Below are 57034 nucleotides of genomic sequence, written 5' to 3'. Positions count from 1 at the left end.
TATGCGGCCCGCCCGCCGGGGACATAGGCCCCGATACGGTGCAGAGCTGTCGTCTTCACTCCGAGAGTGATACCGGGCTCGGTCTCCTGCAGCCACATCCCGGTACGCTTTTGGAGTTCGTGGAACTGTGTTATCCGTGCTTCTGCCTCGATGAGGCGTTCCGTGATTTCGGTGTCAACCTCATCATAGGCCGCCTCAATCTCCTCTTCTGTCACGCGGAAATCATCTATTTCGATTCCGTCAAACCGGGCAGTCAAATCCCGGAGTGCAGCGTCCTTTCCCTCCCGCACCTGCCGGATTATTGCCTCGACCGGCTCACGTACATCATCAAGGTCAGACCGGCGGGACTGCACCCAGGTCTCAACCTGCAGCGGTTTCAACATATAGGAATGCGTTCGTCCCGGAATGCCATAATAGTACGTTTGGCAGGTATTTTTTGTCAAAGGAAATAGCAGAAGAGTGTCTGGTTTTTGGTAATTAATTATTATTAACAATTGTGCGAATGTAAAGAGTTATATTCAGATAACCCCGATGCTCTGATGAGGATATCAGAACCGGATGCTAAAGACCCTTTCGGAAGGGGGCTTCGGGAAGCAGGTATATTGGCATGGAACCATACCCCATGTTTTTTGTACCCGCCTCAGATCACCAGTAGTATTCGGCCTAAAGGGGTTTTTCGCCCAACGCTCATTCAGAGCATTCCCTTACTCAGGTCAGCTCGCTGGTGTTTTTTAGCTCCCTTCCGTCTGCACAAACCTGTGTTCAACCCCTGCTCCCCCTCTTCCAATGTGGAATCATCAACTCTCCCTTACAGGAGCAAATCCAATCTCATGGCGGGGGTTTCATACAGCCAGTGGTCGTATCACAAGGTCTGCTCCTCTTTTGTCTACCGCATCGATGGATAGGCAAAGGGGGTCATACACCGCTCCAGTATAACACCCATCCTTCCCACAAACCTGATGGATGGCCCTGGTGGTTTTGTGCGTTCAGGAAGAGACTCTTCCTCTCAACCTGAATCGGGCTACTCATTCCGGTATTATGTGTCCCATGATGGGGGCCTTCCGTTGTACGGGTGCATCTGACATGCAGTGCCCATACAATGGAACGCTCAGCCCTCTGTTATTCTTCCGTTTCTTCTGAAACACTGCTCTTTTCAGTGTCTGTTTCGAGTCCTTTCTTTCTCAGGTACCAGATACGTCCCCATGCGAGTATCATGCCTACAATGAATGCAATGGTGATGTTACCTGCAAAGGAGACCACTGCCATGATGCCGGTCACCGCAAGAGAGTCGGTTTTGGTTGCATGAATACCCAGTTCTATCGCTACAAACAGGAGGAGGGCACCGAATATGCCGGTGGGGATGATTGAGAGCACGCTTGCTGATGCAAAGAAGAAGGCGAAGGCCAGGAGGATGACACCTGCAATGATATTTGCCCCGCCGGTGCGTGCTCCGAAGCGATACTGTCCTGCCATGCCCCCTGCACCGTGACACATGGGGAATCCTCCGAATGGAACCGTGACCAGATTCATCACACCTATAGTGGCAGAGAGGCGGTCAGGTTTGATCTCGTGGCGGAAGAGATCAATCGTCAGAAGAGATGTTGCAAGAATGGCATTGGTAATGGTAAGTGGAATCTGCGGGAGGACGAGGTCAGTGAATGCCGGGGAGAATACCTCCGGGGGAGGCAGGTAGAATGTTGGAAGGGCAGGGAGGACAAATTCGGGCATCCCCGTGATGAGAATGCCTGCTCCCACCCCACCGAATACTACGATGAGTGCTGAGACATCCGGCAACCGGGTATACTTTGCACCGACCCAGAAAAGTGCGATGATAAGCGTGGCCACAGCGAAGGGAATGATATCCCCGGTTGCAAACCCGAAGGCTGAACGAAGCAGCAGAAGTGCAAGGGCTGCCTGAACACCCCGGATGACATTTTTTGGGATGTATTTCTTCAGTGCCTCCATCCAGCGCATCACGCCTGCCAGAAGAAAGAATATTCCGATGATAATGCCTGACGCAGCGATGATGTCATGGGTGAGTGAACCGGCAATCACCACCGCTCCGACAGCCTTCATTGGTTCAATGGGCACCGGCAGACGGTAGTAATACCCGGAAATAATAAACCAGAGACCGAAAAAAAAGAGAATATTGCTGATATTCATATCTGAAACAAGGGCCACTCCGAAGATAATCGGAAGAATTGTTCCGAAGTCGCCAACTGATCCCGCAGCCTCACGCAGAGTAAAGGCAGGTTTTGGGAGTTTGTCTTTATTGTATGGATGATGTGTCAGAAGGTCCATGTCATCTCCTTTTCTGGTTTATTCCGGAAAAATCAGAATAATATCGTTTTTTTCTTACGATAGCTATTGTGGTATTGTTGAGATTCTCTCTGCAAACGTGTGTGTGCCTGAATTCAGGGGAGCAAAATTACACTGAAGAATGTTTTGCCGCGAGTGCTGTGATTGTTCCTTCCCCAAGGAGTGCGGTTGCCTCATCAGGCATTGATTTACGGATTATGTCAAGAAAGAGCAATGTGCCTGCTCCTGTCGTTGAAATCCCAACCCGTTCTTCTCTTCTGACCAGATTTTTCTCCTCCATCATGCTGAATATGGGAAGGACATAGTAATGAGGGACATCAAGATACTGGGCAAGGCGCCGGGTAGTGGGAAACCGTATTCTCGCCTCTTCTGCTGAAAATTCAACAGATATACGTTGATCTTCCCGTATAAGGATTTCAGCTGCAGCATGGAAGAGTGCAGGAATGTCAAGTGCTACCATAGAAGTATGCGGTATTTGGCAGTATAGACAAAAAAAGGTTGGTGGTTATTTTGTGCCCTTCCCGGATTCATCTTTGGTTGGCTCGAGCATCACAATCTCTCCGCCGACATCGGCAGCGATCATCTCCAGCTCTTTTTTCCGGAAATGGCTGGCCTCGACTTTCAGTTTTTCCTCACCTTTTCCGGTGACAGCAACAACCCTGAACATCGGCTGGTGGGCCCCCTCCCCGACTTTCTGTCGCGGACGTACGTAGATTTTCATATTTTTTCCCCCTTCTTTGCCACGTATGCGGACAGCTCAAAATAGATTGAATATTATTTATGATTTTTGTGGCCGGCACCAGTGCCGTTGCCTGTTCCGGTACCGCGGGCGGACTCCAGATACACAAGTTCTGCCCCGGTATCCTCTGCGATCTGTTCAAGCTCAGATTTACGGAGATGTTTTGCCTGAAATTTGATATTTTGTGTTCCTTCCCCGGTGGTGGCGACGATTTTGAACATCGGCTGGTGAGCACCTTCGCCGACTTTTGTGCGTGGTCTGACATAGATTTTCATATTTTCACATCCTACAGCTGGATAACAGGTGTTATACCAGTTGATATAATTTATAAATGCCGTCATGGCATATAAATGCTTGTGATATGGTGGGGATTTCTCATGGTTTTCAGCCAGCACGATGCCCCTGTAGAAAAAAGGAAAACAGGAAACCTTTATTGGTATACGGTGAACCTTTGGTCAGTGATTATATGGTAAAACGCCATGAAATAAAGAACAGATTACAGGGAGAGACGTTGGTACGTAAGTCCCTGGAGTATGGTGAACATCAGGAGCGGACCGTCCGTATTGCACCCAACCTGAACGTAATCAAAATTGGCGGACACGGAACAGTGGATTTTGGTTCCACCGTGCTTCTGCCCCTTCTCGATGAAATACGTCAGCTTAAAGAACAGTATGAGATGCTTGTCGTGGTGGGCGGCGGTGTTCGTGTGCGTCACGTAATGGATATAGGGATTGACCTTGGGATGCCAACCGGTATTCTTGCCGAACTCACCGGTGATGTGAGTACACAGAATACCAAGATGGTTGCGGCCCTGCTCGCACAAGACGGAGGTATCCGTGTGGAAGTGACTGAAATCATGGATATTCCGATGCTGATGAAGATGGGCCTTCTGCCGATAATGGCAGGCACGCCGCCATACAGCTACTTTGAAGAACCTTCACCTGGTTCTGTTATTCCTCAGCACCGGACTGATACCGGTGCATTCCTCGCTGCAGAAGTCATCGGGGCAAAAACCTGCACACTCCTCAAGAATGTCGACGGACTCTTCACCGAGAATCCGTTCGTTAATCCGGAGGCAGACCTCATCAAAAAGATCTCAGCAGAGGAACTCCTCGACCTGAATATGGATGATATGGTTCTGGAACGTAAGGTTGTAGAACTCCTGGTGAACGCGAAAAATATCCGGGAAGTACGTATAATAAACGGTCATACGCGTGGCACCCTTGAGAGTGCTCTGAAAGGCGAAAACCCCGGTACGATAATCACGGCGGAATAGAACCACTAATCTCTTTTTTAGCCACTGAGTGACAGAAGTGCCTGCCTGAGATGCTCCTGCAGGTGTGCCCGGAATTCCTTTGGCGGTATGGCATCTGCCACATGGTCTTTTAGCCGGATGATGGTGTCTGCCCGGGCAACGAGCATGTCGGATGAACCTGCCGCAAAGATAAGTGTGGTCTCACCCAGCGCTTCACGTTGGTGGTGCAGGACTTCTGAGAGCGGGGTAACATCCTCTGTCTGGAATGAGGAGGGAATAAGCAGATTGTTTGCTGATGTATCCTCGTCAAAGAGAATGGCAGGGGCCCTGTGGGCACAGGCACGGATACATTCATATGCCATCACCAATGACCCGCTCCCCACCCCGCTGGCTGATTTAGGGGTGCCGTTCACACCCGGGGGGAGACTCTTAAAGAAGAGACTGACGTCTGCTCCTTTGAGTTGATATGCCCCGGCAGCCACCCGTTCAATCCCCCGGCGGGTGACAATGCCCTCCCGTCCGTCCCCCGGTGCATGGTCGTCCACGCCTGAGAGGATACCGTGAATTATTGTTGTCTTACCTTCGGCGTTTGACCCGATGATGGCGACTGCCTCACGCCTGTGGATGGCAAACCCGGTGATGCTTCCGCCGCTCCCCTCGCAGTCAAACTCTGCAGGGGTGAGGGTTTCAGGGCAAACAAACGGGATATGAATACCCTCCTTTGGGCCGGCGATGCGGTAGTGGTTTCGCACTTCCGTTTCTTTTCGTGCCATCAGGCTGCCGTCTGCAATAAACGAGATGACCCCTTCTTCCGGAAGTCTCAGGCGCAGGGACTTTTGGTCAATGGACATGAGGACTGCTGTTTCCACCTGGTGTTGGGGAACCGACTCCTCGGCCTCGCCTATGGCATTACAGAGTTCCCGGAGTGCCTCTCGCACCTGATGCTGTGCTGTGACAGATGGTGGCCCCGGGTAGGGAAGTGCCCCCCGTATCTGGATGTGCAGGCCGACTTTGTCCAGCAGATTGTTTATGTTCGGTTTCCAGAGTGCTTCGCCCATGCCGTCTGGTGTGCATATGAGGGTGCAGGGTTCTGTGTGTGCGGCGCAGTGTCTTGGGTGGCGTGTCCCTCTGCCGCCAACCGGTGCGAGTGCCGGAACGTGGGGGACCTGTGCCTTTATGTGTTCCAGAGCTGCCCAAACGGCTCCGTCCTTCCCCCGTTCGTCCGGGCAGGCAACACCCGCTGCAGTGTCGGTAATCAGGAGAGGAAGGCAGAATCGTAGTTCTTCATGACTGTGGGAACGGACACAGTAGGTATTTGCACCATATGTGATGTGTTTTGTATCGGGGTATGCCCTGCACCCTGAGAGTCCGGGTACGATCTTTTTCAGGGCAGTGTTCCATGTCTCTGTCATTCTGTGCCTCGGTTTCCGGTATTTTGTATCTCTTGACTGACAGAGAAAAAAGATATGGATGGTGCGATGTCTCTCTATCCGGAGGGCTGCAGTAGCAGAGAGGTGACTTTTACCATCTGCAAAGGACAACATAATATCAATGAAGGTAACCGTCCTTGCGAGCGGCAGCAAAGGAAACTGCATCTATATTGAGGGGGACGATGGTGCCCTTCTGGTAGATGCCGGCATCAGCAGCCGTCGCATCCGGTCATCTGTTGTGGACTGCGGGGGAGACATTTCCTGTGTGGAAGGGCTCTGTATCACGCACGAGCACTCCGATCACATCCGTGGTGTTGATGTTTTTTCCCGGCAGTGTCCGATGACCGTCTTTGGTACCGGAGGTACTCTTGCCGGTGTGAAAGAGACCCTGAAATCCCCGGGATCAGCCTCTCTTTCCCGCATCATTCCGGGAGAGGCGTTTGATACCGGCACATTTTCCGTGACTCCGTTCTCCACCTCCCATGACGCAGCCGACCCGACTGGATTCTGTATATCAGATGGTGAAGTGACCATCGGTGTCTGCACCGATACCGGGATGGTGACCACTGCAATGATGGAATATCTGTCCCGCTGTGATGCTCTTGTCCTCGAGAGTAACCACTGCCCGGTGATGCTTGAAAACGGACCATATCCGGTATTCCTGAAACGGCGCATTGCAGACAAAAACCGGGGTCACCTATCGAACCAGGCGGCATCCAATGTCCTGAGTGAACTTTGTGGTGATCTCTCCGCAGCCGTCCTTGCGCATCTGTCAGAGGAGAACAATACGCCTGAAAAGGCCATTTCGACCGCCCGTGAGACACTTTCTCTCTTTGAACATAACGTTGACCTTGAAGTCGGTCTGCAGCATGCTGTGACCCGGACAATTGAGGTGTGAAATACAGATGGATTTTTTGGAATTTTCCCATATATGTGAGGCACTCGAAGGAACTGCCGGCAGACTTGATATGACCGTTGTCGTCCGGGACGCCCTGTCGCCTCTGGATGAAGCAGACCTCCCCCTTTTTATTCGCTACCTGATGGGGCGGCCCTTCCCAGACTGGAGCCAGGAGAAAATAGGTGTCGGTCCGAACAGTGTCTACGATGCGGTTGCCTATGTGGCAGGCAGGGATCGTCGGGCTGTTGTCAGTGCAGTCAACCGGAGTGGTGATCCCGGTAAATCCGTTGAGACAATGCTCGGAAAAAAAGAGCAGATGTCTTTTTTTTCAGAGTCCCTGACACTCGCTGACATTGGCCGTGATTTCACGCTCCTTGCTGCAACCGGGGGGAATAAGTCACAGAAGGAGAAAGACCGGATATTGCGCAGGCTCTTTGCGAATGCCTCCCCTCTTGAAGGGCGATATCTTGCCCGTCTCCTCTTGGGAGAACTCCGTATCGGTATCGGTGAAGGGACGATGCGGGATGCAATTGCAGGGGCGTTTGCCGTCAGCCCTGCTGCTGTGGAGCATGCATATCAGGTGTCAAACGACCTTGGCGAAGTGGCGCTCATTGCACGAAAGGGTGAAGCTGCCCTGAATGTAGTTCATATCGAACCGTTCCGGCCGCTGAAGATGATGCTTGCCAAACAGGGGACGGTGACTGAGATGCTCAGCGAAACAGGGGTTGTTGCGGCCGAATATAAATATGATGGCACCCGGTTCCAGTTCCATAAAGTGGATGGCATCTGCCGGATGTACTCACGAAGACTGGAGGAAGTGACGCATGCCATTCCCGATGTCGTTGCAATGCTCAATGCGGCCACATCACATGACGTCATCCTTGATGGAGAGGTCATCGCCGTCCGTGACGGCCGTCCTCTGCCATTCCAGTATGTGCTCCGTCGTTTCCGGCGCAAACATGATATTGCCTCTCACATTGAGGAAATAACGCTTAAGCCGAATCTGTTTGATATTCTCTGGATAGATGGTGAAACGCTCATTGATCTTCCTTTTGCTGAACGCAGGCAGCGTCTTGAGGCAGCTGTATCCAATGGCCTGATAAATGATGCCTCAGACGGGTATGTGGCTCCACAGCTCATGAGCGGTGATGAAGAAGAGATTGATGCCCTCTACCGCAATGCCCTTGACGACGGGCACGAAGGTATCATGATCAAAGATCCCCGCTCTCCCTATACACCGGGTGTCCGTGGCAAACTATGGGTGAAAATAAAGCCCGCCGTGGACACCATTGATCTGGTGGTCACCGGTGCAGAATGGGGTGAAGGGAAACGGGCACACATATTCGGTTCCTTCCTTCTCTCCTGTCTGGGTGAAGACGGGTCGTTTATTCCGCTTTCCAAGGTGGCGACGGGATTTTCAGATGAGGCATTGCAGGAGATGTATGCGGTCCTCTCTGACCTTGTTTTGTCAGAGGAGGGAAAGATGGTTCACGTGGAACCGAAGATTGTGGTGGAAGTGGGGTATGCGGAAGTTCAGAAGAGTCCCAGTTATGCCGGTGGGTTTGCCCTTCGGTTCCCTCGCTTTATTCGTCTGCGGGATGATAAAAGTCCGGATGAGATTGAATCCCTCCGGATGATTGAAGAACGTTTTGCTGCACAATAATCTATCTGATGGTGAAGATGCGGTATTCCTGCCGCTCACGGTCACCTTCGACATAGGCATAATAGTCATCTTCCCTGCCCCGGAGTTTGCCGAAGTCAACCTCTCCCATGGAGTCAGTGTATTTGATCATCATCAGGGTCCCGTCTTTTGTCTCCAGGCGGATTTTTCCGTCTGAGAGTGGTTCCTTGTTTTCCCAGTCTGTGATATTGAACACAAGTCTGGTGTACTCCACTTTTCCTTTGCTCGCATCGATATCGATTTCAGAAGAGGCCTGGATATGATAGGACTCATTTGATTTTTCTATTTTTTCAGAATCCCTCACGAAGACCGTCATATAGAAGCCGACCAGATAGAGCAGGAGTCCCGCTGCACCGACGAGAATGATGCCATAGACCATTTCAGGGAAATAATACTGAAACACCTGGACAACATAGGCGAACGTGTCTGTCTGTGCATATGGTTCAATGAGCACAATGAAATCAAGAATCAGGAGAAATGTCCCGACAATCAGGTAGATGATGGCAAGAGCCATGACAAGATTCTTGGTTACCTGATTCACTTTTGTCCGTCGTGCATGCCCTTTTCCTATGAAATAAAAGATGGCGATGAAGATTGCCACCAGAATGATCGCTACAATCATAATCTGGAGGTACTGGTTGGCACTCAGACCATAGTAGATCTGTTGTGCCTCTGCTGCCTGAACGGGCACAGCAAGTGCTGCTAAAAGACCGGAGCAAAGCAATGCAGCAAAACAGTTATTCATATAAATAAAGCTTCAGGTTTGAGATATATAATGATCGTGATTTATTCAGAAGAAATCGAAGAGGTTTTTCTGTGTGGCAATATCCCGGAGAAGAGTGCTGTGGTGTGTCCAGGTATCTGTGCCAAGGATGGCGGTGGCATACCCTTGCGCCCCTGCGAGGTCTTCAAAGGATACGGGGGGCTGGTTCATTGCCTGGCGAGCGGCCTCCCGGATGACCCAGGTACCGAGAGGGGCCCAGTATGAATCAGCGATGCTCCTGATAACAATGGCCCGGGCTGACCTCTCCGTGGTGCGCAGATAATCAAGGACGGCGAGGCGTGCGGAGTAGTAAGCACCTGCGATTGGTGAATATCCTGATTTTCCTTTGCGACTCTCCCCATCTCTCATGATGGCACCCGTTGCTCCCCCCCACATGCTGCCTGCCTGCCAGTGCTCGATCATCTCATACCGGAAGTCGCCGGGGGTGAGGATACAGACGATGGTATTCCCGTGCAGGGTGGCAGTAAATACGAGAAATTCGTCAAGTGCCGTGTTACGGGACACGGCAGCCTTGCCTGCCTTCCCCAGCATGTCATCGACTGCGGTGATGCTCCACCGGGTCGGAACCACCTTCCGTTGTCGCCCGAGAAGACCGGCACTCAGAAGCTGGGATACCTGGTGCACACCAACCCCGTCCCGGTAGAGGTCCCACACCGCATCGGCTGCCTTCAGGTCGGTGTCGCCTACCGCCTTTTCGACCGGCCGTGGGGTTTTTGCATTATCCAGCACGTCTATTTTTCTCATGTTTCCTGAGAGGCCGACCGGGGCAATCGTCCCGTCAAACCGGAGGTCAAACGCCACCGGCCGGGTGAATGTGACCTCTACATCAAGGGGTACAGCAGAGAGTGCAATTTCCTGCATGGCATCCGGGCCACGGGAGGCAGCAGCAGTATTTCCCCGTATGGTCCGTGAGCGAACGCTGACAATATCATCAATGGAGTATGCCTTCTCCACCCAGACTTCCGGGTTGTCATTCTCACCGATGAGAAGGGGCCCCCCGGCCATCTTCGGGTAGCCATATGTCCCGACGAAGACTGATGGTGCCCCCCCCATATAGGAGTCTGTTGTTTTCACCCGGACGGAGGCATGAAACCGTTCCATTACGGGGCACCGGGGCAGGCCACACATTCCTTTGCCCTTGCACTGTGAACAGAGCTGGCCGGGTTTCACCGGGCGTCCCTCACGATGCGGATGTCCCGGCGGTTGTGGAGTGTAGTGGACACCCAGTGGTCCCAGTGGCATTGTGCTGTGGGAACGGTCTCTGCAATCTCAAGCCCTTTTTCGTCATCCCTGCCTTCTGTTACTTCCACAATAACAGACCCGGAGCAGCAGGAGTGGTCCACAACGGTATCCGCGTCGCCATCGGTCACGCCAAAGATGGGGATGCCGAGGTGGGCACAGATATGGCCGCAGACGGCTGTTGTGTCGTCACCTATCGAGACCACACCGCAGGTGGTGGCGTCCATCTGAGAATATATGTCGCAGGCGGCGTGGTCGATGACCGTGATACGCCCGGAGGGATTGCGCCGCTCTGCCACCTGAGCACTCTGTGAACGCACAGGGCCTGACTTGCACCATGCATTTCGAAGATTTACTGGTCCGTTTCTGAGGAGTTTCTCGATGCCATGGGGTTTGAGGGTGATGCCGGATACCGCCCGTAGCCCTCCGTTCTCCGGTGCAAGCACTGCAGTGTTTCCGGTAGCAGAGCCAACCACGATGCCATTGACAAAGACCGGTTCTCCCGGGATGCACCCCCGGATTTCCCGCATGCAGTTGTCCTGTGCCCGGACGTCTGCGGTCCGGTACGCCACCGCAAACCCGAGGCGATGTGCAGCTTCCTCTGTGTGGCAGGTGTCTGCCCCGTTCCATCCATAGACGGTTCTGCTGCTGCACTCGATGTGATACACCGGCCGGTCGCACCGGGATGCCACAATTCGTCCGAATTCTTCCCCTGAGGCAGGTGTTTTGCCCCGGTTTAAGAGCCATGCATCCGTTCCGGGGGGCAGGTGCCGGATCACATGAGATGGTGGCCGGGAATTGAACCGGCAGGGAAATCCGGATTCTTCTGCTGCTGTCCGGGCCATCACACCTGCCACGATAAACTCCTCCGGGAGAAGTGCAGCACTGACCGTAACAATGTCGCCTGTATCAAAGACCTCCGGCCCGTGGGCGATGATGGTGCATCCTTCAGGCATTGTATGGTCTCTCCTCATATCAGGGGTATCTGTCTTTTTTGATGGTGTAGCAGTCATGGAGGGATTAGAGAAATGGTTCCCGTGTCTTCATCCCGATATCAAATCGTGAATGGCAGTCCGGGCAGATGAATATGATATCATAGCCGATGCCATCGGTTGATTTTTTCAGCGCGGTATGGAAGGCATCGGTGTATCCGCAAATAGGGCAGATGCAGAATTCATCTTCTGCTTCAACCCTGATAATCTTCTCGCGGTCCATACTCCAGCATTGGTTGACGCAGGAAAAAATGGTTATGGTGATACCCGGAATCTGTTCAGATGACGGAATATTTTCCAATGGCAACGGTGAGGGTTCCGTCTGCCTCCTGCCACCCGTCACCCTTGTTGTTTCCTGTGAGGGTGAGGGTGTCAGTAAGGTGGTTTCCGGAGAGGACCGGATATCTCCATGTGTTGGCGCCGTCCAGATGCACGGAAATCTCCATTCCTTCTTCTCCGGGCATGTCATAGATAGCGTAGACGGGTGCGGTATAGTGCGTTATGCCATTTTTATGTGTTATGTCCTCTTTTGGGCGTAAAAGGCAGGTTTCACCGGCAGGGTCTGCAGTGTCGATGAGGCATGGGGCAGAGAACACGGTTCCAAAAGTGACCGGCCCGTCTACAAAGGAGAGGGCTGGTGCAGTGACTTTCAGGAATACAGCCTCTCCTGTGCCCACCTCCTCCACACTCCAGTCACTATGGATGCCTTCTGCGTTGCCGCTCACGATGGCATCTCCCACGGGTGAATCTCCTGCTGCAGACGGCAGGGGAATCATGAGGGTCACATTCTCTGCGGTTCCTGTTCCGGTGAGCGTTACGTCATACCGGTACGTACTCGTGATCTGAATCCCTGCTGTGTTAAATCCGTCCGGATAGTTCATCCCGGCAACGAGGATCAGGGCATTGATTCCGATACAAAATACGAGTGTGATTCCAATGAGTATCTTCCATCCGTCATCCATGGTGTTTTCCGTCTGGATATTTCACCGCGGATGATGTAAGGTTTCCTGAATCTCTTTCCAGAGGAGCATTCTTCCGTTTTCTGCCGTGTAGCGTGTGGAAAGGTCAGGGACAGAGAGTTGCCGTGCCTCTTCAATGGCCGCTTCCAGTCGTTCTGTGTCTGCTTCATCCCCGCGGATCATCACTCCTGCTCCCATTTCAGTGATGGCTCGGGCATTATTGCCCTGTTCGGGATGGTGCGGGTCAATTACCATCACCACTGGTTTTCCAAAGAAGAGTGCTTCGTGGAGAGTGGTGAGGCCGCCGTGGAGGATGGCGACTTCGGCACAGCAGAGGTGGGCGAGAAGGTCTGGTACATAGCCGTGAGTGTGGAAGTTGTCTGTTGTCTCCGGAAGTCCCGGTACCTGGGCAAAAACCTCGAATGCGAGGTCACTGCGCCGTCCGGCAATCTCTGCCAGATGACGGTAAAGTGGTATTTTGAATGGTTCCCCGCCGAATGACACAAAGATGGTCTTCTTTGCACATGGATAGTGTTCACGGGATATATCGATTAATGGGCCGATGAACCGGTACTGGTTTTCACGGCCGGGGGGAATTTCGATATTGAACCGGCTTACTGTTGCCGGGGGAGCGAAGTCGGGGATGATGACTTTATCCGGCAGAGTGAGATACCAGGAGACAAGGCGGCCAAGGGCTGCCCAGCCGTTCTCCCCTCCGCCCGCAAGAGTGGAGAAGCTGTTCTGGTTGGTGATAAAAAGCACCGGCACCTCCTCACGCCGGGCAGCCTCGACAGGTGCATACATGGTGTCTGCGATGACGATGTCAGGCTTTATGTCTGCAATCAGGGCCCGTGCCTGCCGGTATGAACGGGCAAGGTCACGAGGCACGGCCTTTGAATTCCAGAGGGTTTTTCTGATGCAGAAAAGGCCCATGTTTCCTGCAAGGGTGACTTCGCGGGGAATGGTGCGGAGGCGTGGCCACTCTGATTTGGTGAGGAAGGCGTGGGACTGTCCGTAGGCGGCAAGGTGGCAGACGGCACCCTGTGCCTCACAGTATTGTGCCGCCTTCAGGCAGCGTGAGGTATGCCCCAGTCCTTCTCCGCAGACAAAGAAGAGGATGATGGGGTGGCCTGAATTCTCGGTCCGTGTTTGCGAATGATGGGGGTGGGATGTATTTGCCATACGCAACGCTTCGCTCCTGTATGAACATTGGATAATAAAACACTAAAAGAAGAATGGTATGAGTCTGGTGAGATTCGAACGCAAACCTTCCCAAATATCTGCCACGAATGTCCCACGACATATTGAATCATTAATCATGTGAGAGCTAAAACTGAGTTTGAAAGAATGAAATATTAAAAAAGTATCAAAAATGCAATGGGCCCGCTGAGATTCGAACTCAGGACCTCCGCCATGTCAAGGCGACGTCATAACCAGCTAGACCACGAGCCCCTGTGCCTACATACCTTAGTTTGTGGATATAAAAATTATTTGTTTTGTTTCCGGCATCGGCTGGTTTCCGGAAGCCAGATGCCGGAATTCTGCATCAAATTTCAGATGTGTGCGTAGCGTGCGGTGGAGACGCCGTCAATTTTGACAATCTTGTCCATTGCTTCCTGTGGGACTGCCGCATCCACGTTCAGGACCATGATAGCTTCCTGTCCGGGTTGGTTACGGCCGACCTGCATACCTGCAATATTGACATCATATGTTCCGATGATGGTTGCAAACTGTCCGATGACACCTGGTACATCACGGTGGCGTGAGATGACCACGTCGCCGCCCGGCGTCATGTCGGTCATGTAATCGCCAATGGCAACGATGCGAATTTTGTCTGCCGAGGAGACATTGCCGGATACAGATTCCTGCATTGAATCCGTCTTCATCGTGATGGTCATGATGTTGGTGAATCCTTTTGACTCGGTGGTGATACTCTCACTCACGCGGATGCCGCGTTCTGTTGCTGCAAATTCGGCGTTCACGATGTTGACCGGTTCCTGCAGAATCGGGTCAAGCATGCCCTTGAGTGCGAGGCGGGTGATGTACTTGGTATTCCGGCCGAAGTCTGCTGCCTTACCACCATATTCTATCTCAACGGATTCAATTCTGCCGTCGATGAGCTGAATTAAGAGTTTGCCCATCTTCTGCGCCAGACGTGCATACGGCTCGATTCTGTCCTGCTGGTCAAGAGGCACCATCGGCGCGTTCACCACAAAGCGTGCACTGCCGCCCTCAAGGACATCAATACACTGCTTTGCAACCGAGACTGCGACATTTTGCTGTGCTTCGACGGTGGAGGCGCCAAGGTGTGGCGTGGTGATCACCTGCGGGAGTGCAACAATGCGCTGGCCCTCAGGTGGTTCATTCTCGTAGACATCAAGTGCTGCTCCTGCAATCTTTCCTTCTTCGATGGCATCGGCGAGTGCCTCTTCATCAATGATGCCGCCGCGTGCACAGTTTATGATACGAACACCGGTCTTCATCTGCGCGATCGAGTCTTTATTGATGAGATGACGCGTCTCTTTGACGAGCGGCGTGTGAACCGTGATGAAGTCTGCCTGGGGAAATAGTTCGTCCAGAGTACAGACCTCAACGCCGAGTTCCGTGGCGCGTTCCCGGTTGATGTACGGGTCGTATGCGACACAGCGCATCTCGAGAGCATTTGCCCGCTTGGCGAGTTCCTGTCCAATTCTTCCGAATCCGACAATGCCGAGCACCTTGTTATTGAGTTCGACACCCATGAACTGTGAGCGTTTCCACTCGCCCGCTTTGACCGATGCGGTCGCCTGCGGTATATTGCGCGACAGTGACATCATCATGGCAAGTGTGTGTTCACACGCGGCAAGGGTGTTCCCCGAGGGTGCGTTTGCAACGATGATGCCCTTCTCTGTTGCAGCATCAAGATCAATATTGTCGACACCCGCACCGGCCCGCCCGATGAACTTCAGCTTCTCTGCTGCTGCAAGCACGTTGGCGGTGACCTGCGTCCCGCTGCGCACAAGCAGTCCTTCATACTCTCCGATTATCTCTATAAGTTCTTCTTCGGAGAGACCTGTCTTCACATCGACGTTGCAATATTCACGAAGTATATCAACGCCTTCGTCTGCCAGTTTGTCACTGACCAGTACTCTAAAATCCGTCACTATTGTTCCCCATTAATTGTTGTTCCCTGCTGATATTCATGGTTTGCCCGCATCTTTCTGATGAACGGGGTGGTGAGGTATATGATCTGCGTTACCATGGGAAAACACGCAGTACATGTGCACACTTCCAGACAATGTAAAGGACACTAGTCGTTAACTTGAATATCTTTCCGGGGGGACACATATTAATCATCGTGGTGATATCCACAGTGGTAGCAAAAAGATCCAGGTGACCTATGAGCATGACAAAAGTCCCCAATATTCTGTGGCTAGCTGAAATTCGGAAAGAGGATATCCCTTCCGTTGGTGGAAAAGGAGCATCACTCGGAGAAATGATATCCGTTGGTCTGCCGGTTCCGAATGCATTTGTAGTGACCGCGCAGGCATTCCGGCGGTATATCGAAGATGCAAAGATTGATACTGAGATATTCTCGCGCCTCTCCGGCCTTGACGTTGAAAATTCGGATCTCCTGGAGAAAACGGCGAAAGATGTCAAAAACATTGTCATGAAGACACCGGTACCGGATGGGATCAGAGAGGACATCATCCGCTCATACATAAAGATGGGAGATGATGTCGTGGTTGCTGTCCGTTCCAGTGCAACGGCGGAAGACCTTCCTGATGCCAGTTTTGCCGGCCAACAGGACACGTACCTGAACATTATGGGTGTAGATGCTCTCATTGAGGCTGTCCAGATGTGCTGGGCGTCCCTCTATGGGGCTCGTGCCATTTACTATCGTGCCAAACAGGGATTTGACGATTCTATCGTTGATATCGCCGTGGTTGTGCAGATATTAATCCGTTCTGAGAAGGCTGGCGTGCTCTTCTCATCCCATCCGGTAACCGGTGAACCGACCACTATCATTGAAGGATCGTGGGGTCTGGGTGAAGCGGTTGTTTCCGGAACTGTCTCACCTGACAACTATATCTTTGACCAGCGGTCCCTGCGGGTTGTGGACCGGTATATTGCGACAAAAAAGATTGAAATTCTCCCTGACGGGGCACACGGCACAAAGGAAGTGTCTGTCTCTCCTGAGCGGCAGACTGCGCCGGTGCTCTCAGATGCTGAGATTGCAGCCCTTGCAAAATATGGGAGAGTTTCTGAACTTCACTATGGTGTCCCGCAGGATGTCGAGTGGAGCATTGTCGGCGATACCATCTATATTCTTCAGTCACGGCCTATTACCACGATTGCCGGAAATGCCGGTGTAGCAAAGGAAATCGAAAGCAACAGCGGAAAGATGATCCTTGAAGGTCAGGGTGCATCACCGGGGGTTGCCACCGGGCGTGTTGTCATTGTCAATACGGTAAAAGACCTTGGCAGAATCAATGACGGTGACATCATGGTCGCAAAGATGACCAATCCCGACATGGTGCCCGGTATGCGCAAAGTGAGTGCCATCATTACTGATGAAGGTGGCATGACCTGCCACGCAGCTATTGTGTCCCGTGAGCTTGGGACTCCCGCTGTCGTTGGTACAAGGGAAGCCACCCATGTCCTCAAAGAAGGGGACATCGTGACTGTGGACGGTGAGAAAGGTCTTGTCTTTGAAGGCGCTGTCGTTTCCGCACAGGATGTTCAATCCGCTGTTGCCGCACCTGCATTCGCGGTGGCACCCATCATTACCGCGACCTCCATCAAAGTGAATGTCTCTCTTTCAGAAGCTGCCGCGCGGGCGGCTGCAACCGGGGCTGATGGTGTGGGTCTGCTGAGAATTGAACACATGATTCTTGGCCTTGGCAAGACGCCGGGATGGTATATCCGGAATAACAAGGAAGAGGAATTCATCACCGAACTCTACGATGGCATCAAAGTAGTCCTGGACGCATTCCCTGGTAAACCGGTCTGGGTCCGGACCCTGGACGCCCCGACAGATGAGTTCCGGAACATGCCGGGCGGAGAGGATGAACCTGAAGAGCACAACCCGATGCTCGGATGGCGTGGTATCCGCCGCGATCTGCAGCAGACTGAGCAGTTCCGCATGCAGGTCGAGGTATTCAAACGCCTCTGGAGTATGGGGTATAGTAATATGGGGCTGATGTTCCCGCTCGTTGGCCACCCGGATGAGTTTATCCGTGCAAAGCAGATGCTTGCGGACTGGGGTGTGGATGTGGAGAATACCACCCTTGGTATCATGATTGAGATCCCGTCCAGTGCACTTATGATTGACGAATTTATTGAGGCAGGTATCAACTTTGCATCATTCGGCACCAATGACCTGATTCAGTATACGCTCGCCATCGACCGCAACAATCAGAATGTGGCGGACATGTACTTCCCGAAACACCCGGCTGTTCTGAAACTCATTAAGTACGCAATCGAAAGGTGCCGTGAAGGCGGCGTCGAGTGCTCCATATGTGGGCAGGCAGGGTCTGACCCCGAGATGGTTGAATGGCTCATTAAAACCGGCATCACGAGCGTCTCAGCAAATATTGACGCAGTGCCGAAGATCCGCGTTACGGCTGCCCGGACCGAGCAGCGGATGATCCTTGATATGGCGAGACGATAGATGCGTAGCCAGGGTATAGCAGAAGATGAACTCTTCTCTTTTCTTTTATCGGTTAAGGAAAATGACCGACGATACCGACATGTGCTCAGTTCAATGTGCACGCTGCCCCATCCGGTTGCAGTGCGGGCAATGAACCTGTTTATTGAGTCAAATCTTGGTGACCCTGGTCTCTTTGAAGGAACGGCCTCTCTTGAGGCGCTCCTTGTTGAGCGGCTGGGGGCCCTGATGCACCTCCCTGAGGCGTGTGGATACGCAACCTCGGGTGGTACGGAATCAAACCTACAGGCACTCCGGATGGCACGCAGGGAAGCAGGAGTGCGTTCTCCCAATGTTGTAGTGCCGGAATCTGCGCACTTCTCATTTGAGAAAGCGTGTGAAATTCTCTCCCTTGAGATGCGGGTTGCACCATCCGATGACATGTATCGGATGGATGCAGAGGCAGCAGCTGACCTCACGGACAAAAATACCATTTCCCTCGTAGGCGTGGCCGGCACCACAGAATATGGTGTTGTTGACCCGATTGCAGCACTGGCGGAGATCGCTTCAGACCATGGCACGGCGTTTCATGTCGATGCGGCATTCGGTGGATTGGTTCTGCCGTTTTTGCCAGAGTCTCCCCTCTTTGACTTTCAACTGGAGGGTGTGACGAGCATTTCGATTGATCCCCATAAGATGGGGATGTCCACGATTCCGGTTGGCTGTCTTCTGACACGGGATCCATCTATGCTTTGCTCCCTGAACGTAGATACTCCGTATCTGACGGTAAAACAGGAGTTTACACTTGCAGGTACGCGTTCCGGTGGGGCAGTGGCGGGCGCTCTTGCAGTCATTGAACACCTGGGGCGTGATGGTTTTACCGCCGTTGTGGCAGAGTGTATGGCAAATCACCGTCGCCTGATAAGTGGCATGGCAGCCCTGGGATATCCGGTCATCGCAGAACCTAAGGTAAATGTCGCAGCGTTTGACTGCCCACTTTCTCCCGAAGGGTGGCAGGTATCACACACCCGTCACGGGCATATGAGAATTGTCTGTATGCCACACATCACCACCACAATAATCGAAGAATTTCTGAAGGATATTGGCGATATGCATGTTTAAAAAACTGGTTTCTTCCCTTGAATCTTGTCCTATGGTACAGCGCGGTGACTATCACTACTTCATTCATCCAGTAAGTGACGGGGTGCCAATTGTTGAACCGGCCCTCCTGCGGGAAGTTGCAGTTGAGATGGTGCGGGTTCTGGACTTCACCGGGGTAAAAAAGATCGTGGTGGCAGAGGCGATGGGCATTCACATCGGTGTTGCTCTCTCACTTATTACCGATATCCCGCTCTGTATCGTCAGAAAACGGAATTATGATCTGCCGGGAGAGGTTGCTCTGCACCAGTCCACCGGCTATTCCAAAGGCGAACTGTATCTCAATGGTATTGAGGCTGGTGACCGGGTCATCATCGTTGATGATGTGCTCTCCACCGGTGGCACGATGAAGGCACTCCTTGAAGGCCTTGCGATCGCCGGTGCTGAGGTTCAGGATGTACTTGTGGTCATTAAACGTGGCGAATGTGATATCGGCCGGCCATATAAGGCGCTTGTGGAAATTGAGGTCGATGAGTCCGGGGTGCATGTCAAAGATACTTTCTTCTGAAACGTGGGAACGGCTCCGTTCGTCAGGTGCCCGGACGGTGGCCCTCCAGTTTCCGGAAGGGCTGAAACGGCGGGTCCCTGAGACAGCCGCCGCCCTGAAAGAGGCGGGGTATGCAGTCATTATCAGCGGAGATCCGTGTTATGGTGCCTGTGACCTTGCAACGGATGCACTGTCACTGGCGGATATTCTCATCCATTTTGGGCATGCCCCGGTGGATGACCGTCCCGGTGTCATCTATGAGTTTGTGCAGTTTGACTTCGACCCGGAGGTGGCAGAAAAAGCCACCTCCCTTTTAAACAAGGATCAGCCGGTGGGACTGATCACTACTGTCCAGCATGCACACCTGACAGACAAGGTTGCCGCAGTCCTTGAGGCCCGCGGGTTTACCATCGTTGTGGGTGACGGCAATGCACGTACTCCCTGTCGTGGTCAGGTGTTGGGGTGCTCTTATGCTTCAGCCCGCTCAGCAGGCACCAGCCAGTTTCTCTATGTGGGAACCGGTGTCTTCCATGCGATTGGTGTCGGGCTTGCAACCGGGGCACGGGTAGTGGCCCTTGATCCCTATACCGGTTTCGTCCAGGAAGCCGATGCTTCCCGTCTCATACGCCGCCGGTTTGTTCAGATTGAGAAGGCACGAAAGGCTGAAACGGTGGGGATTATTCTCAGCACTAAGACGGGTCAGCGAAGAGAGGACCTTGCCCGTCATCTGGTGTCTCTCTCGCCTGTTGCAGACATCATCTGTATGCAGGAAGTTTCGCCTGATTCACTTCTGAATCTCGGGTATGACTGTTATGTCAACACTGCCTGCCCACGTCTTGCGTATGACGATCAGGTACGTTTTCCGGTGCCGGTCCTTTCGCCGCCGGAGTATGAGATTGTGCGGGGCGTCCGAGACTGGGATGACTACATTATAGACGAGATATAATCATGCGTATTCGTCAGATTGAGATGCTCCTGGAGAAATGCGCCGGATTTCCTGATCCGGATGCGAGAAGCGAACAGTATGCCACACCTGCTGTGGTGGCCGCCCGCTTCCTGCATGAAGCTGACTGTCAGGGTGATATCAGGGGTATGCGGGTGGTTGATCTTGGCTGCGGAACCGGTATTCTTGCCTGTGGTGCAGCCCTCCTTGGAGCAGGAGAGGTCATTGGGATTGACTGGGATGAGGGAGCCCTTGCAGTAGCCCGGGAAAATGCGGCAAAACTTGGTGTTGAAGTCACGTTTCTTGGAGCAGACATTTCCCACTCCCGTGAGGCCATTCCTCCTGCCGATACGGTCATCATGAATCCCCCTTTCGGTGCCCAGCGGGCCCATGCGGACCGGCCTTTTATTGACGCCGGTCTGGCCTCCGCAGATGTGGTTTGGGGTATCTTCAACAGTGGATCCCGCTCATTTCTGGAGTCATACATTCGTGGCAGAGCGGATGTTGAGACCGTAATTTCTGCCACATTTCCCATCCGCCGGACGTTTGCCCATCACACCCGGGACATTATGGCAATTCCGGTTGATTTTATACGCCTGGTACGCAATGGTGAAGAAGAATTATGACGAATCTCCGGCCCATCCTTGGCCTCTCTGCGGCCCATGCTGTGACAGACATATATTCGCCTGTCCTCTCTGCCATCCTGCCGCTTCTGATACTTGAATATGGATATTCCTACTTTCTCGCAGGACTTATTGTCACCGTATGGAATCTGACGTCGTCATTTACCCAACCACTCTTTGGCTGGATGAGTGATCGCCGCGGATTTGGGGTGCCGGTGAAGTACACCATCCTCATTTGTGCGTTCTTTATCTCCTGTATTGGACTTATCTCGAATTACTGGCTGACGCTCCTTTTTGCCGCCTGTGCAGCAATCGGACATGCACTCTTTCACCCGAGCGCTCTCTCACTGGTGTCCCGTCTTGCCTCCGGGCCGAAACGGGGGCGCCTGACCTCGTTTTTTGTGGTGGGAGGCAACATCGGTTTTGCCATCGGGCCCCTTGTAGCAGGAGTGCTGGTTACGTTATGGGGGCTTTCCGGTCTGATTGTAATGATTATCCCGGGCATCTGCATGGCAGTTATTCTGCATATTATCATTCCGAAGGGAAGCTATGCCCAGCCAGCACAATCTGCCTCAAAACCATCCGTGTCTTCCTCGGTTCCTGAGTCTGTCCCTGTTCCTTCTTCATCAACCTCTGCTGCCCCGGTGGAGAGTGGTTTCCAAAAATATCGTGGCATATCAATTTTAATTACCGGTTCAGCCTTTCGAGCATGGGGTATATTTGGATCTGTTGCTTTTTTGCCGACATATCTCAGCATGGTGCGCGGGTTTGACCTTGCAATGGCAAATATCATCGTATCCGTGTTGCTTGTCGCAGGTGTGGTGGGACAGATTATCATTGGCACACTCTCTGATACCTATGGAAGAAAAGAACTGGTGCTGCTTTTCACCCTGCTTGCGATTCCGTTTTTTATTGCCACGTTTACCTTGTCGGGCCCACTCTCTCTCATCTGTCTTGTTCTGTTTGGGTTCTGTCTCTGGTCCACGTTCTCCACCACGGTTACCATGTCGCATGAAATGATGCCGGGCAGTCCGGGTCTTGTCTCCGGCCTGATGCTGGGTCTTGCGGTGGGGGCAGGTGGCATGGGTGTTGCTGTGAGTGGATATCTTGCTGATATGGTGGGACTTACAACCGCGATGCTTCTCATTACCATCCCTATAGCTGTCTCCCTCATCTTCTTCGTGTGTGTTCCGTATCCATGGAAGCATACCTGGAAAAACAGGGAAACTGTTTAATGGTATATAACCCCCTATTTTCCGTCAGATGGTCACCAAGCTGAGGAGGTACAGCCAGATCGCTGATGTACTCATCAAGTACGGTTATGGCATGGCTCTTAAACAGGTGTTTCCGGAAAGTTCCTTGCGTCGGTTCTTCCGAAAGAAAGCACCGGTAAGCAATTTGTCTGACTACGAGCGTATTCGTCTTGCACTGGAAGAGCTTGGACCGACCTTCATCAAATTTGGTCAGATTGTCAGTACCCGTCGAGAGATGTTCCCGTCAGGGTTGATTGCCGAACTTCTGAAACTGACCGATGATGTCCCTTCCCTGCCGTTTGAAGAGGTGCGGTCTACAATTGTGGAATTCTGTGGCCCCATCGATGAAGCATTTGAGTACCTGGAAGAAACGCCCATTGCAGCAGCCTCGCTCTCGCAGGTCCACCGTGGGATGCTCAAAGACGGCACCCTTGTGGCGGTAAAGGTCCAGCGTCCGGACATTGAAGCACTCATAGAAGTCGATCTCCTGATCCTACAGTCCTTTGCGGAACGGATTGAAGTGCGCTACCCGGAGATGATAATCTACAACCCAACCGGTATAGTGCGGGAGTTTGCAATTCAGATCCGTCGGGAACTTGATTTTTCCAATGACGGAAGGAATGCGGACCGCCTGCGTCCGATTGTCTCTGAGGTCCCCCACGTTCGTGTCCCGGATATTTACTGGAAGTATTCCGGAAAAAAGGTCCTTGTCATGGAATATATCATCGGTGTCCGGGTTGATGATTTCGGGTCAATTCGCCTCATCGGTGCGAATCTCCACGATGTGGCAAACCGTGGCATGAAATGTTACATCAAACAGATCCTGAAGTATGGATTTTTTCACGCTGACCCACACGGAGGTAACCTGCTCGTTGATATGGACGGAGACCTGGTGTTTCTTGACTTTGGATCGGTGGCAATGATACGGCCGGAACGAAAAGAGGCCATTGTCACTCTGCTTCTGGGTATTCTTGAGGATGATGTGGATGAGATTGTGGATTCATTCCTCCAGCTGGGAGTTAAAATTGAAGATAAATCCATGGATGCCTTCAAGGATGATCTCTATGCTATTCTCACCGAATATTCCGGGCAGAGCATTGAAGATTTTGATCTGTCCGGTCTGATGAACCAGATCCCTGTTCTCCTCAACCGCCATCACATACAGGTGCCGATGAACCTGATGCAGGTCATCAAAGTGATTGCCATGGTGCTGGATACCGGGAAGCATCTCGATCCTGAGTTCCATTTTTCCACTGAAGTAGGGCCATACATCAAAGAGATGGAGATTGAACGCATATTTTCCCGTGATACCATCCGTTATGTGGCAAAAGAGGCAATGGACATCGTGGATGATGTGCTGTCGGTGCCAAAATCACTCAACCGGGCACTTACCAAGGCAACAGACGGGAGCATCAATATTGATGTGGCAGCAAACGATGTTATGTGCCTGTCCCGATCGATTGACCGTGCCTCAAATAAGATGCTGGTAGGAATTGTCGTTGGAGCGATTCTCATCGGTTCATCGATGATGTTTTTACTCTCCCCGGAAGGGACATCCGTTCCATACAATCTCGCTCTCTTCGGTTATCTATCCGCATTTGTCATTGGTGTGTATTCCGTCTACCGTGTCTGGAAGATCCCAGGGTATGAGTGAATCTTAAGATATATCAGGATAAATGGGACATCTGAAACATTCCGTAACTGAAGAGGTGGGGGTGCACAGCAATCCCGGGGGGGAATGATGCTGATTCAAAAATCAAAACTTCAGGAGAGCGCGGATATGCCGGATGACTGGCTCCCGCCGAACACAATAACAAAAGGTCTTTGGGAACGGACTCAGGATGTTATCGCAGAGCCGGCTTTGTTTTTTAAAGCTGATGGGACGGTGTTCTGGGCAAATCCTGCATCTCTCTCATTTTTTGGGGTGGATGTAAATGATTTGCTTGGCCGGCACTGCTACGAGATGGTTCGCAGGTTTGGGTTGAATTTCTCTGACTGTCCGTATAAACGGGTCTTGGAGAGCAAAAGTCAGGAATCAGGGATGATGGAATATGCCGGGAAGTGGCATATCAATCGTGTGGATCCGGTACTGGGAGCAGATGGTGAACTGCAGGGTGCCATTTCCCGCATCCTGGATGCCGGTGATAGTGTCCGTCTCCGGGAGACGACAGAACAATTAAATCATCTGATGGAAGCCACCGATAATGCAGTTGTGATGACAGGTTCTGACCACAGCATTGTCAGCTGGAATAAAGGGGCGGAACGGATCTTTGGCTACCCGGCAGAAGAGGTGCAGGGGACCTTTATTCATGATCTCATGCCCATCGCATCCCGGAATGAATTTGCAGCGTATGTGAATCGTGTGACAAATGAGGATGCAATGATGCAGTTTACTATCCCATTCCTCAAAAAGAACGGGGATGGTATGCCTGTTTCAGTATCTCTGTCCCCGCTCCATGACCCGGGTGGTGCAGTATCAGGGATGATTACACTCTCACGCGATGTCACTCAGGAGCATGGCATTGATATGCGGCTTGTCCAGTATCTGGCAGATACAACGGTGAAGATAAAGGGCCCCCTCTCCCATATGCGAATAAATCTGGAGGAGACGATCACTGCCATGCAGGAGGGAATTCTCACCATAGAGGAACTGATGATGGTTCTGAATCTCCAGATGAAAACCACCAGTCTCATCGAAGAGAATTTATCAAATCTGAATCATGCTGCGATTGATAATATCGAAGAGGTTCCGGAGAAATTCCGGAAGTATTTGTCACTGTAGCAGGTATGGTAGTCCGGCACAATCATTTTTCCCTTCATCCCTTCTTTCAGGTGTATGAAAGGGGCGTTCGATGAAGATTGGCATTGTCTATTATTCTCTCTACGGTCACGTCCACCGGATGTTCTCCTTACGGTGCTTCAACGATCACGGTTCCTGGCAATGTAAGAAAGATATCATAAAATGAACGTGCAGCGGCACGGGTGCAGGGCCGGTATCTAACAACCATTGCCTGACACCTGCATCTGGGTTGTGAAGAAGTGAAGGGTGTCTTTGCACCCTGAGCACTGTATTTTTCTGTTTTATTCGTTCCGTACAGCGTCTGCAATCCAGGCGCCTGCTTCACGGGTACCAAGTGAGCCGCCGAGGTCAACGGTGGTCTGCTTTGCAGCGATGCTCTTTTCAATGGCGGTAAGGACTCCTGCAGCCGCTTCCGGTTCGCCAAGGTCATCAAGGAGGAGCGACCCTGCCCAGATGGTTGCAATGGGGTTTGCCTGGTTCATACCTTTGTATTTGGGAGCGGACCCATGTATGGGTTCAAAGAGTGAGGTGCCCTCCGGGTTGATGTTGCCGCCGGGGGCAAGACCAAGGCCACCCTGTATCATCGCACCAAGGTCAGTTATGATATCGCCAAACATGTTGGGTGCGACGACCACGTCAAACCATTCGGGGTTTTTTACAAACCACATGGTGATGGCGTCAACAAAGGTGAACTCGGTTGCCACATCCGGGTAGCAGGCAGCAGTCTCGGTGAATACATCACGCCAGAGGCCGTAGACATCTGTCAGCACATTCGCCTTGTCAACACTGGAAACCTTCTTTTCGCGGTTCATTGCCACATCGAAGGCATATTTCATGACCCGTGATGACCCTTCGCGTGATATGACGCCAATCTGGTAGGCAATCTCCTCGCTGTCAGACTCGACATCCAGACCGAATTTGATGGAGTAGATGTCACGGATGACCTCAAGGTCACGGTGTTCTTTTCCTTTGAATCGTGAGCCAATGCCGACGTAGAAGTCCTCGGTATTCTCACGGACGACGAGGAAGTCGATGTCCTCCGGGCCTTTCCCGGCGAGAGGTGTCTGGGTGCCTGCGAGCATACGCACCGGCCGGAGATTGATGTACTGGTCGAAATGGAACCTGAGGCCGAGAAGAATGCCTTTTTCAAGAATGCCGGGTTTGACGCGGTCATCGCCGATGGATCCAAAGTAGATGGATTTGAAGGCACTGAGTTCTTTCAGGTCATCTTCGGTAAGGAGGTCACCGGTTGCGAGATAACGGTCTGCTCCTATATCGAAGTCTGTCCAGTCAATGTCAAATCCGTATTTTTCTCCTGCAGCATCAAGGACTCCTTTTCCGGCGTCCACAATCTCAGGTCCGATTCCGTCTCCGCCGATGGCGGCTACTTTGTACATATTTCTATCTCCGTGAGGTTCTTTGCGTATTCAACTAACCCGCCTGCATCGATGATTTTGCGCATGAATGCAGGTACTGGTTCTACTGTGAGGGTTCTTTCCCCTGCTGTCAGGTATCCCTCATCGAGGTGAAGGATTATTTCTTCCTCCTCTGTGATGGAATCTGCCTCCGGGCAGATGACCGGGAGGATGCCGGTCGCAATACAGTTGCGGTAGAAGATTCGTGCAAAGGATACGGCGACAACTACTCGCACCCCGGCGCCCCGAATGGCAATGGGAGCGTGTTCACGTGATGACCCGCACCCAAAGTTTCTCCCTGCAGCGATGATGTCTCCAACTGCTGCCTCTTTTGCAAATGCGTCCCGTGTGCCTTCGAAGGCATGGGCCGCCAGTTCTTTTAGGTCATAGATGGTGAGGTACCGGCCCGGGATGATGGCATCGGTGTCGATGTCATTGCCGAATTTCCAGGTTTTCATATTATGCCACCTCCCGTGGGTCGGTTATTTTCCCTGTGATAGCACTTGCAGCGGCGGTTGCTGGTGAACAGAGGTAGACTTCTGCCTCTGTACTTCCCTGCCTGCCGCGGAAGTTGCGGTTTGAGGTGGAAAGTGAGACTTCACCCGGTGCGAGAATGCCAAAGGCCCCACCCATGCACGGGCCACAGCAGGGTGCCTCGACTATTCCGCCTGCTTCCACAAAGGTCTCAATAAGACCTGCCCGGAGTGCCTTTAGGTATTCGGTCTTTGAGGCGGGTACAATGATGACGCGGATGTCCGGGGAAAATTTTCGCCCGTTTAATACTTCTGCAGCCTCTGCAAGGTCTTCATACCGGCCGTTTGTGCATGAACCGATGAATACCTGATCAACAGGTGTCCCTTCAAACTGTGTCACATCTCCGACATTGTCCACATTGTGGGGGGCGGCTATCTGTGGGACAAGGTCTGCTGCGTCATACTCACGTTCGAGCACATACGATGCGTCCTCATCCGGAGCAAGATCGAGCCATCCGCCATCCATCCGCCCGCTACAATAGGCACGGGTCACCTCGTCGGGTGCGACAATGCCTGCCTTGCCTCCCATTTCAATTGCCATATTACAGCAGGTCATCCGGCCGGGGATGGACATTTCACTGATGGTGTCACCGGTGAATTCCACTGCCTTGTAGGTGGCACCGTCCACGGTGAGGTCGCCTATCATTGCAAGAATGAGGTCTTTCGGACCGACACGGTGCTGGAATTTGCCGGTTGTGGTGAGTTTCAGACTCTCAGGGACACGGAAGTGGAGGGCACCGTACTTCATTGCAAAACCCATGTCCGTTGAGCCTATCCCGGTTGAAAAGGCGCCTATAGCTCCGTAGGTGCAGGTGTGTGAGTCGCTACCGACGACGATGTCGCCCGGACGGGCACGCCCCTTCTCAACTGCCACCTGATGGCAGACACCTTCTTGTATATCATAATTAAGAATTCCCTGTTCTGCAGCAAAATCCCGCATAAATTTTTGGTTTTCTGCCGCAGGAATAGAGTCGGCCGGGACCTGGTGGTCAAAGAGCATAATTATTTTTGCCGGGTCGAATACTGTCGTTCCGCCCATCTCACGGAAATTTTTGATTGCAAGCGGGCCTGTGATGTCATGGATCATGGCCGCATCTATGGGGGCCATCATAACGTCACCTGCTGAGATATCTTTCCCGCATCTGCGGGAAAATATCTTCTCTGTGATTGTTGCTGCCATTTGCTATCCGTTACAGTATATGGTATTTATAGTAATCAATCATCTGTGCCGAATCTGGTGTCTTTAAATATCTGGTGCACTCTTTCGGGTGGTATGGTGCACCTCTGTATGATTGGGGTGGTCAGCCTGTCCTGATGCAACCAGAAAGGATCGTATGATTGAAGGGAGAGTGAATACAATATCTGGATTGAATCAGATGATGCATGGTGTAATGGGGATCTGATGTAGCAGAAAAAAAGACCATGAACTGTTCATGATGGGGGTCTTTGAATATGGAGCAGGACAGAACGTATCAAAAGTCGGTTTTGGGGCATACTGCTTGTTTTGGTGTGCTGATATGTGTGGTGGTATGTGGTGTGATGGGTGCTGGGTGTACCTCGCTTCCCTTCGATACTGCAATACCATCTTTTGAAGAGAAAATAGTGATCACAACCGGCTCCGGGAACGTTGCGTCGAATCATGCAATCTATCCGGTCACGGTTGAAAACACCGGTGATCTGACAGTGAATGATGTCTTTCTGCAGGCCGATCTTCTGGATGTGACCGGTGGAAGTGAAATGGTTCTTGCGTCACAGGAGATTGATGCAGGTTCATATGATCCGAAAGAGGTCCGGACGGTGAATGTGGAGTTTAAACTCATTAAGCTCACGGGGAAGAATGTTGAGATCAGGGTGACGCGGATGGGTGAAAAAGGGTAACTGATTTACCATTCCCCATTCAATCGCGGGAAACACTAAAATTCTTACAGATGAAATAGATTCAGGCACAGGCAGTAACGCCGTTGTTCCTGAGTGCACCCCCGTGGTGTAGCGGTCAATCATACCAGCCTTTGGAGCTGGTTACGGCGGTTCGAATCCGCCCGGGGGTATTCAATCATAATGTGTCCTTTATCCATCCTCTTTCCTCCTCTGTGGATGTTACATTCCTGCGAATGACCTTCTTCTCACGCAGCATCGGGACCCCTGCCCTGCGTAGTCATTTCCGTTAGTCAGAGTTCCCCGGTGCATGAGATGAGAGAGTGGTTCCTCCTTTCATTACGTGCCTGGTCAGGGGATGTTTCTCCACAGAAAAAACAGCACTAATATGGTATGAACCGTTTTTACCCTCGTGTGAATTTATATGATATATATCAGGCGCAGAAAGGAACTGGACTTTGGATATGAAATATTCATCGCCGCCGTTTCGATTCTTTCGGTTCTCAATATGGTTCTCTCCTATATTCCGGGAGTCGACCTGGATGCAATCAATGTTGTCTTCATCATCAACGCCGTGCTTACCCTGCTCTTCATCTATGACTTCTGTTTCAGATTAGCCACAGCCCCGTCCCGGCCATCCTATTTCTTCCGCAATTATGGCTGGGCTGACCTGCTGGCTGTCATACCGATGTTCCGCATATTCAGGCTGTTCCGGATATACAAGGCATACCGGGTCGTCCACAAGTATGGGATCGGTTATATCGTAACCTACCTTTCCCGGAACCGGGCACAATCGGCGTTATATATTCTGGTTTTAATGGTTATCCTTATCATCGAATCAGGGGCATTCCTGGTCCTGCAGGCGGAACATGCGTCACCATCCGCGAATATCATCACTGCCGGTGATGCGATATGGTGGGCATATGTTTCCATCACCACGGTTGGCTACGGGGATAGGTTTCCCGTGACGGCAGCTGGTCGGATGGTGGGAATCCTTGTGCTGACGACAGGGGTAGCAGTATTTGCTACGTTTGCCGGCCTCATATCAAGTAAACTGTTAGCCCCCCCGGAAAAAGAGGATGAATCTCAGGTAAAACCCCTGGAACAACCTCCGGTGGAAGGAGATCAGGCTGCCAGGTATCTCATGGAACTGAAACAATTGATCAGCGAGCGGGAGAAGATTGAAACAGAGATCACCAGTCGTGTCGAGAAGCTGGAACAGCTGCTTGAAAAGGGTCAATATCAGGCTGATGAGGGGGATTAAAGGATATTATCCGGAATTACTTTTTTAGAATGTACCCGATGATATAGGATGAATTGAGAGGATAAAGGATTTTATGATTTATCACTTTCATATGGGGCCGCCTATCTTCTGGCTGGCAGATTATTTCGATATAATCACTTTGTGATCTGTTTGGCTCTTACCATGCCGGGAAAACATGACCCTGGCCACCACAGCTGTGCTCAGCTATCAGACCTGAATATTTAACTGATGAAAACAATCTGGTTACTATCCGGCATCCGGGAGTGAACACACATGAAACGGAAGATAATCAGTATTGATGAAGACAAATGCACGGGGTGTGGTGAGTGCATCCCTGACTGTCCGGAGGGGGCTCTTCAGCTCATAGACGGAAAAGCAAGGCTCGTAAGCGATCTCTTCTGCGATGGTCTGGGGGCCTGCATGGGGACATGCCCGGTGGGGGCAATCACGGTCATCGAGCGGGAAGCAGAACCCTATGATGAGAACACGGTGATGGCAAATATCGTACGGCAGGGGAAAGGGGTAATTATTGCCCATCTTGAGCATCTTGCAGGCCACGGGGAAACAGAACTGTATAATCAGGCAATTGAGTACCTGATAGAACACGGCCTATTCATTCCTGATCATAATCCGGCAGTTTGTTCTCCGAAACCTGAAGAGGGGAGCAAGAGTCCGTTTGCTACGTGCCCGGGAACTGCAGCACAGAATATTGAACGCGATACACATGGCACTGGGCAACGTGTCCCATCGGATGATGCACCATCGGAACTGCGACAGTGGCCGGTTCAACTTACCCTCCTGAACGCATCGAATCCGTATTTTGACAACGCCGATCTGCTGATCTCAGCTGACTGTGTCCCCTTTGCCTATGCAGGTTTTCACACAGAGTTTCTGCAGAACAGGATTCTTATCATCTTCTGCCCGAAACTGGATTCGGATATTGACGGATACGTAACGAAACTGGCGGATATCTTCTCTCTCCATACGATAAAATCGATCACCATCGCCCGTATGGAGGTTCCATGCTGTGGCGGTGTGCGGTATGTCGTTGACCGTGCACTGGAGAAATCGGGTAAGACGATACCGGTTATGGAGAAGACGATAACCATAAAGGGCACGGTTGAGTAACGTTTCTCACACATTCATTTTTGATGATGAACGGGTGACCTGGTTATTTTTCACACGATGAAGTTCCGGACGGTTGTAGATACACTATGCACATTTATGATGATATGGCGGTGTGATACACATCGCTTCGGTGATACGTGTTCCGTGAGGGCACACCCGATTCGATTGAAAAACGGTAAAATGCTGAAAAGGGTAAACCTATGATCGGGTTGACTTCGGAGGAGTTGGTCCTGTCTTATTCTGGCCACCGGCATGTCTGTATCCGATCTCTGATTTCTGTCCTCAGGAATCCTCTATAATATGAACGTGATTATCGCAATTATTATAAAAATAATGACGAGCCATTTTGCGATACCCATCGATAAACCGGCTATTCCCCGTGCTCCCATTATGTAAAATACCAGTGCAAGGACCAGGAAAATTACCGCAAGAAATATTAAATCAGCCATTTTCCTTTCCTGTTACTTTTTCTTCAACTCTGATTTCGCCTCGTGTACCTTAATTTTAGCATCCGAAACAGCTTTGTGGGCACTGATTTCTATATCATCCGATACTTCCTCTGTTTTTTCCGATGCATCTTCGAGTGTGTTATGAATAGCCACCTTTGCATCATCATATGTGGCATGTGCAGCCACTTTTGCGTCATCTACGGCTTTGTTAACCTTTACTTTTGTTTTGTCAGTCATTTTGTTTCCCCCTTCTGACCCTGATAATGCCTGCGCATATTAATCTGGGAATTAGTCATATCAGAGCAGTCGGCATATGGATGAGTCAGTATATATACCATTCTCCCACGATGGCGAAACGGTATGAATGCGACATTTGATGGGCAGTTCATTCGCCCTTACCGGTATCGGTTCTAATACAGACGGTACGGCCTTCAGTGCCGCTATCTCTATCTCTCCTGCGGTGCAGATCACTCACTATCCACATGACCGGGAAAAAAGAGAAAAAATAGTGGGGTGGACAAACGAGACCCTGAGAATACCCCGATAACAGAGATCATGGAGGTGGATTTTGCCCGTGTGCATACGGAGACGCCGGTTGCCGACATATATCGGTCCTTTACGGGGATGTGATGTGATGATATCATCGTCTGTGATGGAGATGACCGATTTTTGGGGTAATCACCCGGATGGATCTCCTCTCCGGCATTACGCCGGGGATGGGTGTCCGGAGCAGGCAGAAACGGGGGTGTCTCGAATGTATCCACAAGAGTGCGGCCCTTCATGCCGGGGACCTGATGACCCGCAGCCATGTGAGAGGACAGTGCCTGCAAAATCCACCATTGAAATGAAGAGAGCACTGATGGCGATGACGACACCCGACTGTCCAAACTGATTGCCAAGGATAAATGCCAGGATGATAGCAGTGATTCCACGAATCCCCAGCCTGACATCGAATCCTTCACGGTTGATATTCATGCACCCGTCCCCCCCTTTTTGGTCCTGCAGGCTCTTTACTCGTTTTCCGTACAGAATATGCGGCAGATATACTGGTGGTATGGGTGCATGAAACTGTATGAAGATAGCGAAGGGAGACCTGTCCAGATCCCATACAAACAGGTGTCCCTTATTGAAATTCCTCATCAATTCCCCTCTCCGGTTCGCACCCTATTTCCTTCCCGGACGACATCTTATGTCTCCACCATGCCACTGCCGGATGACATTTCATACTGTTCCAGCCGCTGGAGGAGGGCGGCTGTCAATTCCTGCTGTGCATCGAGACGAGCCAGCAAAATATCGATTTTTTGTTCATATGTTCCCGGCGTCTCTCCGGATGGCTTATCTGTCTGTTTCCTGGGGGAGACCAGTTTAGTAGAGAGAAAACCTGCAAGTGTTCCAAAGACACCCACACCTGATATCATCAGGATGATGGCAATGAACCGGCCGGCATAGGTCACTGGATAGAGATCGCCATACCCAACCGTTGTGATCGTCACAAAGGACCACCAGATGGCATCCATTGCGGAGAGAATGGATGCATGGTCTGCCAGCCGTTCGACATGCAGAATCAGGATGGATCCGATTTCGATGATTAGGATAATCCAGAGAATGATGACGTACAGTGCTCCTTCTGCCCTCTTTGCCGATAATTCATCGGCCATTTTCTCAGCCCTGAACTGGTAAAGTCCTTTCCCGGTTATCGCAATCCGGTAGAGACGGAATATTTTCATGCCTGGAAAAGGAACCGATGAGATGAGATCTGCCCACCCTCCATAGCGAATCAGGTACTGCCATTTCCCATCTGAAGAAAAGAGCCGGTACAGGAAATCCCCGAAGAAAACCACACTGAGAAAGAGGTTCATTATCACCACCACGTTCACAATATCAGGCTGAAAAAACAGGAGTAGGGATATGCATAGGTTTGCAACCGCAAGAAGAGAGAGGGAGAAAATAAAACTGTCGTATATCAGTCCTTTATTGTCTGTACTGGTCACCGTTGCCATGAAGCGCAGATATGCACTGACACTATAGGAATGTTTGTGACCCTTTGAATATCAGCATATCTGAGATGCAGTATTTTCCGGAAACAGATGGCATAGAGAGGTGCTGGAGAGATATCTCCGGCATCTCTAATAAATGAGTGTTGCTGGTGTTCAGGCTACAGATATGTTTCCTGTGTTTGTTATCCCTCGCCAGGTTCCGGGGGTGGTGGGGTAATTCCCCACTTTTTCATTTCCGCTTCAAGTTCTTCATCTGACAGATCATCAAGTTTCTTCCCGGTGGCCTGTTCAATCTCTGCTTTGTGCTTTGAGCTGAGCATGGCAGACATAGCCATCCAGCGTCTTCGGGTCCGGCGCCGTGCTCCACCCCGACCCAGCGGTCCAAGTCCCATAAATATCATATCTCCTGTTTCTTCTCCGGGTTATCCGGCTGTTTGTTCTTCTCTCACTCCTCGAGTTCTGCCGCCTCAACCGCTGCTGCAAGTTCTGCACCAACCATTACAAGCGATTCCGGGGTGACGATTCCCTGCGCAATGGGTATAGCACCGGCATCAATGAGTGCTTCTTTTAATTTAATTGCCCAGAGGTGCTCAAAGAGCATAATCGCAGCAGCGCTGTTGTTGGGAATGGCATCGGCAACCTCCATGATGTCCTCATCCGTAAGACCAAAATTGCGTTCGGCAACCGCGAGAGCGCCGGCCTCGATGCCCGCTTCCATACCTTTCTCTCCTGCTGCTCCAAGGCCGATGAGACCCCCGACCACAGCACCGAAACGGATCCGTTCTTCGTCAGAGAGATCTGTTGCTTCCAGTGCTGCAATATCTCCATTATCATCCTTCCAGACGAACTGCAGATCAATTAGTCTGATAATTCCCTTCTCCCTCGCGGATTTAAGCTCTTTGAGTATCTGTCCATGAAAATCGGGGTCTGCAAACCCAACTGCTAACAGGTGCATTGGACCATATGTCATTGTTTTTCCCCTCCTGTATGTTAGGAATAATCGGTATTCCCGCGTCAAAGGGGGCAATCATAATATAAATACCAATGCCCGGCTAATGGGCGATAGATTTCCAAAATATTCTGTATATGATTTTATTTCCTCGTTTGGTAATGCATCGAAATATATTGGTATTTGCATCGCCTTTCTTGTGCTTCGTCCTCTCTTACGCTTCATTATGAGGACAAAGCGCCCTCTTCTCTGACGCAAATGAATAATCCGTGTATTTTCCTGCCCGGTGGTGGTCATTTGCGTATTTTCCTGTCTCCCGGGTAGTAGCCCCCAGATTTCACTAAAATTCATTTTATAATAGCATGTCAATTATAGGCGTACTTGCATTGCTTCGCTGTAAATATTGCAACCCGGCATGTGAGAGGAGATTGAAACTGAAATGTTGGACACACTCCCCGTCACCCAGTTGATCCTTGGATTCGGGTAAATTGCCGTTCTCATCGAGATAATCGAGCACCCGGACGCCGGTGAATGTGAGGTTCGCCGCACTGTAGCTGAGTACTGACGGGAGACCGAGTGCGAGGATACCGGCGGATGGACTCGGCTTCAGAGAATTTTTCCTGGACCCTTTCTGTTCCATTCAATGGGGGTAATTATGAATTGAATCGGGTTCTGGCTGATGCGCCGAACACAGGTATAAATAATTGAATGAATATTCCAATGCGAGGTTATTGTATGACTGAAGTTATGATGTACGAAGAATCAATATGTGATGTGAAGTGGGGAACCTATGTCCTGCTCGGGCTGCTCTCCCTGATCTTCGGTATTGTGATCTTTATGTATCCAGGCATTACTGCGGCGGTTCTGGTTATGTTTTTCGGTGTCCTGGTGATCGTGCTTGCTTTCATGATGCTGGTCATGGCATTGATGACTCCCGGAACGACAGCCCGTCCGACATGGCTCCTCTTAGGAGCGATACTCGGGTTCATCATCGGGGTCGGAGCCGTCCTTGCCCCCCAGTTCTTCGGGGCGATCCTGACCATCATCATCGCTGTGGTACTGTTCATGATTGGTCTCATGAACGTGATTATTGCCATTTCCGAAAAGACCTTCCCCCACCGCTGGTTGCTCTTTTTTATGGGTTTGCTCTCAGTCATCTTTGCCATCCTCCTCATGGTCTATCCGCTGATAGGGTCTTTCATCGTGTTCGGCGTTCTGATTGGGATATATTTCATATTCTATGGTATCCTCTCTATTATCGCCGGATTTTTGCTTCGAAGCGTCAGGAAAGAATACTGCAAAGCATGATTTCTCCCAAATATCCTTTTTTTGCGACCATGAATTATCAGGAATCATATAAGGCAGGTCTTCCGAAGGTCAGGTAAAATGATATGACGATGTCTCTCTCCCCCGCTATCTATATCTCCTGTGGTGCAGATCACACATAATTCACATGATAGGGAAAGAGGAGAGAAGTGGGGAGGAAAAATCAGACCCCGAAGAAACCCCGATAACAGATATCATGCAGACGGATTTTGCCCGTGTGCATTCGGAGACGCCGGTTGCCGACATATATCGATCCTTTACCCGGAAGGGATGTTTTGATATCATCGTCTGTGACGGGGTTGGCCGGTTTCTGGGGATTATTACCCGCATGGACCTTCTCTCCGCGATAACGCCCGGGATGGGTATTCGAAGCAGACGTAAACTGGGATGTCTCGAGTGTATTCACAAGAGTGCGGCCCTGCATGCCAGTGAACTGATGACACGGAGCCATGTAACAGTGTCTGCATCTGCCACCGTTGCAGAGACCCTGCAGGCGATGGAGAAGAACCGGCATCCCGATGTGATTGTGGTGGACAACGATGGGATTGCCCGTGGTCTCGTTGAAATGTGTGATATTATTACGTTTCTCGTCCGGGAAGGGGAGATCTGATCAAGACCATTCACAGGATTTTTGCCCCCCTCCCCCAAGTGTGATGGTTCTCACACAGAGGAGTGGTGGGCAGTTTCGTCCCTCCTGTTTCGTTTATTTCGGGGGGGTTGTGCGTGCTGAAAATGTGTTCACACCAATGGAAAAAAGAGAATTCCTGAAACATTGTGACCCATACTATTCAGCGAAGAGCCGAAGAAAATGTGTGTACGTGGGAAAATCTGTTTGGATGAATACTGGAAACGGGGTCTCCTTTCTTACCCTCTGTTTTGTCACCCTGTGTCCACCCTCTTTGCCTCCCTGTGTTCGGGAATTGGATGGTAAATCTGACATATTTTCTGCTCATCTTTACTGCTGAAAAAACACGGCTTTAATGCCTTTTATTCGCTAAATATACGGTGGATTGCTGACTATTGTGCGGTCGCAATTGTTGAATATTATGAGAGGATGTATTGTCTGTCTCCGGTTGAGATCGGCCCGCTCCGGGCTACTGTGTGGACACGTTTTTCCGGGGCAAAAAAGAAGGGAAATCACTATTCTGCCAGACATATGAGTTTGTGCCGGCTCTCTTTCTCATCTTTTTCTCTTTTATGTGTGATCTCCGTTTTTCGAATGTATTTTCCTTCAGGGGGATTCCTTTTCTGCAATTTTTGCCCATGCAAATCCATGTTTCATCAAAAGAGGAGTGAAGATGATTGTTGCAATCACCATCACGGTCACGGCAGAAAAGAGGGCACTTCCGATCACTCCTCCGACAAGAGCTACCTTGGCAACGACGAGTGCTATTTCTCCTCTTGGTGTCATCCCAAGACCGACGAGGAGTGCCTCTGCTTTGGTGAGGAAATGGAAAGATCCTATGTAGCCCCCGATAATTTTGCCCCCAATAGCGACCACAATGATAGGGATGATGTAGGGAGAGAGAAAGGTCTCCCAGGTGAAACTGAAGAGGAGACCAACGGATGCAAAGAAGAGCGTTACAAAAAACCCGAACCCAAAGTCCATCAGGCTGTCGAAGAGCGGACGGTCGCGTCTTATTTGGTCGCCGAGAATGAGGCCTGCTACAAATGCACCAATTGAGTAGTGGAGTCCCGCCGTGTGAGAGAGCCAGGCGCTTGCAAGAGCGAGGATGATGGCAACCGAATAGACCATCTCGTGGGTTTCGGTCTTTCGTGCGAGGTCGAAGAGCCAGCGCAGAACGCGGGGTGCGATGAGGACGAATACCACCAGAAATGCAATGCCGATGAGGATGCCTGCAGAGAGGGAGCCACCTGCAAGTGTGGTGCCCTGCATTGCCACCGCAGAGAGGATGCCCAAGAGGAAGATGCCGATGATGTCATCAAGGACAGCAGCGCTGACGATGGCGGTTCCGAGGACGGTGTTTAACTGTTTGTAATCTACAAGAATTCGGACCGAAACGCCGATGGAGGTGATGGAGAGGGCAATTGCGAGGAAGAGCGTCTCCGCCTGGGAGAAGTTCAGCAGGTATCCCAGAAGTATCCCGCCTGCGAAGGGGACGATGACGCCTGCAACGGCTGTGGTGACTGCGACATTCCGCCTCTCCAGAAACGATTTCAGGTTCATCTCCGCACCACTGACAAAGAGAAGAGCAATGATGCCGATATCAGCAAATACCTCGATTGTCTCGTTTGTCGTCACCCATCCAAGAAGAGAGGGTCCGAGGAGAATGCCTGCAGCAATTTCACCGATAAGAGCCGGGTAGCCCATCCGCTCCACGAGTTCGCCAAAGAGTTTGGCACAGATAAGGAGGAGAATTATCTGGAGGATGACATCCATTCAATGGACTATCCGTTGTATGGGATAAAAAGTGCTTGGGATTTTGGTGCCTGAAATGATCTGGGAGCCAGTTCTGAATATTTGTCTTGGAATCAGGAGGGTGGTCTCGATATGGGGGTATTATGGGGAGGCGCTCATTCCTCCGGTCATCTGTGTTATGCACAACTGTCGATGGTGTGAACGGCAATGAAACCGAAAACGACTGCACCTGAAAAATTCATGGTTTTTTGGGATTGGTGTGGGAGGAGGTGGAAAAAATGGATATGAGAAGCGGATATATTGGCAGATATTGGCAGATATTGGCAGATATTGGCAGATATTGGCAGATATTGGCAGATATTGGTGGTTTATTTCACGAACTATGCCATTACCCTGCTGTTTTTCTCTTTCTCTCCCTCCAAAAGGGTTATTGCTTTTCCCATTAAGAATGCGAATCTATGAAAATCGTGACACTATGCAGTGCAGCTGCTCTCATCTGCATTCTGGTAATGGTGATGAGTGCCGGTTGTACCACTGATCAAGAGCAGGAAACTGCCTCACCAACTGTTTCTCCAGGTGAGGAATCCTATACAACGGCCTTTGATACCAGTGTTCTTGAAACGAAACTGACCGCTTCCTCATCTGGCGAGGCACTCTCAACAGAAGAGGTTTCAGATCTCCTGTACATGCAGGAAGAGGAACGGCTTGCACGTGATGTGTACGCAGTATTCTATGAGAAATGGGATATGCAGGTTTTCAAAAATATCGGTGATGCGGAGCAGACACATATGGACAGTGTGAAGGTTTTGATCAAATGGTATGGACTAGATGATAATTCGTCTGAAATTATTACCCCTGGAATATTTTCCCATTCAGAACTGCAGGAACTCTATGACGATCTGGTAGAAACCGGGCTGCAGTCTCCCGAAGATGCCCTTCGTGCTGCCGCTCTCGTTGAGGAGACAGATATCGTGGATTTGCAATATGCGATGAGCCGGACTGAAAATGGGGACATCCGGTATGTCTATGAAAATCTGATGCGGGGTTCCGAAAATCATCTGCGTGCCTTTGTGCGTAATCTTGAAGGGCGGGGGGAATCGTATTTGCCTGTGGTGCTGACTCAGGCAGAGTATGATGAGACTATTTCAGCATCCGTTCGTCCGGGCGGATTTTCCTGATCGGATGTGGGGTTTTCTCTGTGTTCCGGTCATTAGTCTGCTTCATCCCAGCCCCACATCCAGGATCATCATCACAACAAACCCAAGCATTGCCCCAAAGGTCGCTGCATCAGCGTTTCCATTATGCTGAGACTCAGGGATGACCTCTTCGACGACGACAAAGATCATGGCTCCGGCGGCAAAAGCAAGGGCATAGGGTAGGATGGGGCGGGCGATTATCACCGCGGCTGCTCCGATGACGGCTGCAACCGGTTCAACCAGACCGGAAAGCTGCCCATACCAGAAACTTCTCAGTGTCGAAAATCCCTCCCGCCGCAGCGGCATCGAGATGGCCATACCTTCCGGAAAATTCTGGATGCCGATCCCAATCGCAAGGGCAAAGGCTGCGGCCAGGGCTTCTGTCGATCCCACAGCAAGAGCACCGAATGCCACACCCACAGCAAGCCCTTCGGGGATGTTGTGCATTGTGATTGCAAGGACAAGGAGTGTGCTCCGGGGCCATGATGTCGGAATCCCTTCTGCCTCCTCTGTGGGAAATCCGATATGAAGATGGGGAAGAATCCGGTCAATGGAAGCGAGGGCCATTCCTCCCAAAATGAACCCGACAGCGGCAGGGAGCCATTCGGGAATGCCCAGCCCCGCCGAAAGCTCGATTGACGGCAGAAGGAGTGACCAGAAACTGGCAGCGATCATCACGCCTGCAGCAAATCCCAGCATCACATCGAGAAACTTCTGGTTCACCTCCCGTGTGAGAAATACTGTTCCCGCCCCGAGGGCTGTCATTCCCCAGGTGAAGATTCCTGCGACAAGTGCCTGTGTTACCGGGCCGAGTGTCAGGAACATCTCCCACATCATGGCTCACCCGGTGTAATCGGATTATCTCTCCGGAGGATACTACCATCTGCAGATGATGACCGCTTTGGAACCCGGGGATGGGTGAAGATCCGGATATTATCTGAACTTCGGATGGGGTTCATAAAAATGGGATGATTGAATCTTCTTTTCCTACCGCAGGAACTTTGATACGAACGGTGATGTCTCCCCCCGCCTGAGGAAATGCCCGGACGGCCCTTCGCCGAGGAACTCTGAGAACCATGATTCATGCTCAATCTCTTCGTGGAGAATGGAGAGTGCAAGGTCATAGGTACGGTGATCCTTCCCCGCTGTCAGGTTACATACATGAGTGTACTGCCGCACCGCACACTGTTCTGCCTGAAGGAGCACCTTCAGAATTGCCATCACATCGGTTGGGTCTGCCGGAAGAGGTGCTGGCGGGCACCCGGAGATGTTATGGAACTCCACCATGTCATCCGGAAGTTTACCCCCCAGTTCATAAATCCGGGGAACCAGCGCCTCGAAATGATTTCTGTCTTCGATTCGCGCGGTTTCGGCGATCTCTTTGAGATTCTCACCTTCAAGGCCAATCAGGTTGACCCGGAGAATCGTATAATAGTAAAAGGTTGTCAGCTCTGCTGCCGCATTTTTCACCAGCAAATCAACAAGGTGATCGACATCGACACCGGCATCTTCAACCATTTTTCGTGTAACTGTTGCCATATTTGTTTCACCCCCATGAAACGATGGTTAGTATCTTTCAGGACTGAAAAAGGTATGTGAGGCCAGGCAGCCCGGCCCGGTTGAAAAGGGCCTGTCCCTCTTTTTTAGACACTATTTATTCGGCATCACCATGAATGGAGCGAACGAAATGAAACGGGAATGAGAAACGGGAGAATGATTGCAACAGATGACCTGTCTGTTCTTTCCGGAATGTGCGTGTCAGATGGCTATCATAAAAAAAGCATTAGTATATCATTTTTGCTGTATTCGGCTCATTATGGTGGATTTTCTGTCAAATGACGCCATCCTCTGGCCGGCACTATCAGTTCGAAGCGGGCGCCTTCCCCTTGCACCCCTGTTTCCCGGATGGAAATCCCTGTCAGGTCAAGGATGTCCCGGACCAGAAAGAGGCCATGGCCATGCCGCCGGTTGTAGGTTGGCTGCAGTATTGCTATCTTCTTATCTTTGGGCACACCTGCTCCGTCATCCTCAATGGTAATACAGAGTTCACCTGCCTGTGTCTCATGGGTACTGGCAGATATCTTCGTCAGACCTTTGGCATGCACAAGGGCATTTCTGAAAATATTTGAGATGGCAGGTGTCAGCAGCTGGTCGGCATATATTTCGATGGGGGGGACGTCAATTTCAACACGAATTTCCTTCGGGACATTCATCTGCTGGCAGCCCTCCTCAATGACCTGCCTGATCACCTGCCATTCAGGTGGCAGGTTGCCGAGTTCCTGATATTCCTGAGTGAATTCAACCTCCCGTTCAATGCGGGTAATTGCCTCTTCCACAAAGGTGAGACAGGGCGTCATACTTGCGGGGTAATCGGCTTCATTGATTTCAAGATAGCCTTTTGCGGTTAACACATCGTTCAGGATGTCGTGCCGGGTAATCCTCGATAAGAGGCTGAGTTTGTGGTTGGCAAGCCTAAGCGCATCCTCTGCCCGTCGGCGTATCGTGATATCCTCGACAATGCCCAAGACTCCGGTCACTTCACTGTCTTTAAATAGCGGTGCTATCCGGTAGCTCAGGCAGGGATCGTCCCTCCATTTACTCACATACTTCAGTTCGCCGTTAACCGGCTGTTTTTCCCTGATCGCCGTCCGGATATCATTGCTGATTCCTGATTCCTGGAGGAGCGGGTAATTTAGCAGATTGATCTGCTCTGTTGCCTCTCTGGACGGTGATCCGAGGATCCCGAGGATCTGCTCGTTGACATAGGTGATCTGTCCATTGGTATCTGCCTGAATGAGGCCGATGGGGATATTTTCGACCAGTGTGCGGTATTGTGCCTCATTCTCCCGGAGGGTCTTCTCTGCCTGCTTTCGGTCGGTGATATTCCTGACGACTGCGATGATGCCCGCCCCATCCTCCCGGAGATTCAGCGATGCTTCAAACCACTTTTTTTCATCATCTATTCCAAGGGGATATTCATAGGTCTGCGGTTCTCCGGTATTTCGCAGGATTGTTGCTGCGACGATGTACTGCTCATAAATGAATGGTGGCAGAACATCTCTGAAGTATTTGCCCAGGAAATCCTCCGGCAGGGCATAGAGCCTTCCTTTGTTGTGGTGTACACCAACAAACCGGTCCTCCCCGTCGATGACAAGAATAATATCGCTCAGGGAATTGAGGAGAGTCCGATAGTTCTCCTCCTGTTTTCTGAGTGTCTCCTCCATGAGTTTTCTTTCCGTAATATCAATGACTGAAATCAGCCCTGCCGGACGGCCCTGATATTCTGTTGTACTCCCCATAAGGTGAACCCAGACTTCTTCTCCCGTTTTTTTCAGAATTTTGAAATCATAGACTTTTTCGACATTTTTCCCTTTTTCTCTTAACTGCCCGCGTTCCTTTACAATCTCCAGGAATTCCGGTGCAACAAATTCCCAGATCTGCATTGCACATATTTCTTCAGCCGAAAAACCGCACATCCTCTCGGCCGCCGGATTTGCATAAATCCACTGTTCATCCTGATAAAGGAGGATGGCCACTGAAGTGGAATTTGCGAGATTTCTGAATTTTGCCTCGCTTTCCTCGAGACGGCGGTTCTGTTCTTCGAGTTTATTTAGGGCTTTCTTCATCTCTGCATAGGCTGTCCTGGCTTTTTCTTCAGCCCTTCTCTTCTCCACTGCATGAATGATTTTGGACTTCAGTTCGGCAAACTGGGATTTTGGGTCACCTCCCTTCTGGAGATAAAAATCGGCCCCCAGATTGAGTGCCTCGATGACAACCTCCTCGCGTCCTCTGCCGGTCAGAATAATGAATGGTATGGAAATTCCCTGTTCCCTGATACGGGAGAGCAGTGCAAGGCCGTCCATCCCCGGCATCTGGTAATCGGAGACGATGGCGTCAAAAGAGTCGTTTTCAAATAATTCCAGAGCAGTATCTCCCGATGGTGCTGTTTCGACGGAGAACTGTATGTCACGTTCCAGAAAGAGCCTCGCGATATCAAGCAGGGCTGGTTCGTCATCCACCAGGAGAATCCGGATGGGCATGTATGAAAATGGGATTGGGTAGATAATAGAACTGCCGTTCTTACTCTGTCTTCAGTGATACATCGTCTGGTACTGACAGTATCCGGAGAAAAAAAATCCTCGGTAAACCTCATTTTCTTCAGAAACTGATTCCCTTTTCCTCCTCTCCAAAAGGATTGTTGTTCTTCCGATGCACAACGCCAGTCTATGAAGGTCAAGGCAATTTGTGGTGCAGCAGCCGTCGTCTGCATCCTGGTACTGGTGATGAGCGCGGGCTTTACTATGGGTCAGCAACAGAATACTTCCCTACCGGCCGGAACGTCAGGCGAGGAATCCGGTTACTGAAATGAAGCACCTCATACGAAATTCCTGAATCCCGTATGGATTTTCGGCAATTCTGCCCTGTAAGGTATCTGTGCCATCAGACTGCAATAGAATAATATATTTTCTCGTGGTATTGTCCCTTCTATGGCAGTAAAAGGGGAAGTAATTGAAAAAATTGCGGCACTGTTGACCGTTGCCTTCGGTTTGGTTGCCGCCCTTGCATGGAATGGAGCCATTCAGGCTATCTTTAAAGCAGTATTTGGGGATGCAGAAAATATTCCTGCGATGCTCATCTATGCAATCATTGTTACCATTGTCGCGGTGATTGTGACAATATGGATTGGGAGAATGTCTGAAAAGGCCAAAGGGGAAGAAACAGCCTGATTCATTTTTCCCTATCTCTCTATTTTTGGTGTGCAGTATTCCGGAATATCCCGGGGATAATCAGAAGGTACTTTATCGAATAATCCATATGAAAATGTCTTCCTGAAACGGAAGAATGGACTGTTATTACTGCTACCATTACTGCTACCACCGTTATTTCATTCTCTCTTATTTTATCCCGGCATACATCCTGTAAAAGGGAAAATTGGGAATTATTGAATGAAAATGGTTCGTCTGATATTCTGGTTCCGGCATAGATATTCTGATGATCTGGTTCTGGTGCTCATGCGTCTTCGATGAATTCCTGCACTCGTCCAATCTGCCCGTCAGCCAGCCGCACCTTAATTCCATGTGGGTGGGATGATGAATTTGTGAGAATATCTTTAACTATACCATCTGTCAGTTTCCCGGTTCTCTGGTCTTTTTTCAGGACAATCCTGACTGCATCCCCCGGGGAGATATTCCGTCTCTGCCTGCCGTCACGTTTATTTTCCATCTTCCTGTCTCCTCGTATGGTATCGTAAATAGTGTGCCTTTTTTATTTGTGGTATCAGGGGAAAAGGGTGCGGGCACATGCAGATCAGGAATAAATCCGGAATAATAAGTATCTTTTACATTCCAATCTGTCTGTTACAAAAGTCGGGTGGATATTCATTTATACTGTGTGTGATGTGGATGTGTGTATGTGTTTAAATAGCAATTTTTTGTTTTGTATATATCTTTATTCAATTACTGGGGGTGTGCATGGCAAATCTATATATACTGTTATGATTAAGTAAGTGTGTTGGCTTCTCTGCCTATCCGGGGGGGATGGTAGGGAAGTCCCGCTTTTTTGTGCAGTTTGTATGGTTGGAATTTTTTGCATATCGTTGTAATTTTTAGATGTCATTTTACTGGCATAAAATATAGATGTGGGAAATCAGGATTGCATCTTAACCTGTTGATGGTCTGAACCGTAAAAAAAATCTTTGAAATTCTGTATCTGTCTGTTGTTTGTTAATTGCCGGGTTATAGTGGTGTGCTTCACAATGATGGTGCAGCAGATTTGGTCCTCATTTCTGCATTTTCCGTCGGATCAAATTTTAATACTATCCCCTCCCTAGGAATGGTGATGAAATATGAGAGCTATCAGAGTTCTCTGAATGATGCGAAGATACTCATTGTTGAAGATGAGGTTATCATTGCAATGGCTCTCGAAGATTCAGTTCATGACTTCGGGTACCTGGTCGCAGGGCGGGCAACAACAGGGCAGCGGGCAATAGATCTTGCCATGGAAACACAACCTGATCTGGCCCTCATTGACATCCGTCTGGATGGAGATATGGATGGCATTGAGGCGGCAGAGAAGATCTCCGGACGTCTGAATATCCCGGTTATTTTTCTTACTGCTTACTCTGATGAAGAGACCCTCTCCCGGGCAATACGGACGAATCCGTATGGGTATCTGATAAAACCAATCCGGCCGCGTGAACTCTATACAACAATTGAGACGGCTATCTACAAACACCGGGCATTTGTTGCAGAAAAAGCCCGTGTTGCCTGTCTCTCCGCGGTAACAAGTAAACTGGAAAATCCGGTTGAACAGGTTAAAGCCAGTCTGAATGGTCTTGTCTCAAGTATACAGAAAGGCACAATGGACCTGGACGATGTAGAGGTTATTCTGCACGCACAGGTGGATGAACTTGAACGGGTCCGGGCGGATCTTCGTGAACTCAATGATACCATATTCCAGGCCTGACGTTTCCCTCTTGGTCTGGCCGGTAATCGCTATTTATTTTGAAGAGCCGGAGGGAAGGTATATGCAGGACTATGTATGACAGACAGAACAGAGATGTCGGCGTATGAGGTTCGCGTGTTTGAACCTGAATTCCCGCTGAATCTGGACGTTACCCTTTCCTGCGGTCAACTCTTCCGATGGAAGAAGCAGGATGATACCTGGCAGGGAGTGGCCGATGGCAAACTCATAACCCTTCGTCAGGATGGAAGGCAGCTGCACTTTTCCGGCTGTTCTGAAGCCTTTCTTATATCATACCTCCACCTCGACTGTGCCCCTGAGGACATTGTATCCGGATTCTGCTGTGATACTCATATTACTGATGCAGTAAGCCGCACCAGTGGCCTGAGAATTGTCCGGCAGGACCCATGGGAATGCCTGATCTCCTATCTCTGTGCCCAGAATGCGAATATCCCGTTCATCACCCGGATGATAGAAAATCTCTGCCACGCCGCAGGGGAATCTATCACAGCACCGGACGGGACTGTTTGGTATGCGTTTCCCACACCGGATGCCTTATCCGCCCTTTCCCTTGAAGAGAAGCGTGGATGTACCCTCGGATACCGGGCACCATATATTCACAAAACTGCTGCTGCCATTGCTGTTGATCCCGGGTGGGCTGACCGTATCCGAAAGCTGCCCTTTGAAGAGGCACGCAGGGTACTCATGGCCTATCCTGGTATCGGGCCAAAGGTAGCAGACTGTGTGCTCCTCTTCGGTTTTCAGAAATATGAGTCCTTTCCGGTGGATACCTGGATGCGGATGATCATGCACCGGCTCTATGGTGTTGGTGATCCGGAAAAATCGTTCACTCCCGCAGAATATGATCGGATACGCCGATTTGCGCAGGAGCGCTTTGGGCCGTATGCAGGGTATGCTCAGGAGTATCTCTTCGCTATCCGTGAATCCTATGCAAATGGGAAATTCTGAGTTTAAAAAAGGAATTAAGTGCCTGCATTCCAGGAATGCAGGTATATCTTCTGTTCTTCTGTGAGTTCATCGATGGAGACGCCGAGGGATGCCAGTTTGAGATATGCGACTTTTGCATCAATTTCGTATGGCACGTCATAGACCCCGCTCTTCAGGCTTCCGCCGTTTTTATACATATACTCTGTGCAGAGTGCCTGCAGTGCAAAGGATAAGTCCATCACTTCCACCGGGTGACCCATGCCTTTTGTGGTTGCGAGGTTGACGAGTCGCCCTTCTGCAAGCACACTGATGCGGTTGCCGTTCACAAGATACGTGTCGATGCTGTCCCGTGTCTCTTTTGTCTCTGCATGTTCTTCCAACCACGGGATGTCAATTTCCACGTTGAAGTGGCCGGCGTTTGAAAGAATTGCACCATTTCTCATCAGCGGGAAGTGTTCCCCGGTGATGATGGAGGTGTTGCCGGTCGTCGTCACAAAAATCTCACCGATGGCCGCTGCCTCTTTCATGGTCATCACCTGATAGCCATCCATGTGTGCTTCAAGGGCACGGCGAGGATCTACTTCGGTGACGATTACCTTTGCACCAAGACCGTGTGCCATCCGTGCCAGTCCGCGGCCGCAGTAGCCGTATCCTGCTACCACAAACCACTTTCCACCGATGAGGGTGTTGGTTGTGATCATGATGGAGGAAAGAGCGCTCTCACCTGTGCCATGAATATTGTCAAAGGAGCGTTTCATCGGGGTATCGTTAACTGCGAGGACCGGAAACTCAAGGGCGCCTTCGTCTGCCATTGCCCGCAGGCGCTGGATACCGGTGGTTGTCTCCTCGCACCCGCCGATGACACTTCCAAGGAGATCCCGTCGAAGTGTGTGTATACGGTGGATGAGATCCATACCATCATCAATGGTGACATTTGGGGACGCATCGAGGACCTTGTCCATTGCGGCATAATACTCCTCTATATCGCACCCGCGTGTTGCATAGCAGTGCACTCCGGGCACCCGTCCGAGTGCCTGTGCCACATCATCCTGCGTGGAGAGAGGGTTGCATCCGGTGATGTGCACCTCTGCCCCGCCGGCGGCCATTGTCTCTACAAGAACCGCAGTTTTTGCCTCCACGTGGAGTGCCATACCGACGGTGGCCCCTGCAAGTGGTTGTTCTTTTTCAAACCGCTTGCGAATCTCTGCGAGGACTGGCATGTACTGCCGGGCCCATCCCATCTTCAGTTCTCCTGAGTCCATAGTCATATTCACAATCCTGAGTATCGTATGTGTTTTGACGGTTTAAGGTAATTTTTATTATACTGAAATGGGGAGTGGATGTCAGGTTGGCAATGGTGTTGCAACCGTATCGGTGCATCGTATCCACACCGGTCTCATACTGATACACAATAATCATATGTCCACCATACACACCATGTACCACGATGGCTCTCACGAAACGTATCATTCCGTGCCTTGATCTGAAGGATGGCAGGGTTGTGAAAGGGGTTAATTTTCTTGGTCTGCGGGATGCCGGTGACCCGGTGGAACTCGCGGCCCGGTATAATGAGCAGGGTGCTGATGAAGTGGTGTTTCTGGATATCACCGCATCAAAGGAAGCCCGCGGCATTATTATCGATGTGATTGAACGTGCGGCAGACAAGCTCTTTTTGCCCCTCACAGTCGGCGGTGGCATTCGTTCCATTGATGACATCCGGGAGATTCTTAGGGCAGGTGCAGATAAGGTCAGTATCAACACCAGTGCTGTGCAGAATCCAGAATTAATATCAGAAGGGGCTGTCATGTTTGGGTCACAGTGCATTGTTGTCGCAATGGACGTACGCAGGAATGATGAAATGCGTGAGGGAGCCACACCCATCACCATGCTGGATGGGACAGTTGCATGGTATGAAGTTGTCATCTACGGCGGCAGTCACCCTACGGGCATCGATGCGGTGGAATGGGCAAAAGAGGTCGAACGTCGTGGTGCAGGTGAGATTCTTCTGACATCTATGGAGACAGACGGCGTAAAACAGGGCTTTGATGTGGCGGTGACCGCGGCCGTATCCGATGGGGTTGGCATTCCGGTGATTGCAAGCGGTGGTGTTGGTACCTTTGAACACTTCTATGACGGCTTTATGGTGGGACATGCTGATGCCTGCCTTGCCGCAAGTGTCTTTCACTTCGGTGAGATGACGGTAAAAGAGGTAAAAGAGTATCTCAGAGACAGGGACGTCCCTGTACGCATCTGAGATCTATTTCCATTGCACATACTGGTGCGTCCAGTTCAAAAGCCCGGATGACATCCGGGTTTAATTCTCCGAATACTCCTGTCTTTTTTCCGTCCACGATAATATCAGCCCTGCGTCCGGGAATGAATGCGGGATCTGCTGACTCTTCTATTTCATATGCGATATGCATCTCCCGCATCAGGGCGTCTGCACAGGCGTAAATCTCGGAGAAGTCTGCTTCCGTGTGGATACTCACTGTAGCCACCTTCTGGAAGGTATCTTCTCCTTCCACACAGTCACCAATGGCAAAGAGGCGCTGCGGCAGTTCACGGTGGTGGTTTATCTGGAGTGTCTCCACAAGCATCGGAAGAATGTCGGTGCGCATGACCGTCTGCTCCTCTGAAATTGGGCGCTGCAATCTTAGTAATCCGGGATTTATTTCACGCTGCATCGCTGTGTAGAGCACACGAACGTTCGTAAGGGTGAAGGGCATCATCTCTAAAAACCCAAGACCTGCGAGAATTTCACGCACACCGTCCATCATGACCATCACCGGGTGTGGTTTTCCCGTGGTGAATGATTCCGGCAATGCAGCATCGAAGTTCTCGAAGCCGTACGAAATTGCCACATCCTCAAAGATGTCCCAGTCATGCATGATGTCAGAACGGTAACAGGGCACAGTGACCCGAACCTTTTCCTCTCCGTCTGCAACAGCTCCAAATCGCATGGTCCGGAGATGGGCAACCATCTCCTCTGCAGTGAGGGGTATTCCCAGGAGGCGGCGGCACTCGTCTACACTGACCATGCGGATAGAGGGTGAAAGGGAGGGCATCGGTGTACCGTCCACTTCAACACTCTCGATGGTGGCGCCGGCATCTGCAAGGGCGGTGCAGATGTTGTTGACCGCGGTCATTACGGCTTTCATATCTGTTCCCGTGCAGTCGAGAAGGATATTCTTTGTTTCTGTGGTCACTTTTGTGCGTTCACCGTTGATGATTGGCGGGAAGGAGAGAACATTGTCCTCTGCATCCGTGATGAGGGGGAACCGTTCATAGTCCCGGACGAGGTGGGCGAAGTTAACACCTTTCGGATGGTGTTCAAGTATTTCCTCCATCGTCATCTCTTCAGCAAAATCAAGGGGTACAAAAGCGCGGTCACGCGGTGCTGCCTGATAGTAAAACGGTGGTGTGACGGTGTCCAGGTCATGCACACCAATTGCCACCTTGCCGCGTCCACGGCCAACTGCCCAGTGCAGAGCTTCCTGCAGACCCATGAGGCTCTCGATGGCCTCTTCGTTTAACGAGACGTTGCGTATGACAGCAGACCCAAGGAAGGGCCGAATCTCCGCAAGGCCGGGGTCAACCCGGAAGCTGATGCCGGATGGGGTGATGGGATATTCATTGATGCCGGATTTCAGTCCTAAAAATCCCTGCATGGCTCGTGCGACACCTTCGGTGGAGAAGAGGTCAGGCCGGTCAGGGAAGAACTCCACATCGATATGATCCTCTTCGATACGTTCGATGTCGGCACCGATCATCGGCACCCGATCGATGATGGTTTCGCGGTCTGTGCCGGTCAGTGTCTCAAGGTATTCGTATGGCAGTTTGATGATTGGCATTAGTCTTTCCCTCCCTGCATCATGGGGGTGTCACGTATCCAGTCCACATCACTCCGGTAGAGCTGACGCAGGTCACGCAGACCCATCTTCAGCATTGCAACACGGGATACGCCGAGTCCCCATGCAAGCACCGGGTATTTCACGCCCCACGGGTCGGTGACTTCCTCACGGAAGATACCAGCTCCGCCGAGTTCTACCCAGCCAAGACCGTCAACAAATACTTCCGGTTCGACCGATGGCTCGGTGTACGGGAAGTATGCCGGGCGGAAACGGACATTTTCAAATCCCATTCTGCCATAAAATTCCTTTAAAAAGCCCATGAGATGACGGAATGAAACATCCTTGTCCATTACGATACCTTCGAGCTGCTCAAATTCCGGGGTATGGGTGGGGTCGATGGCCTCACGCCGGTAGACTCTCCCGATGCAGAAGGCCTTCACCGGTTCATAGGGGTGATCCTTGAGGTACTGGATAGAAAGACCGGTGGTATGGGTTCGCAGGACATTTGTCTTTGCTTTGGCGGGGTCCCATATACCGCCCCATCCGACGGATGAGGTGGTGCCGCCATGTTCATGGATGTCACGGACGGCTTCCCAGTTTTCTGGCAGGGGTGTGGTGCTGTCCAGATAGAAGGTGTCCTGCATCTCCCGTGCCGGGTGGTCCTGCGGCTGGAAGAGGGCGTCAAAGTTCCAGAACGAACTCTGCACAACATCTCCATACATCTCAATAAATCCCATCTCAAGAAGCACATTGCGCATCTCGTTAATGAGACGCTGGTAGGGGTGAATCTTGCCGGGAATGATACGTTTCGGGAGTTTGTCAACACTGTAACGGCGCAGATTCAGGTCTTTCCAGTCACCTGAGAGGATCTGTTCGCGGGTAAGGGTGCCAACCTCTTCTCTCAGGTCAAGGCCTGCTTTTACAAGGGCTTTTCCGGTTTCTGTTATTGCAATTAAGTAGGTGGTGGTCTCGGCCTCTTCTGCAAGGCCACGTTTGACGAGTTCCAGTACGCCTTCCCTGTTTGCGTCAGGGTCACGGAGTGCTACTTCATCTGCACCTTCCGGTGCATCGCCCGTCTTTTTTACCAGCCCTTTTTCGATTATGACCCAGCCCTTCTTCTTCATCCAGCCGATAGCAATGCGGGCGAGTGGATGTGCCTGCATGTCTTTCATACTGATTTCATTCTGGAATGAGGCATAGACCTGCCGTTCCGGGAGACCAAGGGTGGCATACTGCTCCCCTTCTGTGGAAAGTGAGTAGCTGACGGTGACGGTTCGGTCAAGGGTGGCAATGCCTTTGTCAGCGCAGAGGTGGGCAAACTGTACCACGGCTGCTGCGGTTGTGTTCAGTTCTCCGGCAATGATGTCTGGTGTGGCCTCTTTTATTGTGTTTAACACCACCATCAGGCGTTTTTCATTATATGTCAGTTCAGCCATTATCGCTCATCCACCTTATGTTCCGCTTCGTCCATTTTTTCTTTAAAATCAGAGAGGAATTCTTTGACCCGTTCGTATGTCGCCTTCTTGCAGGTGCCGCACATCAGTTCACCTGCTTTACAGGCCCGGCAAATTTCAGTGAGTTCGTCATCATCTTCCACCATGTGGAAGAGGTTGAGAAGATAGACTGAACATTTATCCGGTTCACCGCCAAGCTTTTTCTGTTCCTCAAGGGTCATCCGGCCGCCGGTGAGGGCACCCATGATCTTCTTTTTGACCGCCTTTTCCGTGTCACAGAATCCGATAAAGCTCTCCGGGGCACTGGACGACATCTTGCCGCCCTGCAGACCCTGCATGAAGTAGTGATATGTGGCAGATGGGGAATAGAATCCGAATCCGCCATATTCAATCTCAATGGTGCGGACTGTTGCATCCACTTCAGGGAGGTTGCCACCTTTTATGTCAACATGCCCCTCGTATTTCTTTGAACCGGGGAATGCCTTGTGCACAGCGGCAAGTGCTTCTTCAGGTGCGTTTTTGGAGCGCACACTCACATATCCGTCCCGTTTCTCGACCGTGAAGAAGCGGAGTTTGTGTGCGACGTCACGGGTGAGGCGGATGTGAGGGTCCTGGTCAATGCCCACCGGGACGATGGTAGGTGCGGGTCCAATATCTGCCTGAGGGAAGAGGATATCTGCGACCTGTGTTGCGACACTCATTGCGTGTGCGAGGGCGGTTTCCTGGCCAAACCCATAGATTGCCTGCAAGTCAGAGAAGTTCATCTTTATTGCCGCTTCAAAGGCGAGGTCTTTGAGGCGGTTATTGGTGCTCTGGTAGTAGGTATCTCCCTCATATCCCAGTGCATAGAGGCAGGTGAGATACTCTCTGCCATATTCATTGCATTTGTCCCATGAGATATTGCGCACGGCATGTGCCTCACGGTCGGCGACTGCTACATAGCCGTTTCCGCCCTGCTGCACGTGCCAGGCAACCTCCTTCATCACCATCAGGTGGCCAAGATGGGGATGCCCGGACGGCATAAACCCGGTCAGGACATGAAAGGGTGTGCCATTATTCATCGCATCCACGATGGGGCGGTAGTCCCGATGCCCAATTACAATACCCCTGCGCATAAATGTGGGGGAATTGCGGATTTCCGGAAGCAGGGGCTCAATCGGTTCAATTCCAAACTCTGTGAAGAGTTTATCCGTGTCGATGGACTGGTTTGCAGACCATGGGTTAATCTCAGACTGCATAGAAACAGATCACTCACAATTTGATTCGCGCAAATTCAACGAATTCAATACCATTTTGTTCGGCACATGCAAAAAGCATCTTCTTCCGAACACTGTGCGCCAACCGGACCGACCGTGATATCACACTCATGGGGAGGGATGCATTGGGGGGGAGGGCATGAACCAGCAGTTCGGAATGCTTCTTCTCTCCTGAGTAGACACGGAAGTGGTGGCCGAATTTGTATGCAGTACGGGGGACATGGCCCTGGGAGCGCAGGTATCTGTAGACCTGAGACTTTTCTTTCCATTCGGCGTCCTCTTTTGGGATATCATTCCGGATGACTTCTCCGTTTTCGTCTCCTGCTAAGGTGAGGCATCCGGTGTCCAGCAGGTAGAGGGTCTCCATAGGGGAGAGCATGAGGTGTGCAGTGTCGAGTTTTGTGCCAAACCACAGGGAGTCAGGGAATGCTTCGGTATCCTGGGTTATAACGGAATTTCCTGCACGAATCGCGGTCACCTTTGGGATCTCCGGTGCGGGGCCTGTTTCCTTCAGGAGGTCGGTCTTCACATCATAATAGGTGAGTTCGTCTTCGTCGTCGACTGCGGCGAGGACAAACTGTTTGCGCATGTGAACCGCTGATTCCACTTCCCCTGCGAGGTCACGGAAGGTGATGAGGTCACGTTCTGAGAGCACACGGATGAGAAAATTTGTTCTCCCTGTGCCGGGTCTTTCTCCCCGTCGGAATACACGGAAGTCCTGAGGGCCGGGCAAAATTACATAGCCTCTTTCCCGCATATCCCGGTATACCAGAAATCGTCGCATAAACCCGGGCCGGGATGAGAATTCTGATATGAGTGACTCGAAACTCTCACCTGCTACCGTGATCTTATTTTTCAGCACCAGATACAGGGCCTCTTCCGGAGATAGAGTGAGCCCTTCATCTGTCTTCCGGCCATACCCGCTCTGGTCATACAGGGCATGCCCATCCTTCCCAAGCACCACCGTGGTGCCGTCCCGTCTTGCCTTCACTGTCTGTAAAATTGGGGGTAATATCTTAAATAGTTGGGTAGGAAGGTATTCATCAGACTGATATCTCCTGTTCCTCTCCTGCTATTTTTCGGACACATGCAATATTACGCCGGTCATCCCGGCGGTCATCTATCGGTGTTTCACAGATAAACGGGAGGTTTTGCAGTGCCGGGTGGGTGACCACTGAACGGATGCCTTCTATACCTATTGTTCCAAGGCCGATGTGTTCATGACGGTCACGCCTGCCATCGAGTTCTGATATCGTATCATTGAGGTGTATAACCTTCAGGCGTGATAGGCCGATTGTTGCGTCAAAGTCTCTGAATACTGCGTTTGTGGTCTCCACTGTCCGGAGATCAAAGCCTGCCGCAAATGCGTGGCAGGTGTCAAAACAGACGCCGACTGGTCCGTTGCCGCCAACTCCTTCCATGATGATGACGATCTCTTCAAAGGTGGTGCCAATGCTGTTTTTTGTCCCTGCGGTATTCTCGAGGAGAATCATCACGTCTCCTTCCGAGGCATCTGCTCCCTTTCCAATGGCTGTTATTGCCCGTTCCTGTGCCTCTTCTGTTGGACTTCCGAGACTGCTGCCCAGATGGGTGACAAGATAAGGGATGCCCAACATGCGGCAGCGCTCCACCTCCCCAACAATTGCTTCAACTGACTTTTCCCAGACGTCAGTCCGTGGTGAGGCGGGATTGGGGAGGTAGGGCATATGCGCCACAACCGGGTCGATACCACTTTCTTTCACCACCATCCGGAAGGTCTCTGCTGCTTCTTCTGTTAGGGGTTTTACTTTCCAGCCGCGGGGGTTTCTGGTGAATATCTGGAAGGTGGTGCAGGACCGCTCCTCTGCACGGGATACTGCCTGTGCGAGAGATCCGGCAATGGAAACGTGGCATCCGATATTTATCATGGCGGGTTTGAAGAGATCTGTAGTCCGGCGGCAAAAAGGGATGGCATACCGACCAATGAACTGCCTGTAGGATTCCGGGAAGGTGAGGGTGGAATCGTAGGAGGATATACAAAAAGAGAGTGAAGGGAATTATCTGTGTTTGCTGTCTTCCGTAATCCGCAGGAGAGCGTCAATAACTGCGGCACCTGCCTCTTTTGTGGTTGCCTTTCCGCCAGTGTCGGGTGTGGTAATGCCTGCTTCTGCTGTCAGGCGGATGGCCTCTTCGATGAGGGTTGCCCCGGGTATATCGCCAAGGTGGGAAAGGAGCATCGCTGCCGATCGGATGGCCGCCACCGGGTTTGCGATGCCCTTTCCTGCGATATCAGGCGCACTTCCATGAACGGGTTCGAAAAGGGCGTGGGAATCCCCGATGTTTGCGCTGGGAAGCATCCCCAGTCCTCCCACGAGGTATGCCGCCGCATCAGAGAGAATATCGCCGAAGATGTTTGTGGTGACGATCACATCATAGCGTTCCGGGTGCATGAGGACATCCAGCGTCAGGGCGTCGATGAATGCGGTGGTGTATGGAACACCTTCCTCTTCTGCTGTTTTGATGCAGATGTCACGGAAGAATGCATCCGATTTGATGACATTTGCCTTGTTCCCGATGGTGAGGTGGTTCCCGCGTTCCCGTGCAATCCGGCAGGCGGCCCGTGCAATCCTTTCGCTCCCCTTCCGGGTGATGACCCTGAGGGTTGATGCCCGGTCATCTTCCTGCCATTCAATCCCGGAGTAGAGGCCTTCAGTGTTCTCCCGCACGATCATAATGTCCACTCCGTCTCCCTTGATGGGCCGAAGGTTGGCATAGAGGTCCAGTTCCTTTCGAATCTCTAAAACGACACTACGGTAATCTGCTGCAGGCGGGGTGGTAACGGCACCGAAGATGATGGCATCCGCATCCCGGAGGAGAACGATGTCATCCGGGGTGCATGCGACTCCTGTCTTCTTCCATTTTCCGTAGCCTATTTCCACCGGATAGAACTCATACTCCGGGTGAAGGAGGGAAAGGACGTCCTGTGCCACAGGGATGACTTCCTGTCCGATGCCATCCCCAACAACTACTGCAATCGAGGTCATTTATTCTCGTCCTCCCGGTTTTTCTCCGGTTCTTCCTTTGAATTCTTCTCATTCCACCCATCACAGACGGCAAAGACTGCTTCTGCGATGGTCCGTGGGGTTGCCCCCCAGTGGACAATTGATCCGTAAAATCCATTCTGAACGCCCGTGCCTGTCCGTTCCATCCGGCAGCATCGTGCGATAAATGGTTCCTGTGCTACCTTATTCGCGGGGCAGATGTCTGTCACGGAGAACGCCGCCTCCTCTCCGTAGCATTCGGCAAGCACCTGCCGTCCTGTCAGGCATCCGGCGACTGTCTCATCGCCCCGCAGCAGGTCGTTGTCAATTGTCCGTGAGAAC

At 51.2% G+C, this 57034-nt stretch carries 58 protein-coding genes and 2 tRNA genes (2 of these 60 only partly in view); 23 read left to right on the top strand and 37 right to left on the bottom strand.

The window, feature by feature from the left end:
- From hisD to L0665_RS05105, 5 genes are all read right to left on the bottom strand, one after another.
- A protein-coding gene (gene hisD / locus L0665_RS05125) for a histidinol dehydrogenase (RefSeq protein ID WP_274924624.1) crosses the window boundary here: on the bottom strand, positions 1–383 show its beginning. It extends 865 nt beyond the left edge of the window; only the first 383 of its 1248 coding nucleotides appear in the window; its start codon is at positions 381–383; its stop codon lies off the left edge, out of view.
- A 736-nt stretch (positions 384–1119) separates the two neighbouring features.
- A complete protein-coding gene (locus L0665_RS05120; protein ID WP_274924623.1) occupies positions 1120–2301 on the bottom strand; it encodes a putative sulfate/molybdate transporter in 1182 nt (393 codons plus the stop codon).
- A 127-nt stretch (positions 2302–2428) separates the two neighbouring features.
- A complete protein-coding gene (locus L0665_RS05115; protein ID WP_274924622.1) occupies positions 2429–2779 on the bottom strand; it encodes a hypothetical protein in 351 nt (116 codons plus the stop codon).
- A 45-nt stretch (positions 2780–2824) separates the two neighbouring features.
- Entirely contained in the window at positions 2825–3040 is a 216-nt protein-coding gene (locus L0665_RS05110) for a hypothetical protein (protein ID WP_274924621.1), read from the bottom strand.
- 53 nt (positions 3041–3093) lie between these two features.
- Positions 3094–3333, bottom strand: a complete 240-nt coding sequence (locus tag L0665_RS05105; RefSeq protein WP_274924620.1) for a hypothetical protein — start codon at positions 3331–3333, stop codon at positions 3094–3096.
- A 236-nt stretch (positions 3334–3569) separates the two neighbouring features.
- On the opposite strand from L0665_RS05105, the gene L0665_RS05100 reads away from it, so the two are divergent.
- The gene (locus L0665_RS05100; protein ID WP_338036418.1) at positions 3570–4334 is read left to right on the top strand and encodes an amino acid kinase family protein; all 765 of its coding nucleotides are present in this window, start codon (positions 3570–3572) and stop codon (positions 4332–4334) included.
- 17 nt (positions 4335–4351) lie between these two features.
- Here the strand turns inward: L0665_RS05100 and L0665_RS05095 are convergent, their stop codons facing one another.
- On the bottom strand, positions 4352–5725 hold the full coding sequence (locus L0665_RS05095) for a P-loop domain-containing protein (protein WP_274924619.1): 1374 nt from the start codon (positions 5723–5725) through the stop codon (positions 4352–4354).
- Positions 5726–5864: 139 nt separating this feature from the next.
- Between L0665_RS05095 and L0665_RS05090 the strand changes: the two genes are divergently transcribed.
- Both L0665_RS05090 and L0665_RS05085 read left to right on the top strand, forming a co-directional pair.
- Entirely contained in the window at positions 5865–6641 is a 777-nt protein-coding gene (locus L0665_RS05090; RefSeq protein WP_274924618.1) for an MBL fold metallo-hydrolase, read from the top strand.
- A gap of 7 nt (positions 6642–6648) precedes the next feature.
- Entirely contained in the window at positions 6649–8304 is a 1656-nt protein-coding gene (locus L0665_RS05085; protein WP_274924617.1) for an ATP-dependent DNA ligase, read from the top strand.
- Between the two features lies 1 nt (position 8305).
- On the opposite strand, the gene L0665_RS05080 is transcribed toward L0665_RS05085, so the two are convergent.
- The 8 genes from L0665_RS05080 to serA all read right to left on the bottom strand — a co-directional run bounded on the left by L0665_RS05080 (position 8306) and on the right by serA (position 15439).
- Entirely contained in the window at positions 8306–9067 is a 762-nt protein-coding gene (locus L0665_RS05080; protein WP_274924616.1) for a hypothetical protein, read from the bottom strand.
- A gap of 45 nt (positions 9068–9112) precedes the next feature.
- Entirely contained in the window at positions 9113–10234 is a 1122-nt protein-coding gene (locus L0665_RS05075; protein ID WP_274925721.1) for a hypothetical protein, read from the bottom strand.
- Between the two features lie 38 nt (positions 10235–10272).
- Complete coding sequence (locus L0665_RS05070) at positions 10273–11301, bottom strand: DUF2117 domain-containing protein (RefSeq protein WP_274924615.1); 1029 nt, start codon at positions 11299–11301, stop codon at positions 10273–10275.
- A gap of 64 nt (positions 11302–11365) precedes the next feature.
- Complete coding sequence (locus L0665_RS05065) at positions 11366–11560, bottom strand: hypothetical protein (protein WP_274924614.1); 195 nt, start codon at positions 11558–11560, stop codon at positions 11366–11368.
- 55 nt (positions 11561–11615) lie between these two features.
- On the bottom strand, positions 11616–12299 hold the full coding sequence (locus L0665_RS05060) for a hypothetical protein (RefSeq protein WP_274924613.1): 684 nt from the start codon (positions 12297–12299) through the stop codon (positions 11616–11618).
- Between the two features lie 21 nt (positions 12300–12320).
- On the bottom strand, positions 12321–13478 hold the full coding sequence (locus tag L0665_RS05055) for a glycosyltransferase family protein (protein ID WP_274924612.1): 1158 nt from the start codon (positions 13476–13478) through the stop codon (positions 12321–12323).
- Positions 13479–13674: 196 nt separating this feature from the next.
- Positions 13675–13748, bottom strand: a tRNA-Val gene (locus L0665_RS05050).
- A gap of 101 nt (positions 13749–13849) precedes the next feature.
- Complete coding sequence (serA, locus tag L0665_RS05045) at positions 13850–15439, bottom strand: phosphoglycerate dehydrogenase (RefSeq protein ID WP_274924611.1); 1590 nt, start codon at positions 15437–15439, stop codon at positions 13850–13852.
- Between the two features lie 242 nt (positions 15440–15681).
- On the opposite strand from serA, the gene ppsA reads away from it, so the two are divergent.
- The 8 genes from ppsA to L0665_RS05005 all read left to right on the top strand — a co-directional run bounded on the left by ppsA (position 15682) and on the right by L0665_RS05005 (position 25171).
- Positions 15682–17949, top strand: a complete 2268-nt coding sequence (gene ppsA, locus L0665_RS05040) for a phosphoenolpyruvate synthase (RefSeq protein ID WP_274924610.1) — start codon at positions 15682–15684, stop codon at positions 17947–17949.
- Positions 17950–19047: a tyrosine decarboxylase MfnA gene (gene mfnA, locus L0665_RS05035; protein ID WP_274924609.1), complete on the top strand. Its 1098-nt coding sequence runs from the start codon at positions 17950–17952 to the stop codon at positions 19045–19047.
- Positions 19040–19591, top strand: coding sequence for a hypoxanthine/guanine phosphoribosyltransferase (gene hpt / locus L0665_RS05030; RefSeq protein WP_274924608.1), 552 nt, complete (start codon positions 19040–19042; stop codon positions 19589–19591). Before mfnA ends, hpt begins: the two co-directional genes overlap by 8 nt.
- Positions 19569–20516 (top strand): diphthamide biosynthesis enzyme Dph2, encoded by a 948-nt coding sequence (gene dph2 / locus L0665_RS05025; protein WP_274924607.1) that lies wholly within the window; start codon positions 19569–19571, stop codon positions 20514–20516. Before hpt ends, dph2 begins: the two co-directional genes overlap by 23 nt.
- Positions 20517–20518: 2 nt before the next feature.
- Positions 20519–21139: an METTL5 family protein gene (locus L0665_RS05020; RefSeq protein ID WP_274924606.1), complete on the top strand. Its 621-nt coding sequence runs from the start codon at positions 20519–20521 to the stop codon at positions 21137–21139.
- Positions 21136–22371 (top strand): MFS transporter, encoded by a 1236-nt coding sequence (locus L0665_RS05015; protein WP_274924605.1) that lies wholly within the window; start codon positions 21136–21138, stop codon positions 22369–22371. Before L0665_RS05020 ends, L0665_RS05015 begins: the two co-directional genes overlap by 4 nt.
- 28 nt (positions 22372–22399) lie before the next feature.
- Positions 22400–24043 carry an ABC1 kinase family protein gene (locus L0665_RS05010; protein WP_274924604.1) on the top strand — a complete coding sequence of 548 codons (1644 nt, stop codon included), beginning with the start codon at positions 22400–22402 and terminating at the stop codon, positions 24041–24043.
- A gap of 126 nt (positions 24044–24169) precedes the next feature.
- Positions 24170–25171 (top strand): PAS domain-containing protein, encoded by a 1002-nt coding sequence (locus L0665_RS05005; RefSeq protein WP_274924603.1) that lies wholly within the window; start codon positions 24170–24172, stop codon positions 25169–25171.
- 299 nt (positions 25172–25470) lie between these two features.
- Here the strand turns inward: L0665_RS05005 and L0665_RS05000 are convergent, their stop codons facing one another.
- The 3 genes from L0665_RS05000 to L0665_RS04990 are packed head-to-tail and all read right to left on the bottom strand — an operon-like array spanning position 25471 to position 28317.
- Complete coding sequence (locus tag L0665_RS05000) at positions 25471–26586, bottom strand: isocitrate/isopropylmalate dehydrogenase family protein (protein WP_274924602.1); 1116 nt, start codon at positions 26584–26586, stop codon at positions 25471–25473.
- Positions 26574–27062 carry a LeuD/DmdB family oxidoreductase small subunit gene (locus L0665_RS04995; protein WP_274924601.1) on the bottom strand — a complete coding sequence of 163 codons (489 nt, stop codon included), beginning with the start codon at positions 27060–27062 and terminating at the stop codon, positions 26574–26576. Before L0665_RS04995 ends, L0665_RS05000 begins: the two co-directional genes overlap by 13 nt.
- Position 27063: 1 nt before the next feature.
- Positions 27064–28317, bottom strand: a complete 1254-nt coding sequence (locus L0665_RS04990) for a 3-isopropylmalate dehydratase large subunit (RefSeq protein ID WP_274924600.1) — start codon at positions 28315–28317, stop codon at positions 27064–27066.
- A 272-nt stretch (positions 28318–28589) separates the two neighbouring features.
- Between L0665_RS04990 and L0665_RS04985 the strand changes: the two genes are divergently transcribed.
- The 4 genes from L0665_RS04985 to L0665_RS04970 all read left to right on the top strand — a co-directional run bounded on the left by L0665_RS04985 (position 28590) and on the right by L0665_RS04970 (position 31404).
- Entirely contained in the window at positions 28590–29015 is a 426-nt protein-coding gene (locus L0665_RS04985; RefSeq protein WP_274924599.1) for a hypothetical protein, read from the top strand.
- A gap of 97 nt (positions 29016–29112) precedes the next feature.
- A tRNA-Gln gene (locus tag L0665_RS04980) sits at positions 29113–29185 on the top strand.
- A 251-nt stretch (positions 29186–29436) separates the two neighbouring features.
- Complete coding sequence (locus tag L0665_RS04975) at positions 29437–30276, top strand: ion transporter (protein ID WP_274924598.1); 840 nt, start codon at positions 29437–29439, stop codon at positions 30274–30276.
- Between the two features lie 273 nt (positions 30277–30549).
- The gene (locus L0665_RS04970; protein WP_274924597.1) at positions 30550–31404 is read left to right on the top strand and encodes an ATP-binding protein; all 855 of its coding nucleotides are present in this window, start codon (positions 30550–30552) and stop codon (positions 31402–31404) included.
- A 293-nt stretch (positions 31405–31697) separates the two neighbouring features.
- Here the strand turns inward: L0665_RS04970 and L0665_RS04965 are convergent, their stop codons facing one another.
- A complete protein-coding gene (locus L0665_RS04965) occupies positions 31698–31853 on the bottom strand; it encodes a DUF1328 family protein (RefSeq protein ID WP_274924596.1) in 156 nt (51 codons plus the stop codon).
- 12 nt (positions 31854–31865) lie between these two features.
- Positions 31866–32090 (bottom strand): hypothetical protein, encoded by a 225-nt coding sequence (locus L0665_RS04960; RefSeq protein WP_274924595.1) that lies wholly within the window; start codon positions 32088–32090, stop codon positions 31866–31868.
- A gap of 127 nt (positions 32091–32217) precedes the next feature.
- Here L0665_RS04960 and L0665_RS04955 point away from each other — a divergent pair, with 127 nt between their 5' ends.
- Positions 32218–32400: a hypothetical protein gene (locus L0665_RS04955; protein ID WP_274924594.1), complete on the top strand. Its 183-nt coding sequence runs from the start codon at positions 32218–32220 to the stop codon at positions 32398–32400.
- A gap of 158 nt (positions 32401–32558) precedes the next feature.
- Here L0665_RS04955 and L0665_RS04950 read toward each other — a convergent pair whose 3' ends face one another.
- The 5 genes from L0665_RS04950 to L0665_RS04930 all read right to left on the bottom strand — a co-directional run bounded on the left by L0665_RS04950 (position 32559) and on the right by L0665_RS04930 (position 35439).
- Positions 32559–32828 (bottom strand): hypothetical protein, encoded by a 270-nt coding sequence (locus L0665_RS04950; protein ID WP_274924593.1) that lies wholly within the window; start codon positions 32826–32828, stop codon positions 32559–32561.
- Positions 32829–33040: 212 nt separating this feature from the next.
- The gene (locus L0665_RS04945) at positions 33041–33853 is read right to left on the bottom strand and encodes a potassium channel family protein (RefSeq protein WP_274924592.1); all 813 of its coding nucleotides are present in this window, start codon (positions 33851–33853) and stop codon (positions 33041–33043) included.
- Positions 33854–34032: 179 nt separating this feature from the next.
- Positions 34033–34242 carry a hypothetical protein gene (locus tag L0665_RS04940; RefSeq protein WP_274924591.1) on the bottom strand — a complete coding sequence of 70 codons (210 nt, stop codon included), beginning with the start codon at positions 34240–34242 and terminating at the stop codon, positions 34033–34035.
- Positions 34243–34295: 53 nt separating this feature from the next.
- Positions 34296–34820, bottom strand: coding sequence for a DUF1269 domain-containing protein (locus tag L0665_RS04935; RefSeq protein ID WP_274924590.1), 525 nt, complete (start codon positions 34818–34820; stop codon positions 34296–34298).
- A gap of 331 nt (positions 34821–35151) precedes the next feature.
- Positions 35152–35439, bottom strand: a complete 288-nt coding sequence (locus L0665_RS04930) for a hypothetical protein (RefSeq protein WP_274924589.1) — start codon at positions 35437–35439, stop codon at positions 35152–35154.
- 95 nt (positions 35440–35534) lie between these two features.
- Between L0665_RS04930 and L0665_RS04925 the strand changes: the two genes are divergently transcribed.
- Both L0665_RS04925 and L0665_RS04920 read left to right on the top strand, forming a co-directional pair.
- The gene (locus L0665_RS04925; RefSeq protein WP_274924588.1) at positions 35535–36107 is read left to right on the top strand and encodes an HdeD family acid-resistance protein; all 573 of its coding nucleotides are present in this window, start codon (positions 35535–35537) and stop codon (positions 36105–36107) included.
- Between the two features lie 145 nt (positions 36108–36252).
- A complete protein-coding gene (locus L0665_RS04920) occupies positions 36253–36735 on the top strand; it encodes a CBS domain-containing protein (protein ID WP_274924587.1) in 483 nt (160 codons plus the stop codon).
- Between the two features lie 621 nt (positions 36736–37356).
- Here the strand turns inward: L0665_RS04920 and L0665_RS04915 are convergent.
- On the bottom strand, positions 37357–38526 hold the full coding sequence (locus L0665_RS04915) for a cation:proton antiporter (protein WP_274924586.1): 1170 nt from the start codon (positions 38524–38526) through the stop codon (positions 37357–37359).
- Between the two features lie 437 nt (positions 38527–38963).
- On the opposite strand from L0665_RS04915, the gene L0665_RS04910 reads away from it, so the two are divergent.
- Positions 38964–39683, top strand: a complete 720-nt coding sequence (locus L0665_RS04910; protein WP_274924585.1) for a DUF2202 domain-containing protein — start codon at positions 38964–38966, stop codon at positions 39681–39683.
- Positions 39684–39725: 42 nt separating this feature from the next.
- Here the strand turns inward: L0665_RS04910 and L0665_RS04905 are convergent, their stop codons facing one another.
- The 3 genes from L0665_RS04905 to L0665_RS04895 all read right to left on the bottom strand — a co-directional run bounded on the left by L0665_RS04905 (position 39726) and on the right by L0665_RS04895 (position 43720).
- Positions 39726–40538, bottom strand: coding sequence for a ZIP family metal transporter (locus L0665_RS04905; protein WP_274924584.1), 813 nt, complete (start codon positions 40536–40538; stop codon positions 39726–39728).
- A gap of 150 nt (positions 40539–40688) precedes the next feature.
- The gene (dps, locus tag L0665_RS04900; protein WP_274924583.1) at positions 40689–41240 is read right to left on the bottom strand and encodes a DNA protection during starvation protein; all 552 of its coding nucleotides are present in this window, start codon (positions 41238–41240) and stop codon (positions 40689–40691) included.
- Positions 41241–41515: 275 nt separating this feature from the next.
- Complete coding sequence (locus L0665_RS04895) at positions 41516–43720, bottom strand: PAS domain S-box protein (RefSeq protein ID WP_274924582.1); 2205 nt, start codon at positions 43718–43720, stop codon at positions 41516–41518.
- A 468-nt stretch (positions 43721–44188) separates the two neighbouring features.
- Between L0665_RS04895 and L0665_RS04890 the strand changes: the two genes are divergently transcribed.
- A complete protein-coding gene (locus L0665_RS04890) occupies positions 44189–44428 on the top strand; it encodes a DUF5654 family protein (protein ID WP_274924581.1) in 240 nt (79 codons plus the stop codon).
- 283 nt (positions 44429–44711) lie between these two features.
- On the opposite strand, the gene L0665_RS04885 is transcribed toward L0665_RS04890, so the two are convergent.
- On the bottom strand, positions 44712–44924 hold the full coding sequence (locus L0665_RS04885) for a YwbE family protein (protein WP_274924580.1): 213 nt from the start codon (positions 44922–44924) through the stop codon (positions 44712–44714).
- A gap of 615 nt (positions 44925–45539) precedes the next feature.
- On the opposite strand from L0665_RS04885, the gene L0665_RS04880 reads away from it, so the two are divergent.
- Both L0665_RS04880 and L0665_RS04875 read left to right on the top strand, forming a co-directional pair.
- A complete protein-coding gene (locus tag L0665_RS04880) occupies positions 45540–46166 on the top strand; it encodes a response regulator (RefSeq protein ID WP_274924579.1) in 627 nt (208 codons plus the stop codon).
- Between the two features lie 75 nt (positions 46167–46241).
- Positions 46242–47132, top strand: a complete 891-nt coding sequence (locus tag L0665_RS04875; RefSeq protein ID WP_274924578.1) for a DNA glycosylase — start codon at positions 46242–46244, stop codon at positions 47130–47132.
- A gap of 14 nt (positions 47133–47146) precedes the next feature.
- Here L0665_RS04875 and L0665_RS04870 read toward each other — a convergent pair whose 3' ends face one another.
- Positions 47147–48373, bottom strand: a complete 1227-nt coding sequence (locus L0665_RS04870) for an adenosylhomocysteinase (protein WP_274925720.1) — start codon at positions 48371–48373, stop codon at positions 47147–47149.
- 185 nt (positions 48374–48558) lie between these two features.
- Between L0665_RS04870 and hisF the strand changes: the two genes are divergently transcribed.
- Positions 48559–49365, top strand: a complete 807-nt coding sequence (hisF, locus tag L0665_RS04865; RefSeq protein WP_274924577.1) for an imidazole glycerol phosphate synthase subunit HisF — start codon at positions 48559–48561, stop codon at positions 49363–49365.
- On the opposite strand, the gene pheT is transcribed toward hisF, so the two are convergent.
- The 7 genes from pheT to L0665_RS04830 form a co-directional block, all read right to left on the bottom strand.
- Positions 49334–50962, bottom strand: coding sequence for a phenylalanine--tRNA ligase subunit beta (gene pheT, locus L0665_RS04860; protein WP_274924576.1), 1629 nt, complete (start codon positions 50960–50962; stop codon positions 49334–49336). The genes hisF and pheT overlap by 32 nt on opposite strands.
- A complete protein-coding gene (gene pheS / locus L0665_RS04855) occupies positions 50962–52398 on the bottom strand; it encodes a phenylalanine--tRNA ligase subunit alpha (protein ID WP_274924575.1) in 1437 nt (478 codons plus the stop codon). Before pheS ends, pheT begins: the two co-directional genes overlap by 1 nt.
- Positions 52398–53654, bottom strand: coding sequence for a tryptophan--tRNA ligase (locus L0665_RS04850; protein ID WP_274924574.1), 1257 nt, complete (start codon positions 53652–53654; stop codon positions 52398–52400). Before L0665_RS04850 ends, pheS begins: the two co-directional genes overlap by 1 nt.
- Positions 53655–53667: 13 nt before the next feature.
- Positions 53668–54663, bottom strand: a complete 996-nt coding sequence (gene endA, locus L0665_RS04845; RefSeq protein WP_274924573.1) for a tRNA-intron lyase — start codon at positions 54661–54663, stop codon at positions 53668–53670.
- A gap of 52 nt (positions 54664–54715) precedes the next feature.
- Positions 54716–55579 (bottom strand): deoxyribonuclease IV, encoded by an 864-nt coding sequence (locus L0665_RS04840; protein ID WP_274924572.1) that lies wholly within the window; start codon positions 55577–55579, stop codon positions 54716–54718.
- Positions 55580–55708: 129 nt separating this feature from the next.
- Complete coding sequence (locus L0665_RS04835; protein ID WP_274924571.1) at positions 55709–56695, bottom strand: isocitrate/isopropylmalate dehydrogenase family protein; 987 nt, start codon at positions 56693–56695, stop codon at positions 55709–55711.
- Positions 56692–57034, bottom strand: partial view of a DUF7714 family protein gene (locus L0665_RS04830; protein ID WP_274924570.1) — the final stretch only. 506 nt of this gene lie beyond the right edge of the window; only the last 343 of its 849 coding nucleotides appear in the window; its start codon lies off the right edge, out of view — the gene reads right to left on this strand; it ends in the stop codon at positions 56692–56694. The genes L0665_RS04835 and L0665_RS04830 overlap by 4 nt, the downstream gene beginning before the upstream one ends.

The sequence above is a fragment of the Methanogenium marinum genome (assembly GCF_028912405.1).
GTDB classification, from domain to species: domain Archaea; phylum Halobacteriota; class Methanomicrobia; order Methanomicrobiales; family Methanomicrobiaceae; genus Methanogenium; species Methanogenium marinum.
The sequence above is the reverse complement of the archived record's forward strand: the minus strand, read 5'-3'. Positions and strand labels throughout refer to the sequence as shown.

Excerpts from the sequence above, each read along its gene's own strand:
- L0665_RS05120 (WP_274924623.1), bottom strand. The coding sequence starts at position 2,301 with ATGGACCTTCTGACACATCATCCATACAATAAAGACAAACTCCCAAAA.
- L0665_RS05115 (WP_274924622.1), bottom strand. The coding sequence starts at position 2,779 with ATGGTAGCACTTGACATTCCTGCACTCTTCCATGCTGCAGCTGAAATC.
- L0665_RS05110 (WP_274924621.1), bottom strand. The coding sequence starts at position 3,040 with ATGAAAATCTACGTACGTCCGCGACAGAAAGTCGGGGAGGGGGCCCAC.
- L0665_RS05105 (WP_274924620.1), bottom strand. The coding sequence starts at position 3,333 with ATGAAAATCTATGTCAGACCACGCACAAAAGTCGGCGAAGGTGCTCAC.
- L0665_RS05095 (WP_274924619.1), bottom strand. The coding sequence starts at position 5,725 with ATGACAGAGACATGGAACACTGCCCTGAAAAAGATCGTACCCGGACTC.
- L0665_RS05090 (WP_274924618.1), top strand. The coding sequence starts at position 5,865 with ATGAAGGTAACCGTCCTTGCGAGCGGCAGCAAAGGAAACTGCATCTAT.
- L0665_RS05085 (WP_274924617.1), top strand. The coding sequence starts at position 6,649 with ATGGATTTTTTGGAATTTTCCCATATATGTGAGGCACTCGAAGGAACT.
- L0665_RS05080 (WP_274924616.1), bottom strand. The coding sequence starts at position 9,067 with ATGAATAACTGTTTTGCTGCATTGCTTTGCTCCGGTCTTTTAGCAGCA.
- L0665_RS05075 (WP_274925721.1), bottom strand. The coding sequence starts at position 10,234 with ATGTGTGGCCTGCCCCGGTGCCCCGTAATGGAACGGTTTCATGCCTCC.
- L0665_RS05070 (WP_274924615.1), bottom strand. The coding sequence starts at position 11,301 with ATGCCTGAAGGATGCACCATCATCGCCCACGGGCCGGAGGTCTTTGAT.
- L0665_RS05065 (WP_274924614.1), bottom strand. The coding sequence starts at position 11,560 with ATGGACCGCGAGAAGATTATCAGGGTTGAAGCAGAAGATGAATTCTGC.
- L0665_RS05060 (WP_274924613.1), bottom strand. The coding sequence starts at position 12,299 with ATGGATGACGGATGGAAGATACTCATTGGAATCACACTCGTATTTTGT.
- L0665_RS05055 (WP_274924612.1), bottom strand. The coding sequence starts at position 13,478 with ATGGCAAATACATCCCACCCCCATCATTCGCAAACACGGACCGAGAAT.
- ppsA (WP_274924610.1), top strand. The coding sequence starts at position 15,682 with ATGACAAAAGTCCCCAATATTCTGTGGCTAGCTGAAATTCGGAAAGAG.
- mfnA (WP_274924609.1), top strand. The coding sequence starts at position 17,950 with ATGCGTAGCCAGGGTATAGCAGAAGATGAACTCTTCTCTTTTCTTTTA.
- hpt (WP_274924608.1), top strand. The coding sequence starts at position 19,040 with ATGTTTAAAAAACTGGTTTCTTCCCTTGAATCTTGTCCTATGGTACAG.
- dph2 (WP_274924607.1), top strand. The coding sequence starts at position 19,569 with ATGTCAAAGATACTTTCTTCTGAAACGTGGGAACGGCTCCGTTCGTCA.
- L0665_RS05020 (WP_274924606.1), top strand. The coding sequence starts at position 20,519 with ATGCGTATTCGTCAGATTGAGATGCTCCTGGAGAAATGCGCCGGATTT.
- L0665_RS05015 (WP_274924605.1), top strand. The coding sequence starts at position 21,136 with ATGACGAATCTCCGGCCCATCCTTGGCCTCTCTGCGGCCCATGCTGTG.
- L0665_RS05010 (WP_274924604.1), top strand. The coding sequence starts at position 22,400 with ATGGTCACCAAGCTGAGGAGGTACAGCCAGATCGCTGATGTACTCATC.
- L0665_RS05005 (WP_274924603.1), top strand. The coding sequence starts at position 24,170 with ATGCCGGATGACTGGCTCCCGCCGAACACAATAACAAAAGGTCTTTGG.
- L0665_RS05000 (WP_274924602.1), bottom strand. The coding sequence starts at position 26,586 with ATGTACAAAGTAGCCGCCATCGGCGGAGACGGAATCGGACCTGAGATT.
- L0665_RS04995 (WP_274924601.1), bottom strand. The coding sequence starts at position 27,062 with ATGAAAACCTGGAAATTCGGCAATGACATCGACACCGATGCCATCATC.
- L0665_RS04990 (WP_274924600.1), bottom strand. The coding sequence starts at position 28,317 with ATGGCAGCAACAATCACAGAGAAGATATTTTCCCGCAGATGCGGGAAA.
- L0665_RS04985 (WP_274924599.1), top strand. The coding sequence starts at position 28,590 with ATGGAGCAGGACAGAACGTATCAAAAGTCGGTTTTGGGGCATACTGCT.
- L0665_RS04975 (WP_274924598.1), top strand. The coding sequence starts at position 29,437 with ATGATATATATCAGGCGCAGAAAGGAACTGGACTTTGGATATGAAATA.
- L0665_RS04970 (WP_274924597.1), top strand. The coding sequence starts at position 30,550 with ATGAAACGGAAGATAATCAGTATTGATGAAGACAAATGCACGGGGTGT.
- L0665_RS04965 (WP_274924596.1), bottom strand. The coding sequence starts at position 31,853 with ATGGCTGATTTAATATTTCTTGCGGTAATTTTCCTGGTCCTTGCACTG.
- L0665_RS04960 (WP_274924595.1), bottom strand. The coding sequence starts at position 32,090 with ATGACTGACAAAACAAAAGTAAAGGTTAACAAAGCCGTAGATGACGCA.
- L0665_RS04955 (WP_274924594.1), top strand. The coding sequence starts at position 32,218 with ATGCGACATTTGATGGGCAGTTCATTCGCCCTTACCGGTATCGGTTCT.
- L0665_RS04950 (WP_274924593.1), bottom strand. The coding sequence starts at position 32,828 with ATGAATATCAACCGTGAAGGATTCGATGTCAGGCTGGGGATTCGTGGA.
- L0665_RS04945 (WP_274924592.1), bottom strand. The coding sequence starts at position 33,853 with ATGGCAACGGTGACCAGTACAGACAATAAAGGACTGATATACGACAGT.
- L0665_RS04940 (WP_274924591.1), bottom strand. The coding sequence starts at position 34,242 with ATGGGACTTGGACCGCTGGGTCGGGGTGGAGCACGGCGCCGGACCCGA.
- L0665_RS04935 (WP_274924590.1), bottom strand. The coding sequence starts at position 34,820 with ATGACATATGGTCCAATGCACCTGTTAGCAGTTGGGTTTGCAGACCCC.
- L0665_RS04930 (WP_274924589.1), bottom strand. The coding sequence starts at position 35,439 with ATGGAACAGAAAGGGTCCAGGAAAAATTCTCTGAAGCCGAGTCCATCC.
- L0665_RS04925 (WP_274924588.1), top strand. The coding sequence starts at position 35,535 with ATGACTGAAGTTATGATGTACGAAGAATCAATATGTGATGTGAAGTGG.
- L0665_RS04920 (WP_274924587.1), top strand. The coding sequence starts at position 36,253 with ATGATAGGGAAAGAGGAGAGAAGTGGGGAGGAAAAATCAGACCCCGAA.
- L0665_RS04915 (WP_274924586.1), bottom strand. The coding sequence starts at position 38,526 with ATGGATGTCATCCTCCAGATAATTCTCCTCCTTATCTGTGCCAAACTC.
- L0665_RS04910 (WP_274924585.1), top strand. The coding sequence starts at position 38,964 with ATGAAAATCGTGACACTATGCAGTGCAGCTGCTCTCATCTGCATTCTG.
- L0665_RS04905 (WP_274924584.1), bottom strand. The coding sequence starts at position 40,538 with ATGATGTGGGAGATGTTCCTGACACTCGGCCCGGTAACACAGGCACTT.
- dps (WP_274924583.1), bottom strand. The coding sequence starts at position 41,240 with ATGGCAACAGTTACACGAAAAATGGTTGAAGATGCCGGTGTCGATGTC.
- L0665_RS04890 (WP_274924581.1), top strand. The coding sequence starts at position 44,189 with ATGGCAGTAAAAGGGGAAGTAATTGAAAAAATTGCGGCACTGTTGACC.
- L0665_RS04885 (WP_274924580.1), bottom strand. The coding sequence starts at position 44,924 with ATGGAAAATAAACGTGACGGCAGGCAGAGACGGAATATCTCCCCGGGG.
- L0665_RS04880 (WP_274924579.1), top strand. The coding sequence starts at position 45,540 with ATGAAATATGAGAGCTATCAGAGTTCTCTGAATGATGCGAAGATACTC.
- L0665_RS04875 (WP_274924578.1), top strand. The coding sequence starts at position 46,242 with ATGACAGACAGAACAGAGATGTCGGCGTATGAGGTTCGCGTGTTTGAA.
- L0665_RS04870 (WP_274925720.1), bottom strand. The coding sequence starts at position 48,373 with ATGGACTCAGGAGAACTGAAGATGGGATGGGCCCGGCAGTACATGCCA.
- hisF (WP_274924577.1), top strand. The coding sequence starts at position 48,559 with ATGGCTCTCACGAAACGTATCATTCCGTGCCTTGATCTGAAGGATGGC.
- pheT (WP_274924576.1), bottom strand. The coding sequence starts at position 50,962 with ATGCCAATCATCAAACTGCCATACGAATACCTTGAGACACTGACCGGC.
- pheS (WP_274924575.1), bottom strand. The coding sequence starts at position 52,398 with ATGGCTGAACTGACATATAATGAAAAACGCCTGATGGTGGTGTTAAAC.
- L0665_RS04850 (WP_274924574.1), bottom strand. The coding sequence starts at position 53,654 with ATGCAGTCTGAGATTAACCCATGGTCTGCAAACCAGTCCATCGACACG.
- L0665_RS04840 (WP_274924572.1), bottom strand. The coding sequence starts at position 55,579 with ATGATAAATATCGGATGCCACGTTTCCATTGCCGGATCTCTCGCACAG.
- L0665_RS04835 (WP_274924571.1), bottom strand. The coding sequence starts at position 56,695 with ATGACCTCGATTGCAGTAGTTGTTGGGGATGGCATCGGACAGGAAGTC.